The organism is Alkalibacterium olivapovliticus (genome assembly GCF_003003275.1).
In the GTDB taxonomy this organism is placed as follows: domain Bacteria; phylum Bacillota; class Bacilli; order Lactobacillales; family Carnobacteriaceae_A; genus Alkalibacterium; species Alkalibacterium olivapovliticum.
In genome coordinates, this window is the sequence record NZ_PVTO01000022.1 from 1 (window position 1) to 40797 (window position 40797).

General features: G+C 40.5%; 45 protein-coding genes and 1 other annotated feature. Of the genes, 11 read left to right on the plus strand and 34 right to left on the minus strand.

The features are described 5' to 3' along the window. Positions 1–101: 101 nt before the first annotated feature. The gene (locus CLV38_RS09980) at positions 102–866 is read left to right on the plus strand and encodes a spr1630 family ClpXP-sensitive toxin (RefSeq protein WP_106194979.1); all 765 of its coding nucleotides are present in this window, start codon (positions 102–104) and stop codon (positions 864–866) included. A gap of 29 nt (positions 867–895) precedes the next feature. Next, on the plus strand, positions 896–2068 hold the full coding sequence (locus CLV38_RS09985; RefSeq protein WP_106194982.1) for a spr1629 family repressor/antitoxin: 1173 nt from the start codon (positions 896–898) through the stop codon (positions 2066–2068). A gap of 111 nt (positions 2069–2179) precedes the next feature. On the opposite strand, the gene aroF is transcribed toward CLV38_RS09985, so the two are convergent. From aroF to trpE, 8 genes are all read right to left on the minus strand, one after another. After that, the gene (gene aroF / locus CLV38_RS09990) at positions 2180–3220 is read right to left on the minus strand and encodes a 3-deoxy-7-phosphoheptulonate synthase (RefSeq protein ID WP_106194985.1); all 1041 of its coding nucleotides are present in this window, start codon (positions 3218–3220) and stop codon (positions 2180–2182) included. A gap of 69 nt (positions 3221–3289) precedes the next feature. Then, the gene (gene trpA / locus CLV38_RS09995; RefSeq protein WP_106194988.1) at positions 3290–4078 is read right to left on the minus strand and encodes a tryptophan synthase subunit alpha; all 789 of its coding nucleotides are present in this window, start codon (positions 4076–4078) and stop codon (positions 3290–3292) included. Further along, positions 4071–5276, minus strand: a complete 1206-nt coding sequence (gene trpB, locus CLV38_RS10000) for a tryptophan synthase subunit beta (RefSeq protein WP_106194990.1) — start codon at positions 5274–5276, stop codon at positions 4071–4073. The genes trpA and trpB overlap by 8 nt, the downstream gene beginning before the upstream one ends. After that, on the minus strand, positions 5269–5898 hold the full coding sequence (locus CLV38_RS10005) for a phosphoribosylanthranilate isomerase (RefSeq protein ID WP_106194993.1): 630 nt from the start codon (positions 5896–5898) through the stop codon (positions 5269–5271). The genes trpB and CLV38_RS10005 overlap by 8 nt, the downstream gene beginning before the upstream one ends. After that, positions 5888–6679: an indole-3-glycerol phosphate synthase TrpC gene (gene trpC, locus CLV38_RS10010; RefSeq protein WP_106194997.1), complete on the minus strand. Its 792-nt coding sequence runs from the start codon at positions 6677–6679 to the stop codon at positions 5888–5890. The genes CLV38_RS10005 and trpC overlap by 11 nt, the downstream gene beginning before the upstream one ends. Next, positions 6680–7693: an anthranilate phosphoribosyltransferase gene (trpD, locus tag CLV38_RS10015; protein WP_106195000.1), complete on the minus strand. Its 1014-nt coding sequence runs from the start codon at positions 7691–7693 to the stop codon at positions 6680–6682. Then, positions 7690–8283, minus strand: coding sequence for an anthranilate synthase component II (locus tag CLV38_RS10020; RefSeq protein ID WP_106195003.1), 594 nt, complete (start codon positions 8281–8283; stop codon positions 7690–7692). Before CLV38_RS10020 ends, trpD begins: the two co-directional genes overlap by 4 nt. Next, positions 8280–9647, minus strand: coding sequence for an anthranilate synthase component I (gene trpE, locus CLV38_RS10025; protein WP_211295464.1), 1368 nt, complete (start codon positions 9645–9647; stop codon positions 8280–8282). The genes CLV38_RS10020 and trpE overlap by 4 nt, the downstream gene beginning before the upstream one ends. 75 nt (positions 9648–9722) lie before the next feature. After that, positions 9723–9935: a binding site (T-box leader), on the minus strand. A 478-nt stretch (positions 9936–10413) separates the two neighbouring features. On the opposite strand from trpE, the gene CLV38_RS10030 reads away from it, so the two are divergent. Both CLV38_RS10030 and CLV38_RS10035 read left to right on the plus strand, forming a co-directional pair. Then, positions 10414–10698, plus strand: coding sequence for a type II toxin-antitoxin system RelB/DinJ family antitoxin (locus CLV38_RS10030; protein ID WP_106195006.1), 285 nt, complete (start codon positions 10414–10416; stop codon positions 10696–10698). After that, entirely contained in the window at positions 10679–11023 is a 345-nt protein-coding gene (locus tag CLV38_RS10035) for a type II toxin-antitoxin system PemK/MazF family toxin (protein ID WP_170068876.1), read from the plus strand. Before CLV38_RS10030 ends, CLV38_RS10035 begins: the two co-directional genes overlap by 20 nt. A gap of 193 nt (positions 11024–11216) precedes the next feature. On the opposite strand, the gene abc-f is transcribed toward CLV38_RS10035, so the two are convergent. The 21 genes from abc-f to CLV38_RS10135 all read right to left on the minus strand — a co-directional run bounded on the left by abc-f (position 11217) and on the right by CLV38_RS10135 (position 29564). Then, positions 11217–12686, minus strand: coding sequence for a ribosomal protection-like ABC-F family protein (abc-f, locus tag CLV38_RS10040; RefSeq protein WP_106195012.1), 1470 nt, complete (start codon positions 12684–12686; stop codon positions 11217–11219). A 336-nt stretch (positions 12687–13022) separates the two neighbouring features. After that, positions 13023–13352, minus strand: coding sequence for a MazG nucleotide pyrophosphohydrolase domain-containing protein (locus CLV38_RS10045; RefSeq protein ID WP_106195015.1), 330 nt, complete (start codon positions 13350–13352; stop codon positions 13023–13025). A gap of 106 nt (positions 13353–13458) precedes the next feature. Continuing rightward, positions 13459–14229, minus strand: a complete 771-nt coding sequence (locus CLV38_RS10050; RefSeq protein WP_106195018.1) for a GNAT family N-acetyltransferase — start codon at positions 14227–14229, stop codon at positions 13459–13461. 42 nt (positions 14230–14271) lie between these two features. Continuing rightward, positions 14272–14928, minus strand: a complete 657-nt coding sequence (locus CLV38_RS10055; RefSeq protein WP_106195021.1) for a GNAT family N-acetyltransferase — start codon at positions 14926–14928, stop codon at positions 14272–14274. Between the two features lie 48 nt (positions 14929–14976). Further along, on the minus strand, positions 14977–15144 hold the full coding sequence (locus CLV38_RS13765; protein ID WP_170068877.1) for a hypothetical protein: 168 nt from the start codon (positions 15142–15144) through the stop codon (positions 14977–14979). A 284-nt stretch (positions 15145–15428) separates the two neighbouring features. Then, the gene (locus CLV38_RS10060; RefSeq protein ID WP_106195024.1) at positions 15429–15953 is read right to left on the minus strand and encodes an RDD family protein; all 525 of its coding nucleotides are present in this window, start codon (positions 15951–15953) and stop codon (positions 15429–15431) included. Positions 15954–16081: 128 nt separating this feature from the next. Continuing rightward, the gene (locus CLV38_RS10065; RefSeq protein WP_106195029.1) at positions 16082–16477 is read right to left on the minus strand and encodes a hypothetical protein; all 396 of its coding nucleotides are present in this window, start codon (positions 16475–16477) and stop codon (positions 16082–16084) included. Between the two features lie 107 nt (positions 16478–16584). After that, the gene (locus CLV38_RS10070; RefSeq protein WP_106195032.1) at positions 16585–16884 is read right to left on the minus strand and encodes a hypothetical protein; all 300 of its coding nucleotides are present in this window, start codon (positions 16882–16884) and stop codon (positions 16585–16587) included. An 86-nt stretch (positions 16885–16970) separates the two neighbouring features. Further along, positions 16971–18443 (minus strand): flotillin family protein, encoded by a 1473-nt coding sequence (locus tag CLV38_RS10075; protein WP_106195035.1) that lies wholly within the window; start codon positions 18441–18443, stop codon positions 16971–16973. 23 nt (positions 18444–18466) lie between these two features. Continuing rightward, positions 18467–19045 carry a hypothetical protein gene (locus tag CLV38_RS10080; RefSeq protein ID WP_245920580.1) on the minus strand — a complete coding sequence of 193 codons (579 nt, stop codon included), beginning with the start codon at positions 19043–19045 and terminating at the stop codon, positions 18467–18469. Positions 19046–19263: 218 nt separating this feature from the next. Beyond that, on the minus strand, positions 19264–19740 hold the full coding sequence (locus tag CLV38_RS10085) for a site-2 protease family protein (protein ID WP_106195041.1): 477 nt from the start codon (positions 19738–19740) through the stop codon (positions 19264–19266). An 11-nt stretch (positions 19741–19751) separates the two neighbouring features. Further along, on the minus strand, positions 19752–20312 hold the full coding sequence (locus CLV38_RS10090) for a hypothetical protein (RefSeq protein ID WP_106195044.1): 561 nt from the start codon (positions 20310–20312) through the stop codon (positions 19752–19754). Between the two features lie 45 nt (positions 20313–20357). Next, on the minus strand, positions 20358–21530 hold the full coding sequence (locus CLV38_RS10095) for a hypothetical protein (protein ID WP_106195047.1): 1173 nt from the start codon (positions 21528–21530) through the stop codon (positions 20358–20360). Positions 21531–21543: 13 nt separating this feature from the next. Next, positions 21544–22443: an ABC transporter ATP-binding protein gene (locus CLV38_RS10100; protein ID WP_170068878.1), complete on the minus strand. Its 900-nt coding sequence runs from the start codon at positions 22441–22443 to the stop codon at positions 21544–21546. Between the two features lie 10 nt (positions 22444–22453). Beyond that, positions 22454–23620 (minus strand): hypothetical protein, encoded by a 1167-nt coding sequence (locus CLV38_RS10105; RefSeq protein WP_106195053.1) that lies wholly within the window; start codon positions 23618–23620, stop codon positions 22454–22456. 297 nt (positions 23621–23917) lie between these two features. Continuing rightward, positions 23918–24565 (minus strand): acetate uptake transporter, encoded by a 648-nt coding sequence (locus CLV38_RS10110; RefSeq protein ID WP_106195056.1) that lies wholly within the window; start codon positions 24563–24565, stop codon positions 23918–23920. A gap of 236 nt (positions 24566–24801) precedes the next feature. Beyond that, positions 24802–26184 carry an alanine/glycine:cation symporter family protein gene (locus CLV38_RS10115; protein ID WP_245920579.1) on the minus strand — a complete coding sequence of 461 codons (1383 nt, stop codon included), beginning with the start codon at positions 26182–26184 and terminating at the stop codon, positions 24802–24804. Positions 26185–26469: 285 nt separating this feature from the next. Beyond that, positions 26470–27027: an NADPH-dependent FMN reductase gene (locus CLV38_RS10120; RefSeq protein ID WP_106195059.1), complete on the minus strand. Its 558-nt coding sequence runs from the start codon at positions 27025–27027 to the stop codon at positions 26470–26472. A gap of 28 nt (positions 27028–27055) precedes the next feature. Then, a complete protein-coding gene (locus CLV38_RS10125) occupies positions 27056–27994 on the minus strand; it encodes a ring-cleaving dioxygenase (RefSeq protein ID WP_106195062.1) in 939 nt (312 codons plus the stop codon). Positions 27995–28053: 59 nt separating this feature from the next. After that, a complete protein-coding gene (locus CLV38_RS10130; protein ID WP_106195065.1) occupies positions 28054–28491 on the minus strand; it encodes a MarR family winged helix-turn-helix transcriptional regulator in 438 nt (145 codons plus the stop codon). A 179-nt stretch (positions 28492–28670) separates the two neighbouring features. Beyond that, on the minus strand, positions 28671–29564 hold the full coding sequence (locus CLV38_RS10135) for a LysR family transcriptional regulator (RefSeq protein WP_106195067.1): 894 nt from the start codon (positions 29562–29564) through the stop codon (positions 28671–28673). Positions 29565–29783: 219 nt separating this feature from the next. Between CLV38_RS10135 and CLV38_RS10140 the strand changes: the two genes are divergently transcribed. From CLV38_RS10140 to CLV38_RS10150, 3 genes are all read left to right on the plus strand, one after another. Continuing rightward, positions 29784–30191 carry a CidA/LrgA family protein gene (locus CLV38_RS10140; RefSeq protein WP_106195070.1) on the plus strand — a complete coding sequence of 136 codons (408 nt, stop codon included), beginning with the start codon at positions 29784–29786 and terminating at the stop codon, positions 30189–30191. Beyond that, positions 30184–30888, plus strand: coding sequence for an LrgB family protein (locus tag CLV38_RS10145; RefSeq protein WP_106195072.1), 705 nt, complete (start codon positions 30184–30186; stop codon positions 30886–30888). The genes CLV38_RS10140 and CLV38_RS10145 overlap by 8 nt, the downstream gene beginning before the upstream one ends. A 74-nt stretch (positions 30889–30962) precedes the next feature. After that, positions 30963–32075: an alpha-hydroxy-acid oxidizing protein gene (locus CLV38_RS10150; RefSeq protein WP_106195075.1), complete on the plus strand. Its 1113-nt coding sequence runs from the start codon at positions 30963–30965 to the stop codon at positions 32073–32075. A 574-nt stretch (positions 32076–32649) separates the two neighbouring features. On the opposite strand, the gene CLV38_RS10155 is transcribed toward CLV38_RS10150, so the two are convergent. Next, a complete protein-coding gene (locus CLV38_RS10155) occupies positions 32650–33201 on the minus strand; it encodes a hypothetical protein (RefSeq protein ID WP_106195078.1) in 552 nt (183 codons plus the stop codon). A gap of 101 nt (positions 33202–33302) precedes the next feature. Between CLV38_RS10155 and CLV38_RS10160 the strand changes: the two genes are divergently transcribed. After that, positions 33303–34103, plus strand: coding sequence for a MerR family transcriptional regulator (locus CLV38_RS10160; protein WP_170068879.1), 801 nt, complete (start codon positions 33303–33305; stop codon positions 34101–34103). Between the two features lie 73 nt (positions 34104–34176). Here CLV38_RS10160 and CLV38_RS10165 read toward each other — a convergent pair whose 3' ends face one another. Further along, complete coding sequence (locus CLV38_RS10165; protein WP_106195110.1) at positions 34177–35541, minus strand: alanine/glycine:cation symporter family protein; 1365 nt, start codon at positions 35539–35541, stop codon at positions 34177–34179. A 266-nt stretch (positions 35542–35807) separates the two neighbouring features. On the opposite strand from CLV38_RS10165, the gene CLV38_RS10170 reads away from it, so the two are divergent. Then, positions 35808–36707 carry a PhzF family phenazine biosynthesis isomerase gene (locus tag CLV38_RS10170; RefSeq protein ID WP_106195084.1) on the plus strand — a complete coding sequence of 300 codons (900 nt, stop codon included), beginning with the start codon at positions 35808–35810 and terminating at the stop codon, positions 36705–36707. Between the two features lie 77 nt (positions 36708–36784). After that, positions 36785–37525 (plus strand): type I methionyl aminopeptidase, encoded by a 741-nt coding sequence (gene map, locus CLV38_RS10175; protein WP_106195087.1) that lies wholly within the window; start codon positions 36785–36787, stop codon positions 37523–37525. Between the two features lie 179 nt (positions 37526–37704). On the opposite strand, the gene CLV38_RS10180 is transcribed toward map, so the two are convergent. Further along, positions 37705–38001, minus strand: coding sequence for a hypothetical protein (locus CLV38_RS10180; RefSeq protein WP_106195090.1), 297 nt, complete (start codon positions 37999–38001; stop codon positions 37705–37707). Positions 38002–38139: 138 nt separating this feature from the next. Between CLV38_RS10180 and CLV38_RS10185 the strand changes: the two genes are divergently transcribed. Then, positions 38140–39033 carry a helix-turn-helix domain-containing protein gene (locus CLV38_RS10185; RefSeq protein ID WP_106195093.1) on the plus strand — a complete coding sequence of 298 codons (894 nt, stop codon included), beginning with the start codon at positions 38140–38142 and terminating at the stop codon, positions 39031–39033. Between the two features lie 154 nt (positions 39034–39187). Here CLV38_RS10185 and CLV38_RS10190 read toward each other — a convergent pair whose 3' ends face one another. Together CLV38_RS10190 and CLV38_RS10195 are read right to left on the minus strand one after the other, a co-directional pair. Further along, positions 39188–39754 (minus strand): hypothetical protein, encoded by a 567-nt coding sequence (locus tag CLV38_RS10190; protein ID WP_106195096.1) that lies wholly within the window; start codon positions 39752–39754, stop codon positions 39188–39190. After that, positions 39755–40633, minus strand: a complete 879-nt coding sequence (locus CLV38_RS10195; protein ID WP_106195099.1) for a hypothetical protein — start codon at positions 40631–40633, stop codon at positions 39755–39757. It lies immediately after the preceding gene. Positions 40634–40797 lie beyond the last annotated feature (164 nt).

The window sequence follows — 40797 nt, forward strand, 5'->3', positions numbered from 1 at the left end:
TTAAAGAAGATGACCCCAGTAGCTTATCGGGATCACCTTCTATGGACTGCATAATATTGTTTTTTTAATGTGTCTAGTTTATAGGTAGAGATTCAGTTATTATGGATCAGTTTAAACTAGGAAGTAGGATTTATCAGGCAATCGTTGATGGGACTCAGAATGGTTACTTAGAGTACTTACACGAGCGGCGACTTAAAAAAGATGAGATGCGCGTAAGTGGCGCATATGCTTGGACTAAAGGGAATCACATCGATGATCAGGTAGCCAGGGCAGTCGAATCATTAGGTCTGAACTACCAAATGGAAAAAGCTGGTTATACATGGGAATACTTGCAGTTTACATTGAATGAAGACGCTGAAAAACATTTAATTATTATTAAAAACTCAAGAAGAACAAGTGATTTTTTCGATGGAAAAATTAACAGTAAAAAACGAAAAAATTACTTAACACCATTATCTGATATTAATTCTGCACAGCTAAAAGCTTCCGGCATTTCATTCTCAGAGATTAATGAACAAATCGAACTAGAATTAGGCAATCCTGCTGAAATTCAAGCAGTAATGAATCATACCCAGTTATCTGCTGGTGGTGAATATTCTCGATTCTACATCGTAACTTATGAAATAAATGAAGTAACTAAAATGATTGATTCTATAAAACTTACGATGCCTAATAGTGAAACGATGACACTTGTGGAAGTAGATGACTTGACTCCTTTTATTGAAAGTAGTCGAGTGGATATCACAATGGAAGATATTGCTCCTATCAAGTCTGAAATAAGTACAGAACATACTGTATATTCAGGTGATGATAATGCATTTGGGTACTCTATACCCGCTGAAGAAGAAAGCGAATCAGAAGGATAACTACTTAATTATATAAGGAAGTGTTTAACATGTTCTACGGAGAGAAATTAAAAGATCTAAGAGAATTACATGGTCTCTCCAGAAAAGAACTTGCTCATAAAATTAACGTTTCTGAGCAAGCTCTTTGGCAGTATGAAAATCAGTACACAGTACCAAAATTTGAAATTATAAACGAGTTTAAAAAAATATTTTTTGTAAAACCCCAGTTCTTTTATACTGATCCTTTTATTAAGCCTGTAGTTGATATTGAATGTATTGCTTATAGAGCTGACGACAGAGATTCAAGAAAAAAAGCAAAAATGGAGATTACTTATATTAATTTTATTAATTATTTCATTTCTACTTTTGAAAAGGTACTAACTTCGCCTGATCATTCATTACACTCTCTGAGAAAAACTATAGAAACTCATATTTATCAAAACCAACTTGAAACAACTGATTTCAAGATGACTATTAAACAAGCTGCTTCATTGGCTAGAAGACACCTTGCTATTACAGAAAATAAAGAATTGCTCTATAAGTTAGAGTTATCTGGCATTTATATATTAGAAAAAAATATGGGCTTGACTATTGATGCCTATAGTACTTGGACAAAGAACAATATCCCCTTTATAATACTTGGCACTACGAAAAAATCCTCTGTACGTCGAAATTTTGATTTCGCTCACGAACTTGGACATTTGCTGCTGCATCGACATATTGATATGGATAGTTTAGACAACGAAGAACACCGGCGCATCGAAAAAGAAGCAAATGATTTCGCTTCTTTTTTCCTGCTCCCAGAAGATGACTTCATTCAAGATTTTAATTTGATTTCTAAAAAATCAAATCCCGACTCCTATATTGAGCTGAAGATGAAATATCATGTTTCTATTGCGGCTTTAGAAAATCGAGCTTATAAACTTAAGCTTTTAACCTATGAAGAGAATCGATATTTTTATTCTGCTCTTAACCGTATGAAATACAGGGTAGTTGAACCTCTAGATGCGGATATCCCCATCGTAAAACCTGGTAAGATACGTGCAATGCTCACTATCATCTTGGATAATCATTTACTGATATTGGACAATCTGCTGGAAGACTATTCTATTGAACTCCCTTTCCTTGAATCTCTAATTGGGATCGACGACGATATACTCAAAAAATATATAGGTCAAACCAGAACTGATTATTTTGCTGATAATATTGTGAATTTATTTTAGAAAAGATAAAAATAATTAGATTATACAAAAGAGCACAATCCCTGTCACTGTAATTTGTTTATGATGACTAAAACAGGTATTGTGCTTTTTTATAGTTCATTAGTTATCTTCTTATCTCGTCAGACTTTCAGCTGCTTTTTGTATCGACCGGCCTTCAAATGATGCCAGTTTATGAGCTTTTTCCATTAGACCGGCAAATTCATCTGGTGTTAAGCATTGTTCACCGTCGCTCCAAGCATTTTCTGGGTCATTGTGCACTTCGATCATCAGCCCGTCCGCTCCAGCAACGATGCCTGATTTTGCGCCAGCTTCGACAAGGTAGGATTCTCCTCCGGCATGACTAGGATCAATGATAATAGGTAAATGAGATAGTTTCTTGATTACAGGGACTGCCTGAATATCCAGTGTATTGCGTGTTTCCGGTTCAAAGGTACGGATACCACGTTCACACAAGATCACGTTCTCGTTTCCTTCCGACATAATGTACTCCGCAGACATCAACCATTCTTTGTAAGTAGCTGACAGTCCACGTTTGAGCAGGACTGGTGTCTTCGTTTTGCCCACTTCTTTCAGCAAGTCGAAGTTCTGCATGTTTCGTGCACCGATTTGAATCACATCAACAGACTCCTCAAATTCATCTATCCATTTAACAGACATCAATTCGGTGACGATCGGCAGTCCGGTTTCTTTTTTGGCAGCCTGAAGCATGCGCAGGCCTTCAAGTTCTAATCCCTGAAAACTGTAAGGTGATGTGCGGGGTTTGAATGCCCCCCCACGTAAAAAGTTAGCTCCGGCCTTTTTGACTCTTTTGGCTATGCCAATAATCTGTTCTTCACTTTCCACTGAACAGGGGCCCGCTATAATGCCCAGTCGTTCGCCTCCGATGGTTTCATCTCCAATCGTTATGATACTATTCTCAGGATGAAACTTACGGTTCGCCCGTTTGAAGGGTTCTTCCACCCGTATGATCTGTTCGACCTCGTGGTGTGCTCTAATCTGATCTGTATTGATGACACTTGTATCTCCGATCAAGCCGAGAAAATCACGTTTGACATCTGAAAAGTGACTCACATCGACTCCTTGAGACTCCAGGCTCTTCATCAGATTCTTAATTTTATCTGCCTTTGTTCCTGCTTTTAACACAATAATCATACTGTTATCTCCTCCGTCAGTCCTACTCGGTTTTTTGTTTATATTTATTCATGTGGGTCTATCTTAAATTTATATTTGCTTTGAGCGTTTAGATGCCTGAATGAGTTCTACGATTTTATCTCTCTTATCTTCATGGAAGCAGGTAATGATCTCACTTCCGACGACTACCCCATCACCAAATGCGCTGAGTTGTCTGACCTGTTCCGGTGTAGACACACCAAATCCAGCAAGGACCGGTTTAGACGTTAGTGCTTTGACTCTTTTGATGTAGTCTCCTACTGTGCTCTCGAATTCAACTTGCGCACCCGTTGTGCCTTTCACTGTGACCGCATATAAAAACCCTTCTGTTTTTTCAGCAATCTGCTCCAGTCGTTCATCTGGACTGGTCAAAGCCGCTAGTCGAATCAAGGCGACTTCGTTCTCTGTCAGATAACTGGTGATATGATTTTCTTCTTCCATCGGCAGATCGGGAATAATCAGTCCATCCACTCCGGAATCGATACAGTCTTTGGCAAACGCTTCAATGTTGTAAGCAAAAATCGGATTCATATAGGTCATTAGGATAATGGGGATTTTTCGGTCCTGTTTGGTGTCTTTCAACTTGCCTAATACATCTCTCAACGACACATTTTTCTCCAGCGCTCGTAAGCCTGCAGCCTGAACAGTCGGCCCATCAGCTACTGGGTCAGAAAAAGGAATGCCCAGTTCCAAAGCAGTCGCGCCCGATTCTTCCAGAAACTGGATACGCTCAGCTAAGCCATCCAGTCCGCCATCTCCAGCCATGATATAAGGAACAAATATCTTGTCCCCTCCTGTCAGAGTATCCTCGAAGGCTTGTTGTAACGTTGTTTTACTCATTGACCTGTCCTCCCAATCTTTCTTTCACTGTTTCAACATCCTTGTCTCCTCTTCCAGACAAGCAGATAATCAGGCTTTGATCCGGATTCATCTGTTTGGCAATTTTCTGTGCATAGGAAATCGCGTGAGCTGTTTCAAGCGCAGTAATGATGCCTTCTTTGCGAGACAGGAGCTGCAGTCCATCCAATGCTTCCTGATCAGTAATGCCTTCATAGGTCACCCGTTTGGTTTCCTTGAGGTAACTATGCTCTGGGCCAATACCTGGGTAGTCCAGTCCCGCTGAAATAGAGAATGGTTCTGTGATCTGACCGGCTTCGTCTTGAAGCAGATAAGACAACATACCATGCAGAACGCCCACTTTACCGGCAGTCAGCGTTGCCGCATGCTGTCCTGTTTCGATCCCTTTCCCGGCAGCTTCTGCTCCATATAACTTGACCGATTCCTCATTTACGAATGGGGTAAACATGCCTATCGCATTACTTCCCCCTCCGACACACGCAACGATCGCATCAGGCAATTTGTGCTCCAGTTCGTCAAATTGTTCTTTGGTTTCATCTCCGATCACACTCTGGAAATCACGGACCATTTTTGGAAAAGGATGTGGGCCGACTACTGATCCGATAATATAATGAGTGTCTTCCACATTCGCAACCCAGTAGCGGAGTGCTTCATTAACTGCGTCTTTAAGCGTGCCTTCCCCCTGATCAACACTGACGACTTCGGCTCCTAATAGCTCCATACGAAAGACATTTAATTTCTGACGTCTCACATCTTCTTTCCCCATAAAGATGATGCATTCAAGGTCCAGCAGCGCACAGACTGTAGCTGTAGCAACCCCATGCTGCCCGGCGCCTGTCTCCGCAACGACTTTCCGTTTCCCCATTCTCTGAGTGAGCAGGGCTTGCCCTAAAGCATTATTGATTTTGTGTGCTCCTGTGTGATTCAGGTCCTCCCGTTTCAAGTAAATCTTCGGCCCGCCAAATTCTTCCGTCAAACGTTTGGCAAACGTTAAAGGGGTTTCCCGACCGACGTAATCTTTTAAGTATCCTTTCATTTCCTTATTGAATGCCGGATCGTTTTTTGCCTCTTCATATGCTTCTTCCAGTTCTATAATGGCCGGCATCAATGTTTCGGGTACAAATCGTCCACCGAACTGTCCAAAATGTCCCTGTTTATCTGGTAAACCTTCTTTAATCATTGTTATCGTTTCTCCTCTCGCTTATCGTTTCCTTTATCTGCTTTGCCTGGTGAGTAAACTGTCGAATCTTCTCATTGTCTTTCTGTCCGTTTGTTTCTACGCCACTGGATACATCTACCCCTATTGGCTTTACCTGCTGAATCGCTTCTTTTACATTCTCAGGAGATAAGCCCCCAGCTAGAAAGAAAGGAATCATCAGCTCTTCATTTTTAAATGCGGACCAGTCAAACGGTTCTCCGCTTCCCGGTTTCGGGCTGTCAATCAGTATATACTCGGCTACGTCCTGGTAAAGGATTGCCTGACTGATTTTATTAAAAGACAAGGCCTTGATAAGGGGCGTATTCAGCTGTCTGCATTCTTCTAACGTTTCATCTCCGTGCAGCTGCACATAATCCAGTCTAACGGCCTGACTGATCTGATTCACTTCTGCTAATGGCTGATGCCGAAAGACGCCTACCACTTTAACTGCCGAGTCTGACAAACTTTCTTTAATGTCTCTTGCCTGCTCGATCGACACTTTACGTTTACTTTCTGCAAATACGAGTCCAATATAGTCCGCACTTGCTTCTACAGCTGCTTGTGCCGAATCTATAGTCTGAATACCACATATTTTAACCAGCATAGCTGCTTGCTCCCTTTTTGAAGGACTGAATCAGTGCTTGAGGGTCTTTTGATTTCATAAGTGTTTCTCCCACCAGTATGGCTCGTGCACCTGCATCAAACGCTCGCTTGATGTCTTGAGGAGTCTTCATACCGCTCTCACTCACTAAAACTTGGTTGTCTGTATTGATTTTTTTTGCCAGGCGTTCTGTTGTCTCAACTGACACGTCAAAAGTGTTTAAATTCCGATTATTCACACCTATCAGTTTCGGCTGAATGACTTGGGCCCGTTCGAGTTCTTCTTCATTATGCACTTCAACCAGTACTTCAAGTCCCAAATTTACAGCATGATTATTCAAGCTGTTTAACTGGTCATCCGACAAAGCAGCCACAATCAGCAATATCACATCTGCTCCGTAAGCATAAGCCCGGTCGATTTGAATAGGATCAATAATGAAATCTTTGTTTAAAATCGGGAGATCCACTGCTTCTCTGACTGCAGCCAAGTCTCCCATTGTTCCTTTGAAAAACGGTTCATCTGTCAGGACAGAAATCATGGATGCACCTGCTTCTTCATAAAGCTTCGCCTGCTTTTCCGGCTGTATTCCGTGATTGATTTCTCCTTTGGATGGAGAAGAGCGTTTAAACTCTGCGATGACCTGTATGTCGCTTGCTTCTTTGCATCTGTCATAAAAAGAGCGGACAGGACCTGTTCTTTTACGCGTGTCACTTTTGACTGAATTTTTCAGTTCACTGACTTCTTTCTGCTTTTCATTTAAAATTTTTGTTAGAATCGTCTCCATTCACGCACTCTCCTTCCTGTAAGCGACCAAGTAATTCAGTCGCTCTAAAGCTGCTCCGGAATCAATGCTTTCTTCTGCCAGCCGAACCCCTTCTTCTGGTGTCTGGGCTTTTCCGCTGGCGAGTAAGCCTAAGCCGGCATTTAGAAGGACAACGTCTCGATGAGGTCCTTTTCCTCCCTCTAATACTGAGCGCAATATAACTGCATTCTCTCTGGCATTTCCGCCTTTGAGTGCACTATTGTCGACTGTTTCCAGCCCCACATCTTCCGGAGAAAGGTCGAAAGCTGTCAATCCCTCTTCGGTGACCAAGATACAGTGATTGGTGCCGGCTAAGGACGCTTCATCCAATCCGCCGGCTCCATGAACAACGACTGCTCTTTTTCTACCCAGTTTATGGAGAACGTTTCCGACATCCATCAGAACATCTTCACGGTACACGCCTATCAACTGAGTGGTCAATGCTGCCGGATTCGTGAGAGGCCCGATCAGATTAAAAATAGTCGGAATCCCCAAGGCTTTTCTCACAGGCATCACATGCTTCATAGCTGGATGCACATTGGGTGCGAATAAAAAGGCGATTCTATTCTTTTCAAGCAGGTCTGACATGCCTTCAGGCGTCGCACTTAGATGAACGCCCAGTTCTTCCAGCACATCGGCACTCCCTGTCTGACTGGAAATACTGCGGTTCCCATGCTTGGCTACAGTCATGCCTGCTCCAGCTAAAACAAATGCGCTGGTGGTACTGATATTAAAGCTCTGAGAGCCATCTCCACCTGTCCCGCAGTTATCCATTACATCAGGCAAATTTCTGGGCAGTTTCACCGCGACTTCCCGCATCACTTTTGCCAGTCCCGTCAGTTCACTCACTGCCTCTCCTTTAGAACGCAGCGCAGTCAGAAAAGCTGCCTTCTGCCGTTCATCAGTTGTGTCACTGAATAACAAACGGCTTGCCTCTTCCATCTCATCCGTTGTGAGGTCTTTGTGCATCAGTACTCTCTCAATATAGGTCTTCATCTGGCGTCCACCTCTTCTCTGCTGATGGTGTCTAAAAAGTTCTGAATCATCTGTCTGCCGTCCTGTGTTCCGATCGATTCAGGATGAAACTGTACCCCATATATAGGGAAAAAGTTATGTTTCACTGCCATGATTTCCCCATCAGTGATTGACGTGGCTGTCACCGTCAGACACTCCGGCAGCGTCTCTTTCAAAATAACCAGCGAATGGTATCGCATGACTTCGATCTCTTCTTTCAATCCTTTGAACAGGTCTGCCTGATGATGCAGGACTTGTGCAGTCTTTCCGTGCTTCACTACATCCGCATGACTCACCGTGCCGCCAAATGCTTCTCCGATGGCTTGATGTCCCAGACAAATACCTAAAATAGGAAACTCTGCCTGCAACTCTTTAACGATGTCTATACAAATGCCTGCTTCGCCTGGCGTTCCTGGTCCTGGTGATAAGACGATTGCCTCAGGATTAAGTACGCGTATCTCGTCTACGGTTATTGCGTCATTTCGTACGACGGTCACGTCTTCTCCACACTCTCCTAAATATTGATACAAGTTATAGGTAAATGAATCATAGTTATCAATCAGTAAAATCATTTTTGTCCAACCTCCAGTAGGGATTTCGCTTTGTTTAACGTTTCCTGGTATTCCGTTGCAGGGTCAGAATCATACACGATTCCCGCACCCGCCTGTACATAAGCCATTTTGTCTTTCACCACCATTGTCCGGATCGCTAGTGCCAGATCCAGATCGCCATTCAGATTAATGTAGCCGATCGAACCAGAATACACACCGCGCAAACTGTCTTCCATCTCATTGACAATTTGCATCGCCCGAATTTTAGGGGCACCTGATACGGTCCCTGCAGGCAAGGTAGTCGTCAATGCGTCCAGTCCTGTTAGTCCTTCTGCCAATGTCCCGCTGACTTCCGAGACGATATGCATCACATGTTGGAACCGTTCGATCGTCATGAATGTATCGATTGAGATCGATCCGATTTTTGATACGCGGCCTAAATCATTTCGACTCAAGTCAACGAGCATCTTATGTTCTGCGGATTCTTTTTCATCTGATAGCAGATCTTCTGCATACGCCTCATCTTCTTCTGCTGTTTTTCCTCTCGGTCTCGTACCTGCAATCGGATTAGTAACGACTTTATCGCCCGTTACCTTGATCAGACTTTCCGGAGAAGCTCCCAGCACGATGTACTCTTCAAAATCTACGAAAAACATATAGGGAGAAGGGTTGGCTACTCTCAGTTTCCGGTAGAATGTAAAAGGATCTACTTCAAACGCTGCTTTCATTCGCTGAGACAAGACGACTTGGAAAATGTCCCCGTCAACGATCCGTTCCTTCGCCTTTGTCACCAGCTTCATAAAACTGTCTTTGTCATGAGAAGTTGAAAACTCTAGCGGAGTCAGCTCACTCATTTGTTCGTCTACCGGTTGCTGGATCATGTTTTCAATGGAATATATTTGCTGATCCAAGTCCATATTGCCATCAATGTCCAGTGCAACAATAGTTACTTCCTGTTTTTTATGATCAAACACCACTAGCTCCTGATAAAACATCAGATGAATATCCGGCATGTTGATTTCGTCTGTTAACCGCTCTCCAATGTGTTCATATTCGCGAATCGCATCATACCCAATGTAGCCGATCGCTCCTCCATAGAATGGAAAAGGCAGGTCTAAAGAGATATTCGGGATATGTTCTTTCACGACATCCAGAGGCCTTTTATGAATTGTTTTTTCCCTGCTGCCTTCTATCACAGTAACGACTCGTTCGTTTCCGATGATTTCCTTATAAGGGTCCATCCCGATAAAGGAATATCGTCCCTTTTCACCGTGACCGCTTGAACTTTCTAATATAAATTTCTTTCTCCCAGTCAATCGCTGAAACACTGAAATCGGCGTCAGCATATCTCCATTTATTTCTTTCGTTTTGTATTGAATACTCATTGTTTTCTCCCCTTTAAATTGATTGTTTGGCTTTAATTTGAGTACAAAAAAAGCCCCTCACTAGCTATTACACTAATAAGGGACGATAAAATTACCGCGGTACCACCACAATTCAGGAGACTGAACCCCTGCACTTTCATCCGTTAACGAAGATGACGCGACCTGTCCTACTGTTATTCAGACAGATACTCATAAGTCCATTCCATCCAAATCCCATACCTGCTTCTCAGTGCCGCAGGTTCTCTGTGAAGGGAGTTTGAATATACTACTCTTACTCATTGATTATTTATATAAAAAAAGACAGAAACCCATTGATTCAATGAGTTTCTGCCTATGCAGATGACAGATAGCCATACAAACTAAGCTAATGGGATGCCCTACTGTTTACAAAGAGTCCTCACCTAAACTTAGGTACACAACTAGCCATATATTTATTGAAGAATCACTCATCACGATTCACTCATTCAATTTTTGCGCAACGCCAATAACCAGCGCGTGTGTTAACGCTCCAGCTTTGCCAAGAATATTGCACAGTCAATTGGATGAATGATCCGTTTGTCATAATTGAGTGATCCTCCTTTCTTTTTGTTAGTATTTCTAATTGTTTCTCATTATATTGAGTCTGTTATTTAAAGTCAAGGAATAAAATCCAGATAGTATTTAATTTTACATTTATCAACTTATAAAACAGCACTAATATATTGCATTCATACCCATTTAGCAGTACTATGTGAGTATATTGAATACGATTAATGGAGGCTTAACTATGAGCGTCAAAGAAAAAAAACGTGTCCAAGTTCAAATTGATAAAGAACTCGCTGAAGAAGCTGAACTTATTTTCAATGAATTAGGTTTAAATCAAACTGCCGTTTTAAACGCTTTTTATAAACGAGTTGTAGCTGACGGTGGCTTGCCTTTCGAATTAAAACTTTCAGAAGATCAAAAAGCTTTTTTACATTTATTAAATGCAACTAAAGATTTACCCGTTGAAAAATTATCATCTAAAGAGCAAGTGGACGCGTGGTTCAAAGATGAAGAACAAGACTATTAAATCTCATGACGTAGTAGGCATTTACGTTTCTTATTTGGATAGTGCTGGGCGTGAGAGACGCCCTGTTCTCATTATCAAAAACCAAAAAGGAGATGTTAGTTTTTTTCGCATGACAAGTCAATATCATAATAAATCTTTAAACATCAAGAAAAACTATTATCCAATCAAGTATTGGAAAGAAGCTGGTTTAAAAAAACAGTCATGGATAGATACAGGCAAAATCTTAATGGTTGATCTCGCATCTTTAGACAGTGTGACAAAAATTGGCACTCTGAAAACTGAGGATATCAAGGGATTAACTCAATTCATCATTAATTCCCATTAATCTAACACCTAGCCGCAGATATTGTAAAGACGACACTAGATTATTCCAGTGTCGTCTTTACTTATCCAAAAACATTTATAGTTAGTCCATTTATTTTCTCTATTAAAATCTAGTACAGTACCTCACTTTAACAATCATAAAATTCGATTGAAATAACTAACCTTTAATCCTGATCTTAGAATGTCTAATCGTCTCAAATAATAATGGATTCCAACCTTTTATCTTTCACCTTCCACACTTCGTCAGCCAATCTGTTCATAAAATAGTGATCATGAGAAGTGAGAAGAACTGTTCCTTTGTAGGCTTTTATTAAATTCTCCAACGCTTCTATCGTTTTAAGGTCAATAAAATTAGTCGGTTCATCTAAAATCAATACATTGCTCGGGTCAGTGAATAGTTTGGCAATGGTCAGACGTGTCGCTTCTCCACCGCTCAAGTTTGTAATGGGTCGTCTAATGTCATTTTGAGAAAAACCCAGGTTATTCAGTACTGCTCTTATGATAGGTTCCGGATAGTCAGAATCATGCAGTAGATACTCTTTCAAACTGACCTCTTTTGTCAGCTTATAGTCCATCTGCTTATAGACAGCAAACGATACTTTTGGTGAGAGTGTTATCCCCTCTTTATTTCCAACGATATGTTCTAGAAGACTCGTTTTACCAGATCCGTTGGGTCCACTCAATCCAATGACCTTTCCTAATTGAAACTGAAAACTGACGTCATTTAAAAGTATCCTGTCTCCTCTTGTGACAGTGACTCTATCCCCCATTATAGGGTATGGATTATGCATGCTGATAGTCCCCGAATCTGGAAAAGCAATCTTTTGGGGTTCAGGTATCAAGTTGACATCCGGAATGTGTTCGATTCTCTTTTCAATTGCTTTAGCAGTTTTATGTGCTGCTTTCTGAACTGTATCTTTTTGTTTTGTAGAAGATAGTCGACTTGGTTTGATGTTCCTGTTTTTCTGCTTCTGGCTTACCTTACTCATTTTTTGAGCCTGCCTTTGTTTACTATCTGCGGCTTTTCTCAGACGGTTTTTTTCTTTTTGTGATGTCTGATACGCCTGCTCATTTTCACGTTTCAACTGTTCTTTCTGCTCAATATAGCAACTGTAATTGCCTGGAAAAACAGTAACAGTCCCATTTTTAACCTCCCAGATGGTATCGACCACTTTATCGAGAAAAAAGCGATCATGACTGACAACAAGAAGCGTTCCATAGTAGTGCATTAATTCCTTAATAAGAAATTCAACCCCTTCTGCATCAAGATGGGTTGTGGGCTCATCCATCAGCATACCCATGGTATAACCAGACAACACCTCTGATAGTCTCACTCGCGCTTCTTCGCCACCGCTAAAGTGCCGACTGCTGTGCTCTGGAACATGCAGCCTGGAGATCACTTCAGGATCCATGGTTTCGTATTTAATGTCACTGATATTTCCCATTTGTTTGTAATACTGAAAATCAACTAGCTTCTTCACATGTCCTTTGTCAGGCTGAATTGTCTCCATAATAAGATTTAACAAAGTGCTTTTCCCTTGTCCATTTTCTCCGATAATACCAATTTTCTCATTTTGATACACACTGAGGTGATCGATAGACAGTATAGTTTTTCCGTTGTAACTTTTTTCTATATTATTTAGTTCTAATGCTAATGTCTGCATAGATGAACACTCCTTTTATAGAGGCCGTGTTCTATACGTCAGGGGAGCATTTCCCATTAATTTTGCGCAACAAAAAAAGAGATAGACCTGCTATCTCTTTTGACACATATACATCTCAGATGAGAAATGAAAAATGGATAAACTGCTCCCTTGTATCTGTCATATAAACAGGACCTTGAATGGTTTATTTAATTACCGATTCAAAGCCACAAGTCGCAATCTCATTTTTCATTCCTCCTTATAATTAATGATTTAATAGTAGCATTTATTAAAATAATTCACAATGTAATTAACTCTTTCTCTGTTTAGTGAAACTATGAGGAGATGAGGCCTCATTCATATGTTTTTATTTATTTCTAAAAACTCTTTCAAATTGGGAGAGTGATTGTACTTAATGGCAGCTATCTTATCCTTTTCTATGATTGCTTTCGATAAATCGATATTGTTTAAGCTGGCAATAGCAACTGCATAATGAAGTACATCAGCGAGTTCCGCTTCTAAAGACATTTGATTGTTCTTTGTTTTTCTTCCTTCCAGCTGGTTAATAACTTCTGCTACCTCACCTATTTCCTCTACCAGTTTCATAAATAATCCAGAGGATGTATGTCCCTCTTTATATTTCACAGTCAAATATTTTTGAAATTCTTCCAATTTTAATCCGTCCATAGTTCATCTCCACTTTCTTCGATAATTTTTTTCTACTTTCTATATTGATTTATAACTTCTGAGTTCATATTTTTTGAATCAGTTACTTAATTTCGACTTATGATATTCATCGATTTGATACGGAATAGGTATCATAAGCTTCTTTCATCACATACCCCAAACGTTCAGCCAACTTTACGGACTCGCTGTTTGCTGCGTCCCAGTTTGGATAGATATCATTATCCAGACAGTCTAGTATCAGCGCAGCTGAGGTAATCGCCGCTAATCCTTTTCTTCTATAGTCTGGATGTGTGCCTACTTCTATTTCAATGCCTTGATTGTAGATACTAAAACTGGAGGCGGCACTAACGACTATACCATTATGTATAACTGCATATCCCATTCCCCTTTTAAGATAGTCTTCAACTGAATCAAAATTTCCAGTGAAATCTTCAGAAAGAGAATGAAGGGATGGCATCTTAATAACCGTTTCATCGATTTTTTGTAACGTGAACTCATCGGGCAAATCAGCTATCAGACTTTTCAAGTGTTGAAGGTCAAAGTCTCTGCCATTATTGTAGAATCTGAATCTTGAGAATTTTTCAAAGGCTCCTGCGTGAACCTCTTCGAGTCTTCTCTTCCATCCGTCTGCTTCGACAATGATCAGGACATCCTCTGGTAGATTCCGTAAAAGCTCTTCAGCGGCAGGTGAATCATGGTCTCCTGCATAGAATGTGAAGACACTGACAGTTACCTGTGCAGCAGTCGGGTGAGTTAAATCATCTACCCACGCTTCACCCATGTGTCCTTCGAAATAAGAACGGAGCAGTGTATCATCGAATTGCTCAAAAAATGGTTCGATTAAACTCTTTGCATGCGAATCAGCTTTAATAATCATATATTCCTTCTTTCGTTTCACATTAGATTAAATCTGTACTTTTTACTTTTTAGATTCATACTCTTTTATATACGTTGTCTCCTTGTACACCGTCTCAACATCAAATAAGTCTATATTTTCTTTTTGAGAAACGATATAAGTACCTTCTCTTAGGTAGTAAGGCAGTTCTTTCTTTGTTTGGCTGTCTGTAAATTTAAGCCGCTTATTTTCAGCATCAAACCCAAATCTGAAATCTGGTAGATCTTTAGGTGTGCCCACTACCAGATAATCAGTTGACACTATTTCAGCTCCCCATTTCTTGTACAAATAATTAGCCGCATCTCCGTCTCTAGTGAAAATAGCCAATGCGTTGACACCTTGATCATGTAACCGCTGTTCAGCTTCTTTAAATAACTTGGAGGCTATTCCTTTATTTTGATGATCCGGATGAACAGCCAGGTTACTAAAATATGCAACTTTGTCTGCCGGGTGATAGGTATACTGCTCACTTATATCCTTTGTGTACACCCCAATATCAAGCAGTCCAATGATCTTCCCCTCTTCAACTGCGACTAATTCAATAGTCGACTGGTATATGTCTTCGTCAAACGTATCTTTCTCGCGACTCATATCGTCGAAAAATGGAGAGAATAGATAACTAAGGGCTTTTGTATATACCCATTCTTTTTCATCTTTTGGTTCGTAGTTTCTTATCATCATACAATCGTCTCCTCATTTTTTACCGTCATTTCCCTATTATTAAAGCTATTACTTGTTAACTTTTCGAATCGATCCATTTTCTTTTTCCAACAAAGATTCCAGGAATTTATCTAATCTTCCTACATCTTTTAAATTTTCAGGAAAGTCTATTTCAATTATTACTCTCTCCCCTGAAGCTATTTCTTCTCCAGTTTCAGTATCATAGAATGTTTTCATCTTATATCCTCCCTCAGATAAATGGTTTTATTCCTATAGATTAGACCCAACATAGTCTAAATAATTATTCAAACACTTTACTTCTATATGACCGCTTATGTCATTTGATACACAGATCCAGCGCCATCTTCTGAAAAGGATTCGTTTGAATCATCTCCGTGGACCGTGGACCTCCTGATTCATTTGAACGATTATAGAGCCAATGGCTAAAAGCTTACAAAAAACATGTGAAAAACCCCAAATTATTATAATCTTGGGGTTTCGCTACACCTATTAGCTTAGCTCTACCGTTTGACGACCTGTGAACCTGCAATAAAATCTGCCAGGTGTCTGCTGTCTTTTCTAAAGAATGCCATTACAATATAACTGACTGCTAAAGATAAGGACAGAACTAAACAGATTAGTGGGAACAAAGAGTCATACCCGTTATATATTCCGTAAATGGTGCTCATATGACCCAGCTGCCAGGGAAGAAACTTCAATCCGTTTCTGATCAGACTTCCTTTCACAGGATGAGATTTATACGTTACCACTAGTTGTTTCTTTTTCTTGCCCCATGAGGCATAAGACCCTCTTCCTTCCATTATGGAAAAGATGATAATAATCGGAAGAATAGTTGTGAAAGCCGAAATCAGCTGCGACTGTAACTGAGACAACTCCGGAATACCTCCAAGAATAACGATATATATAATCATCATAACTACAAACAGTACGAATAAATACAGACAGATAAAGAGCCAATCAAACAGAAGTGCTTTTAATCTAATGGTGACTCCTACAGGCTTCTGTTGTATATTTTTTTTACCCATCTCTACTCCTTCTCCCTTTTCCATGCATCTATTACTATCTGACGATCAAACATTCCGTTTGTTCATACTTTTTTATGTGATATAAATAAGATAATTCAATGGGTTCTTCCCTCTTACATATGATTTTTTTATTCAATAAGCCAGTAGTCTATGACGTATTTACTATGTGGCAAGTAGCTTAGTCTATATCGCTTCCCTTCTTCAGGTTTAAACTGCCAGGGGTTTCTTCTATATTCAGTCCCCTCTATAGTAAACCCATTATCTCCTCCAGGAAAATAAACCGTTTCGATTACCCCTTCAGTCGTTACAGTATCCTCCCTTAATGCATTGGGAAGGTCTCTAAACAGAGGAAACGCACTATTGTGAAAAGAAATGATTAGAAATGTCATGAGTGTAATAAGGTATACCCACCATTTTTTCTTTTCCTGTCCCCTTAAAAGTCTTAAAAGTAATCTTCCCGTTACTGGGACAATCACTAGTATAAACAGGCATATAAATGCTAGTGTTCCATAATAATAACCCACCCGGAAACGACTCCTCTAAATATAGCGTTTTTTCATTCTCTCACTATTAGACCTTCTCGAAATTGTTCATTCATATTATCAGCCTTACTTTAATCTAATTAGCGTTATTAACCAAGTCCTATAATGATGATAAAAGATACCCACATAAATCCGGTTATCAGCAAAAATCCAGATAATACGTAACCTATCATATAAACGGTATTTATTTGAATTTTTCTAATTGCCATTATTAAAAACACCATTCCTAAGAACCACACTGAATAGGTTATAAGAACACCAACCCAGAACCAAAATAAACCTTGTCCCCAATAAGCCATTCTTTGAAATAACATACTAAACAAGTAAACATTAACGACACTCAGAAGAGATAGTGGTAGATAATGCTCCTCTTTTAAACGTTTAATCATTTTTAAGTCCACCTCATTTCTGATACTAACCATAAGCAAAAATACCCGCCACGGCGTGACGGGTATGATGCTGCTTGTCTAAGCTGTTACTCGCTTGGTGTTTCTGATGGAGCAGCCTCTTTATTTACTGAATCTTTTAAGGTACTGTTTAAATCTCTTACTTGTCCCCCAACATTTTTTGTGCCGGCATAGGATTCAATCAAGCTCTTGAGGTCTAATCCGACAGCATCTTTGAAGGCTTCCTGTGAAGACGCCAATGTGTTCAAGGCGGTATTTGTCAGAGATGATGCCCCTTGACCGTTACCACTGTCAACGATAGTTATTTTGTCGATATTACCCAATGGTTCAGACACGGCACGAATCATTTCAGGATACGCTTCGATCATCAAAGTAGCGATGGCTTCTTGTCCGTATTCTTTCAAGGCTTTAGCCAGAGCGGTTTTACTTTCAGCTTCTGCTTTACCGATTTCACGGATACTTTCAGCTTTCGCCTTACCGTTCAATTCGATTTCTTTCGCACGTGCTTGAGATTCCGCGATGGCTTTAGATTTATTTGCTTCAGATTCTTGTTCAATAGCATAACGTTCAGCCTCAGCTTTTTTACGAACAGAAGCGTCATATTCACGTTCGATTCTGATGGTTTCTTTTTCTTGTAATTCAATTTGTTTTTCACGCTCGATGATTTGAGAGTTCCCTTGTTCGATAATAACTTGCTTTTTGAGTTTCGCTTTTTCTAACTCATACGCACTCTCAGCTTGTGCTGTCGCCACATTTTCTTGTCTTTTATATTCTGCGACACGTAAGCTTTTTTCTTTCTCTGATTCTGCTGTTTCTGTCTGGCGCTGCAATTCAGCTTTTTTCGATTGCTGTTCAGCTAAGGCACGTTCAATACGTGTTTCTTTGTCGGCTCTGGCTGATTGAATGTCAGCGTCACGTCTAACTTCGGCAATACGTCCTTGACCAAGAGAGTCCAGATAGCCGTTTTTATCAGTTACTTCTTTCAAAGTAAAGGAAACGATCGTTAAGCCCATTTTAGCCAGATCGACTGAAGCGACCTTTTGTACATCCTGGCTGAAGCGATCTCTGTTTTGGTAAATTTCTTCAACGGTCAATGAGCCTAAAATCGAACGCAGATGACCTTCTAATACTTCGCGCGCTTCGTTTTCCAGGTCTTCAGTGGCTTTGCCTAAGTACTGTTCGGCAGCGGTCGCGATATCTTCAGTGGTTGATCCGACTTTAATAATGACTGTTCCGTCAGCTGTAACCGGTACACCTTCTTTAGTATAGACATCCGGCGTACTGACTTTCAATTTAGAAGACAATAGTGATAATGTTTTAGCTGATTGAATAACTGGCAGGATGAACGAGCCACCCCCACTGACAATTTTCATTTTGTTGTTTGTATGTGGATCTGTGTAGACATTTTTGTTCCCGAGTGCCGTTCCGCTGATAATGAGTGCAATATCCGGTGAGGCAATGCGGTAACGACTAACCAGCAAAATGATAATGAGGAGCGCGATGGTAATGATTCCGATGAGTCCAAAAAGATATGTATCCATGAATGAGTTCCTGCTTTCGTTTTCTATTTTTTTTGTTTGGCATTCCACGTTGGATCTTGCTTGTTTGTTGCCTGAATTGAATTGGTATACGGTATGACGTACAAAATAGAATCTTTGACATCCATGATCAAGACATTCGTTCCTTGTTCGATAAACGCAATAGTCTCATTACCGCTTTCGTAAATCTTTGCCATTTTATTGATTTTTGTAAAGCCTGTGTAGACAAGCACTTCACCCACACCGTCAGCTGTGATTGAAATCGACACCGTCCCTTCTTTTCCTTCGAGTTGCCTTATTGACGTGGCACTTGAGTTTTCTGAACGGCTTCGAAAAGGGATAATGACGAAGATGTTAAGTAGGACAACACCTGTCACAACCGTTATGACGACAAGCATAAATAGTCCGACTGAGAGATAGTTGTCGCCTGGCATGCCTTCATTGATCATAAAGCCAATAAAGACAGATATCATTAAACTGACGAATAGGTCACTAATATCAAAAAAACCGATAGAGATAATGTCCCGCAGGGGTAACGTGAGCAAGGCTAGGATCAGACAGCTTACAAAAGCGAGTTGCATGTATGTTTGGTTGGATAAGATCACATTAATCAAATAAGGTTCACCCCCTTTCTGTTTATTTCTCACCATGCATCCCAATCAGTTATAATCGGAGCATTTAAAATTAATTTTATTCGTTTTTTAACTAGCCAAAGTAAATCCAACGTAAATGTAATCTAATCCTGAAAAAATTTATAACAGAGGATCCTTTATATAGAAACAAGAAAATAAAAGGCTTCCAGATTAGCCACTTACTCAACTTCCTACTCGATTGACCTGCTCTTCTTTATTTCTTTAATTAAGTTTACTATCTGCAATCCATCGCTTTTCACCCCATTAGAATAGTTGACTGGCAGCATGGTGATAAACACCATATAGGCAGTTGAAATGTTAAATTGAATCAGTTCCTGTAACGAGTACCGTGAAAAAGCTAGGTTTACAGCTGCACAGATTAGCAGAAGAAATATATTTCCTCCTGAAAAGACAAACAGCCTGTTCCAAGAAGTCCTGTCATAGTCAGAGTATACTTTTCCAGTAGGAATGAATACCCATCTATTGATTTTTAAAACATAAAAATCAAACCATTTTTCACCTTCACCAAAATGTATTTCCTGTATGGTTCCTTTTATCAGTTTTGTAGCAACCACATGTCCAAGCTCGTGTATAATCAAAACTAAATAATACATAAGAAAAAACATAACATTCAAGTTAACGGATATATCGTTTAGTGTCCAAGTCATTTTGACCTCCTCTAGTCAGAACTTTCGACTTCTTCCGTAGCTTCATCACGCCACTGTTCTTTCAGTTCTTCGGGAACATAATAAGAAGGCATCAGCATTTCTCCACTGTCGTCCCTCAGTCGTCTGACAGAGTCTTGGAACATGTGGAGTTTGAACGTGTATTCCTCTGCAGTCACGGTATACGTCCCGTCTTCAAACTCTATATCGTCTACTACCAGAGATTCCTGGATTTCATCCCATGAGATATATCCATCTTCCCCTTCTTCATATAATTCTACATCTAACTGAATCTGATCCCCTTCTTCATAAAAATAATAGAAGAACGGCATATTGGCTACCCTAAGCCCGGAAGTAATACTTAAAACCACATCTGTTAACTCATCCGGATCCCCACTAAAGGTGATTTCACCAAATTCCGAGCTATACTCTTCTCTTTTTTCCTCTACGCGCCTGTCGATTTCTGCCCATTGGTCACGTGATTCTCTGATTTCTTCATACGCATTCTGAGGCCCACTTCTTGCGCATCCAGACGCAGGTAGTCCCATCAGAACGACTAGTCCTATATATTTCATTACAGTACCCTCCCTAAAAATTAATTGATCTAGATTGATTAATTTTCAGATTCTCCTGAACACTCTAAACCGGGTGGTCAGATAAATCAGAATCTCAATGACAAGGATGGTAATGCCCAGAGAGATAACTCCATTCATAAAATGAATATCCCCGGAATTATATAAAAAGTTGTGATAGCCCATCATAACAGATCCGACAGACAAAAATGTAGGCGGCAGCAATCCAATGTTACTGAAAAACCCGATTCCCCTGGAATAATAAAGCGATTCAGCAAACAAGACCGATACACCTGCGACTAAATTAAACAGTTCCTGTTTAATCAGTATACTGAACCATAAAATTAATCGTACAAGCCCCAACCCGCTCATCACCAGCAAGACAATTGCCTGTAGAAGCCAGCTTCCTATAGAGATTCGCTCAAATTCCCCACCATAAATGGTAAATTCGAAAACAGGAATGGGAATAGAAAACGAGCCGAGCCCATATCTTGGACCGATAGTGATTAAGAGCGCAATAAATCCGGTAAGCAGTATGAGTATAAATCCGATCATGACGACAAGTGTTTTGATCCACAATACCTTCCCGAAAGACAATGGCTTACTGTTAAATACTGTCGTGTGTCCTTTGTCCCTGGTGTATATATCTATTGTAAGCAGCACGAGCAGGATAAGCAGGATAACAGGTAAATTGTCCTGCAGGAGCCGCTGGATGGTTTGCAGGACCGTTCGTTCTTCCACTAATGAAGGGGTGATGTCTTCTAACCCTTCCTCCCAGTAGCCGGTATATCTCACATTTGTATAGCCCCTCCAAAAAGCAGCTGCTTGTCCAGGGTAAGGTTCATTTATGTCAAAAAAGCGGGGATCGACAGAATAGCCATAACGTGCCAGATGGATTTCATTATTCACCTGCTGTGTAGACTGGAAATAGGTTTCCCAATCCTCCTCTATCAGCGCCTCCCGTTGTATTTCACTTTGCTCAATGATATTATAGGCACTTTCTACTGTATACGGGCGCTCCGGATAGATTTCAAGCAGGTACTGCTGATCATCAATGCGTTCGGAAATAGTATCTTCGTCAGCAAAGGAATAAAGTGGCTGGAAATCAGGAGCAATCACTAGTCCGTAATACACAGCCGCAATTAGAAAAATAATAAAAATCAGGCGGTTTTTGATGTTTCGTGTGAAAAGCAGCCATTCAAATGTAAACTGTGCGACCATGATTGTCTCCTTCTCATTTATTGTTATAAAGTTCGCTGTACCACTCGCTTGACCCAATTTCGCCAATAGTGGTATCTCTATAGCCTTTTTTATAGAGAAAACTGACCCAGTCTCCGACCTGATCAGGCTGCATCCCATTTAAGGGAATACATAACAGCCTATGAGACATATATCTGCTTCCTTCTGGAAAAGGTTTTTCAGTTTTTAACTGTTCAATAGCATGGGAAGGAACGGTAACTTTGATATAAGAATCGCACTCTTGTGACTCATGCACAGATTCCAGTACCACTCGTCCATCTTTTAGAAACAGCACTCTGTCAGAATAGAGATCCAGATTATTAAGTAAATGAGAGGCAATCATAATTATTTTCCCACGCTCTTTCAAATTGATCAGTTCAGCTGTCAGTAAATCGACATTATCCGGATCCAATCCGTTCATGACCTCATCCATAAGCATTACCTCTGTATCGGCCGCCAGCATCATCGCAAAGCAAAGCCTTTGGCGCATACCTAAAGAATACGTTTTGACGGGATTTTTTACATAGTGGGTCATGTGAAGTCGCTCTATGATCTGCTCCACTTCTCTGGTTGTCTGCTGCCATAATCGACCATAATAGTTTATGTGTTCAAGACCCGTGAGTTCCTGGTAAAGATCATCGATTTCCGGAAGAAAAGACAAGTGCCTCCGCATTTGAATTTCTTTTCTCTTCGAAGAATAATCCATCTTTTGTTTGTAAGTGATCTTCCCCTCATCAGGCTTTAAAAAGTTCATAACAATATTAAGTAAAGTTGTTTTTCCAGTTCCATTGGGTGCGACCAGACCAACGATTTCTCCCCCTCTGATTGTCAGATTGATATCATCGAGAACCGTGTGATCTCCAAAGGATTGACTGACGCCTTTTATCTCTAACATTTTTTCCTCCTTAACCTGAGTACCTTGCCAGATTTCTCGAGTCATTATCGTTATCTATACTAACTAGTTGTCCATAAAGATAAATGATTGCTGCAAAGACAGCACTCCATAAAAGTAACACTACAATGCCATATCCGTATGCCATTTGTGACTGTCCTGTCAGATAAGCAGATTCACCTGACAGCACACTGGACACCTGATAGTAGTGTAGGGGGATCCATCTCCATAAGGGATTTTCAACCTGCACTAGAAAAGGTATGACAAACAGTATCAGACCAGAAAATAAAGTAGCATACATATTTTTGGTCAGTGTATTGAGCAGCGCACTTAGTGTACTGACATGCATGGCCAAAACCAGTATGTAGAAACCGTACCTTAGGGTATAGGATGAAAGCGGCACAGCCCTGTACTGATTGGTTTGATACATGACCATAGGATAATCTAAGGGCCCTGCCCCAGATATTACCCCAATGATTCCTGTAAACGATACAGTTAGAAGAACCATAGTCACAAAACATGCAATTGTATAAATCATGACTTTACTAGCCGTTTTTTGTTCGTACGATAAGGGGTAGCCCTCAACCATCGATTTGTGAACCCGGTCAGTACTGAGGATGCTGCAGGTGAACAGCAGCAGAAAGACAAACGAAGATACACCAAAAGAATCAAAAAAAGTAATGAGAAAGCCCGCTGCATGTTCCCTATTTCTAAGCAATGGAAAGGACTCTTCATCCATGTAAGCCAAAAAAGCCTGATTAGTTTCCGCCTGATGCAAGGAAGGGACGATCACTCTCAACTCATCATCCAAATTGTCCAGACCATTAGAATTATGCATGTCTATTTGAAGTTGCGCTAAATCCAAGCCTGAATCGACAAACCAGCTGTCTTCCTCAAATCGGATAGCGACATCCTGACTGGCTACCAGCTGCTGCTGATCATAAAGTTTTCCATACAGTTCTGACTGTTCAGGATTATCTCCTATGTTCTCAGATATAGTACTGATGGCGATCCGGTTAAGATTCATTTGTCTGTATTGGGTATGCTCGATATTGCCAGTATCTCTAAAAAATATAAAAAACCCGATGATCAGCAAAAATGTGGATAACATCAAGAACATAAGTTTATTTTTGGGATTTTTTATAAATAGATTTAATTCATAGAGTATGTAGGCCTTCATTATGCTCCTCCTTGATAATCAAGTTCATTGATTCGTTATTTATGCAAGTTGTCCAGGAATTTTCATTATTAGAGCCTTTTAAATTTAAGATGGCATTGATTATTAAGTTAATAGAATTAACGATTAATCGTATGTTAATGATTAAAATACAACAAGTTAATATTAATCATTAATATATCATTAATAAATTGTTATTGTAATAACTGTTCGAAAATTAATCACATTTTTGCACAAAAAAAGAAGCATGTATGTCTTATACAAGCTTCTCTTAATATTAAAAATTATTTTGATCAAGTCTTATCCTTCATTATATACAAAAGATTTATCTCTGCTTTTTTCTTTGTTAGATGCTTTGTCGGCACTGTATTCTCCGATTGGAAGAATGGTTTTGCCGTAGACTTCATTTAAGACCTGAGCCATAGCTGCGTACATAGCTGATAAGCCGCAGAAGATTCCTTCATATCCTGCAATAGTTAAAATCAGTGCAGAACCTGTGAAGTTACCAACAGCTAACAGGAAAAACAATATTGTTAATGAGCCGAATACTACCTGCAAGGCTCTGTTGATGCGTAAAGTCCCTACGAACATGAATAGTGTAAACAGTCCCCACATGAACAGGAAAGCTGCCATTGATAATGCATTAGGTGCTTCGCCTAGTCCCATAAGAGGTAACATGTTCAAACCAACCAGCGAGAGCCAGAAGAAGCCATAAGACGTAAAGGCTGTCGTTCCGAAAGTATTGTTTTTCTTGAATTCCATTATTCCCGCGATAACTTGAGCTGATCCACCGAAGAAAATCCCCATTGCTAAAATCATTGCATCGAGTCCGAAGAAACCAGCATTATGAATATTCAAAAGGACTGTTGTCATCCCAAAAGCTATCAATCCAAGGGGAGCTGGATTAGCTGTTATTTCTTTATATGATATTACTTGTTCTTTTTCCAAATTTAACACTCCTAATTAATCTCTCTAGCGCACAAGAGAAAAGTATACAGAGGATAGAAGGCATATGCAACAGTCTTTTAGTATTATTTTAATGTTAACGTTCTCTTTAAGAGTTAAATTGGAATTCACTAATTTTGAACCGTTTACATGAGAAAAACAGTTTGTTATCTCTTTTTGAAACCAAAAAAAGAGGATCTCCTGTAAAGAGATCCCCGTTAAGATAATTCTATTTGGCTTTACTTTTCCTTCTGATAAATCCCATCTTTTCCAAAGTAATTCTTTGTCAGTCTGACAACGACTGGACTTAGAATCAATAGTCCGATCAAGTTGGGAATAGCCATCAATCCATTCAGCGTATCAGCTAATGCCCAAATCGCACGAAGTCCTCCGACTGCTCCCACTACGATTAGTGGAATGAACAGTAAGCGATAAAAAATGATCGATTTTGGTCCAAACAGGTATTCCATACATCGCTCACCATAATAGGACCAGCCCAGAAGTGTTGAGAAGGCAAAGAAAACTAATCCAAAGGTGACGATATATCCACCAAAAGCCATGCCTTCATCAAAGGCAACGGTCGTTAATGCAGCTCCATCAAGACCCGTGTCCCATGCGCCTGTCATAACAATGACTAAAGCTGTGATCGTACATAAAACGAGTGTGTCTGCGAACACTTCAAATATTCCCCATAGTCCTTGACGTACCGGGTGATCTGTAGTGGCTGCAGCATGGGCAATGGGTGCACTCCCAAGACCCGCTTCATTTGTGAAAACTCCTCTGGCGATACCGAACCGAATTGCCATGGTAAAGGTCGATCCTACAAATCCACCGACTGCGGCTGTTCCTGTGAACGCATTACGGAAAATGATTCCGAATGCGGCCGGTACCAGCTCGATATTGAGGATGATGATCGCCATTCCCCCAACAATATAAACGGCTGCCATGAAAGGAACCAGATATGATGTGACTTTTCCGATTTTTTTAATGCCGCCAAGTGTCACCAGTCCAACGGCAACAGCGAGCACGACACCTGTTATCCACGGTTCAATATTAAAGGTCGTTTCCAGCGAATCTGCGACTGAATTCGACTGCACCATGTTCCCGATCCCAAAGGTTGCCGTGGTGCCAAAAACAGCGAATAATATAGCCAGCCACTTCTTATTGGCTCCTTTATCCAGATAATACATCGGTCCTCCAACATAACGGCCGTCTTCTGTTTTTTCACGGTATTCAATAGATAACACGACTTCCGCGTATTTAGTCGCCATTCCAACGAGTGCAGCAAGCCACATCCAAAATACAGCTCCTGGCCCTCCAATGGCAATTGCTGTTCCGACTCCGGCAATATTTCCTGTCCCGACTGCGGCAGCTAAAGCCGTTGATACTGCTTCAAAAGCAGAGACTTCTCCTTCTCCAACCTGTTCTTTAGAAAACATTTTGAAGAATGTCTGTTTCATCGTATAACCGAATTTTGCAAATGACAGGAAATTAGTCTTAACTGTTAAATATAATCCTGTTCCAACAATCAATATCAGGAGCGGCCATCCCCATACTAGTTCATTCACCACATCATTGATTGCCATAAATTGTTCCATAAAACTGTCTAAAAACGAACGCATATAGTCTCCCCTTAACGATTCTCATTATAATCTAATAATACTATACCGTGCTAAAACAGGGAGTTACAAGGGTAAATTTGAAACTTAAGTCTCCCATCTAGCTCTTTATAAGTATCCGAACTAGCTCATGGATTCGTAAGCGTTTAATAGTCTAATTATTTTTTCATATTTATTTTTCCTCAATAAAGACTGTTCTTGTCTTAGCCCTCTAAGGTTATTTACACACCAAAAACCACTGCCCCAGAACAAATTGTTTACAGGCAGTGGTTTTCTGACTTTATTATTCTATTCGCTGATACGTAGAGGTCTCAAGGCAGTCCCCCATTGAATGACCTGATCCAGCATGCCATTGACATTGACTAGATGCAGTTCAGCTGGTTTAAAGGTCGTGAAGTTCTCAAAATCAGTGAATAAAGAAAAGGTCGGGTGTATGCGTACATCGGCTATCTTAAGTTCCGCTAAGACTCCACGGAGGTGTTCAGCTGCCCGTGCCCCACCAGTTGATCCATAGCTGACGATCCCGGCGGCCTTGTCATGCCATGCTTCCCGCAGGTGGTCGATCGCATTTTTCAGAGCTCCCGTCATGCTGTGATTATATTCTTGAGCGATAAACACAAATCCGTCCAGCTCATTGATTTTGTCATTCCAGGCAACGATTCCCGGATCCGTTCCGTCGGTCGTGCCGACGAAAGGTAAGTTATACTCTGAAATGTCCACGATTTCATACCGAGCATCTCCACGTTCGTCTGCTACCGTTTTGATCCATTCGCCTACCTGAGGACTGACTCGTCCATCTCGTGTACTGCCTAAAATAATTCCTATTTTTAATTGAGTATTTGTCATCATTCATTCTCCTGTTCTATTTATTATATTAGTCTATTGGGGTTAACTGATATTCAATTTCATCACGTCTGTGTTCCAGAAACGGAGGCAACGCAAGTGTTTCACCTAAATGATCTGGGTCCTGATCTGCTGTAAAGCCTGGGCCGTCTGTTGCCACTTCAAATAAAATGCCATTTGATTCACGGAAATACAGGCTCTGGAAGTAATAACGGTCAACGACCCCCGATGTACTGAATCTGTTCTCACTCGCCACATTATTCCAGTGTTCAAGCTCCGATGCATCCTCAACTCTTATAGCCAAGTGATGGACACTTCCTCTGCCTGGTTTTTCGTCCGGTCCATCCAGTTGCTTGACCAGAATCTCCCCAAAGCTGTCTTTCTTTTCCGTCTGAAATAGACTCATCTCATGATCAGTGTAGACTTGTGTGTAATGAAGGAGTTCAGTCAGTGTCTTCTTGAAATCATCACTGTCTCGTACGGTTATTTCGATTGGTCCCATTGCGAGTATCTGATGCTCTAAAGGCACGTCAGACTGCTCGTAACTCTCCCATTTCTCTGGTCTTTCACCTTCTGAAGCCAGCAGCACAAGTTGAAGCCCATCAGAATCCTCAAACTTCAAAGCCTGTCTGTTTGCATAAGTCGTCAGGCTGCCATGATAGACACCCTTCTCTTCAAATCGTGTTTTCCAGTAATATAAACTCTCTTCCGTTGGTACCATCAACCCGATACGAGTGATGGCGTTAGTGCCTTTATGGGTCCGTCCAATACTGGGCATTTCAAAAAATGTCAGTCCCGTTCCCGGACTCCCTGTTTTATCTCCATAAAACAAGTGATACATTGAGGGGTCATCCTGATTCACTGTCTTTTTAACACGACGCAGCCCCAGAACCTCTGTATAAAAACGATTAGTTTCTTTTGCATTTTTCACCAGCATGGAGCTGTGGTGGTGGCCTAATATAGTTGACATTTAATAGCCTCCTTCAATTCTTTCGATTGATTAGTCAAGTGATACAATAAAAAAATTCATTAATTATTTAACTGCTTTTCTGTTTGTTTTTGTACTTTAGTCATTAGACGGTAAAGTGATTTTTGTTCTTCTTTCGATAAACAGGATTCAATCAGCGAGGTTTGAAATTGTAATTGGTGTTCAAACACTTCGTCAAGTTTGGTTCTACCCTTTTCAGTAAGGCTGATCCATTTTACCTTCCACTCTATGCTGCGCGCAATGTATCCTTCCCGTTCCAGTCGACTGAGCATTCGGGAGATTCCACCGGCAGAGATTGTCACTCTTTCAGCCAGTTCGCTTTGCGAGATCGGCTGGTATGTCCCAATCTGATTCAACACGTCGAATTGGGCGGCTGTAATATCATATTGTTTTAAAAAGTCATTTGATAATACCGTACTTTGATGGGTGAAACGTATCATGCGTACCCAAATGAGTGAGGCTAATGTATTTTTCTTCAAAGCAACCATCCCTTTCACTATTATCACTTTACATGTAAAGCGATGGAAATGCAAGTCTTTTATTTTATTTTTTATTTAATGGTTAACTGCCATTCTTGACACGATAAAACAGAAGAACTGTCTGAATAAAGGGACAGTTCTTCCTATAATCGCACATAAAATACCCAGTAAACCGTTTTTCAGTCTGAACCGAACTTGTCCTGCACCGCTTTGATCAGAGAGTGGTTAAACTGTTTTTGAAAGGGGGTAATATCGACCCGGTCGTTAATAATAAGACTAATGTAGAATTTCGGCGGGTTTTTGAGAGGAATTTTGACCAGACCTCTTCTATCTGAAACAAGCAGATCAATCATAAGCCCAGCCGTCATCCCAGAAGCAATCATTGAATTAGCTGTCTGAATTTCGTTGGTGTAATGAATACCTGATACATCTATCGCATGATCATCTGCCCATTTCTCAAATATCCGTTGATGTGTATACCCTTTTGCCAGTGTCACAAAACTGGTTCTTTCAAGCATGGCTGGCTTAACTTGCTTGTATTTAGCCAATGGATGTTGAGGTGATACCCACACATGCATATCTCTTTCAGCAATTGGGATTTGGATCAGCCATTTCTCACTCACATGAGGCACGTCGCTCCCAACAATAGCCGCTGAAACCTGACCGGATTTGACTAATTCCAACATAGCATCTGAACTTTCTTCTTCTATAAAGCGAAGGGCTCCAATGTAAGCGGTTAGTTCCGTGAACAGTTCCGGCAGAAAGTGACCCCCGATCGTCGGTAAGAAACCGAGATACACATCTTTCGTTTCGCTATTATGAATATCTTTTTTAGTCTGATCGACCAATTTTAATATATCAATGGCATTTTTATATAATAATTCTCCCGATTTAGTCAATTCAACACTTTTTGACGAACGATCACGAGTGATCAATCTTGTGTTAAATTCACTTTCCAGACGTTTTAGTGCAATTGAAATAGACGGCTGAGAAATATAAAAAGCTTCAGCTGTTTCTGTAAAACTGCGTGTCTCTGCAAGTTGTTTAAAATAAACCAGATCCTGTAATTTCATAGTGCCTCTATTCTCCTAACTAGTGAGTAAAATCACAACATTTGAGCTTATAAATATCATTTATAATACCATAAACAATCTGTATTTCATAACTTGGAAGCGGTTGCTATAGTTATAGACATGAAGTAGCCGCTTACATTTATACGTGCTAGATAGTTGTCCCATCTAAATGTAGTGTCGACTCAATCAATACGTAATTAAAGAAAGAGAGGATATAAAATGAACATAATCAAACAGTTATCCTGGATATTCCTGTTCTCCTTTTTAGGAGAAGTCATCTCCTATTTCAGTCCAGTTGCTGTCCCCGGCAGCGTGATCGGTATGGTGCTGCTTTTTCTGGCACTGCAGTTCAACTGGGTCAAGATGGAACAGGTCGAAGAAGTCGGTGAATGGTTGACTAGTAATATGGCTATCCTATTCATTCCAGCTGGTGTCGGCTTGATGACGAACTTTGGTATCATCAGTTCAGTCTGGTGGCAACTACTGCTCGTAATCTTTATTTCAACGACACTCATGATCGGACTGGTCGGTCTGATCGTGCAGTTCATTATTCAAAGATCCAAGGTTGGCCGTAAAGCGCCTGGTCTATCCACCATTGAATTGAAAGGAGAGCGTATCAGTGATTAGAGAATTAACCAGTAGTCCATTTTTTGGAATCGTTTTATCGGTAGCTCTATATCTTTTAGGGCAGAAGCTTCACCGGAAATGGCCGATACCTATTTTTACTCCCCTTGTATTTGCCATAGTCATGACGATTGTCCTGCTCCTTCTAATGGATATATCTTACGAGACCTACTTTATTGGAGGGCAGTACATCAACATATGGGTCACACCCGCAACGGTAGCACTAGCGATCAAGCTTAAGAAGAATATCGAACACCTACGTGCGAACGTAGTAGCTATATTGTCGGGTATCGGCATTGGCGTGGTCTTTCATACGCTTCTGATCGTAGCCTTGAGTCTGATTTTCCAATTTAACGAAGAACTGGCAGCTACGCTTTTTCCTAAATCAGTCACCACCGCCATTGCATTAGGCGTGTCTGAATCACTAGGCGGAATTGCGTCACTCACTGTAGCCGTTGTCGTCTTCACTGGTGTCTTAGGCGCTGTAGTTGGACCATCGATTTTCAAATGGTTGAAGATTACTGATCCAGTTGCACAAGGCGTTGCGATGGGCTCTGGTTCTCACGCTATGGGTACTACAAAAGCAATTGAAATGGGTGAAGTGCAGGGTGCTATGTCCGGACTCTCAATTGTCCTGACAGGGATCGCAGTCGTCATTCTGGCACCATTTGGCTTGTTTCTCATACAGCTTCTCTTTTAACCGATTCACTTTTTGAGCTTATCTAAACTTGCGTTCGACTAACATAAAAAAACTAAACTAATGGAGGAATTACAATGCAACAAACTAAAACTATGGACTACAATGCACCATCTGAAGTAAAGGAAATCGAAGTCGTCAATACTCTTGAGCTCGAAGAAAGAGCAGGTCAAATCGTTCCGCACGGTGGCTTTCACTATATGTCGGGTGGATCCGGTGATGAGTTCACCTTACGAAAAAATATCGAATCGTTCAATTACAAAGGCATCCTACCACGCGTGCTGGCCGACGTCGAACACCCGGATTCCTCTACGTCAATACTTGGCCACGACATCAGAGCACCGTTCATAATGGCTCCTATCGCTGCCCATGGACTGGCTCATCAGAGTAAAGAAGCCGGAACAGCCAGAGGAGTAGCTGAATTTGGAACCATCATGTCCATCAGCGCATACTCCGGTGCGAAATTTGAAGAAATCGAAGAAGGCTTAAATGGATCGCCACGCTGGTTCCAGATCTATATGAGTAAAGACGATGAAATCAACAAAGCGATTGTTGACGAGGCAAAAGCAGACGGTGCTACAGCTATCATCCTGACTGCAGATTCGACACTTTCCGGTAATCGTGAAAAAGACATCCGCAACAAGTTTGTTTACCCGTTCGGTATGCCGATCGTGTCACGTTACCTGACTGGTACCGGCGAAAAAATGTCGTTAAATAACATCTATGCTCAATCAAAACAAAAAATCAGTCCGCAAGATGTGACTTTCCTGTCTGACTATTCTGGTCTGCCTATTTTTGTCAAAGGCATTCAGGCACCAGAAGATGCGATCATTGCAATCGAAGCAGGGGCGTCCGGCATCTGGGTATCCAATCATGGAGGCCGTCAACTTGATGGTGCGCCGGGTTCATTCGAAACATTAGAAGTAATTGCCGAAGCCGTACAAGGTCGCGTACCAATCGTATTTGATTCCGGTATCCGCCGCGGTGAACACATCTTTAAAGCTCTTGCAAGTGGCGCTGATGTTGTTGCTATTGGACGCCCGGCCCTTTATGGTCTTGCACTGGGTGGATGGAAAGGTGTCAAGAGCGTCTTCGATTACTTCGACAAAGATTTGAAACGAGTCATGCAGCTGGCTGGCACACAGACCGTCGAGGATATCAAAAACACAACATTATTCAAAAATAATTAATTTAGACTAAAAGCTGGCATAGTCCTATCCAGCAGAAAGCACGCTCCTCAATTTAACGGGTGATTAACCTGTTGAATGGGAAGCGTGCTTTTTTATTCGAGAATTTTTAACTGAATAGGTGAGATTTTTGTTAAAAATCTCTTCTGTCCTTTCAGTTGTCTCTGTTCATTAGGGTTTGAGGTTTTGAGCAGCTGATTGTTTTCTTTGAGACTAGTTCATTTCTCAAAGGTTAGTAAACTAGTCACTATAGTGGTTTTGTGACTAGTTAATCAGTTGTGGCATAGAGAAGTGGTCACAAAACGGGTTTGGTGACTAGTTTATTCTATATAGCCTCACCAACTGGTCTCAATAGTCTTTTTAGAACCAGTTCTCGCTTCATATTGTCAGCAACTAGTCTCAATAACTATTTTGAGACTAGTTCTTCAGCCATTGTCACACCAACTAGTCTCAATAGCACTTTTGAGACTAGTTAAGAAACTACTTTCAATTAAACTAGCTCCAAACGCATATTTTCAGGATGTTATTATGTCCTCTGCTGCCAGTTGACACTATAGAGATACAATCGATCCGTCTTTTACATGACTAAACGTTCTTTCAAGTTTCGCATGTACTTCATTCCCATTGTCCAAAGGATATAGTCTTTTAGTCGGGAAGAAATATAATCATCTATGACCTGCTTGATTTTCCATTCCACAAAATCGTATTCCGGAAGAAAGATATCTGACGTTGGAAGCCCAACATCATAGTTTAACAAGACTTCATTAATGCGTTGTTTCGTATTTTTCCGCTCTCTTTCCTCACCGTAACAGACCACCAAAGCGCTCTTATTCAGCAGTTCAGCGGACATGCTTTGGAAAAACTCACAGTAATCATCCGGCACATCACCCGAAAATGTAGGCACTACAAATATAAACCCGTCCTTCTCATCAAGCTTACGGCGTCCCTCATCAGTTAACTCTTCGTCTCTTTCCCCCGCCTTTGTATACTCTACTGTTCTCATGAGTTCAAACTCTGTTCCTCGTGCTCTGCGTCCTGCCTTTTTAAAATAGGGATAGACTTTCCTGGCAATTGACATACTTTCTTTTTCTTTCCCTCTATCGAGCAAGACGATGCCAATCTTTAGCATTTCTTATTCTCCTCTCGTATCCTCACTGATCTGATCAGAACTATTGACTACTCTTAGTATAAAGTATACAGTAACTGTAAAGTCAAGGAAGGAAGATGAAGATGAAGACTAAACGGTTTCTTAAAACGTCTGAGCTCGCTGCTCTAGTATCCATCAACAAGCGGACACTTCATTATTATGATGATATAGGACTGTTTTCCCCTGAGCGGAGAGAGTCAAACGGGTACAGGTATTACGCCCTTTCACAGATCATGGACCTGAGCATCATCTTATCTCTCAGAGAGCTGGATATGCCTTTAAGTGATATCAAAGCCATCCTCACAGGCAGCTTCAACGATTATACGCTGTCTCTAAAAAATAAAAAACAAGAAGTCGACACTAAGATTATTGAACTGCACAATATTAGAGATATCATCTCTCGAAAACTCGCCTATATCGAAACGGCTGAGCGGTCTCATATGACCATCAATGATATTTTCCTCGAGAACAGTTACCTTATTCTCAGTGAGCCTATAAAAGATCAGTCTTTATTAAATCTAATTGATAAAGCACATAAACTTGTTGACGAGCAGAGCAGCTATACTCTTCCAAATAACGAATACGGGTCAATGATCCACACCGATAAGAAAATCGAGGACCCGCTCAGTGAAGAGTATGACTTCCTATATACTGATGCACCTGTATCAGATGAAAGTGGGCACCTTAAACCTGCTGGCCGGTATTTGAGCCTGGTCTATCAGGGAACAGAAGAGTCTCTTTTTCTTCCATATGAAAAACTGCTGCAGTATAGCAGGGAGAATGGGTTACAGTTGGAGGGGTTCTTCTACGAAAAAGTCCTTCTGGATTCGATTCAAAAAAATCAGGACAATACCGTTATCGAAATACAGGTGAAAGTAAAGTGACTTATAACCCCTTAGTTTTACTCCGATCGACAAAAACCACCGAACCTCATAAGGGCTGGTGGTTTAATCTTTACTACTTACGTGTTTCTCTTTCATAAATGCCGTTATTACCGAAATAATTGCGGGTTGACTTCACAATGACCGGACTTAGTATTAACAGTCCAATCAAGTTAGGTAGTGCCATCAGTCCATTCAGCGTATCCGCTAATGCCCAGATCGCTCTTAATCCTCCGATAGCGCCCACTACGACGAGTGGAATAAAAAGTAAACGGTAGAACACAATCGATTTAGGTCCGAACAAGTACTCCATACACCGTTCCCCGTAATAAGACCATCCAAGCAAGGTCGAAAAAGCAAAGAAAACTAAACCGAATGTAACGATGTATCCACCGAATGGGATCCCTTCATTGAAAGCTGACGTCGTTAATGCTGCGCCGTCCAGGCCAGTATCCACTGCACCCGTCATTACGATGACTAAAGCTGTAATCGTACATAAGACGATTGTGTCCGCAAAGACTTCGAAAACTCCCCAGAAGCCTTGTCTAACAGGATGATCAGTTGTCGCTGCTGCATGAGCGATCGGCGCACTCCCGAGCCCTGCTTCATTGGTAAACACCCCTCTAGCCACACCATAACGAACACCCAGCGCCAGTGTAGATCCGACAAATCCGCCGGCAGCTGCTGAACCCGTGAAGGCATCTCTGAAAATGATTCCGAAAGCTTGAGGTACCAGCTGAATATTGGCAATGATAATAATCAGCCCACCCACAATATAGATAATAGCCATGAATGGCACGATAATTTCTGTTACTTTTCCTATTTTTTTGATTCCGCCCACAATAACTAATGCCACTAATGCCGCTAATACGACTCCAGTGATCCATGGTTCGATGCCAAATGTTGTATTTAATGAATCGGCCACAGAATTCGACTGGACCATATTCCCGATACCAAAAGTCGCTGCTGCACCAAAAATCGCAAACAAGACAGCAAGCCACTTCATTTTGGCGCCTTTTTCAAGGTAGTACATCGGTCCCCCGACATACCGACCGTCATCTGTTTTTTCTCTGTACTCTATGGCTAGTACAACTTCCCCATATTTAGTCGCCATTCCAAACAAGGCAGCGATCCACATCCAGAACACAGCACCCGGTCCCCCAATAGCTATGGCAGTTCCGACACCCGCAATATTACCCGTTCCAACGGTTGCAGCAAGTGCAGTAGACACAGCCTGAAAAGCGGTGATTTCCCCTTCCCCCACCTGTTCTTTAACAAAAATTTTCAAAAATGTATTTTTAATTATGTAACCAAATTTCGTAAACGGTATGAACTGTGTTCTAAACGTCAGATAGACACCTGTTCCGACTATCAATATTAGAAAAGGCCATCCCCAAACGAGGTCGTTTACAAAATCGTTTGCATCCAGTAACCACTCCATTATCGTTTCCACTTCTTTTCTCCTCCGTTAATCAAATTCTAATACTTTTATAATAATAGCATATTTCTTCTGATCACTGAACATTTTTTTAAACTGTTCAGTCAATAGGTTTACTAACAGCTACCCTCGTCCATTTCAGGTAAACTGTTTTCTACATTGGTTATGACGTTGAAGGCCTAATCTCCCCTATATTCCTATCCCTGAATGATTATGCTACACTCAGTGTATCTATTAGAACAGCACGGCAGCTGACGAGGAGAGAGCGTTTGAAAACACTGACTATTTATCACTATGATGCATTTACCCGAGAACCCAACAAAGGTAATCCAGCGGGTATCATTCTTAACGGCAATGATTTCACAGAAGATGAAATGCAGACTATCGCATTTAAAGTTGGGTTTAACGAAGTTGCTTTCCTTCTCAAATCAGATACCGCTGATTTGAAAATCCGCTATTTTTCACCTAAACGTGAAATGGATTTGTGCGGTCATGCAACAATATCGGCTCTATATGCTTTGAAAACTAGAGGCCTTTTAGATAAAAAGGAACTAGTGACCATCGAAACAAAAGCCGGTATCCTTTCTGTTTCACTCAATTCTTCGGGCACGGATACACTGGTCACAATGAGTCAGGCCACACCCCGATTTAAACCGTTCAAGGGCTCATTAAAAACGCTGACTCATACAATGGGCATTAAGGAATCTGATATAGACCACACTCTTCCGATTTTGTATGGAAGTACGGGGACCTGGACCTTGCTGGTGCCCATTAATGGACTGGGTGCCTTTAAAAAGATGAAGCCGGTTAATAAAGATTTTCCAGCTCTACTGTCAGACTACCCTGACGCCTCTGTTCATCCCTTCTGTTTAGAGACCGTTCATTCATCAAGTGATATGCATGGACGGCACTTTTCTTCACCCGGTACAGGTTCTGTTGAAGATTCAGTGACCGGAACGGCATCAGGAGTGATGGGAGCCTACTATGCACAATTCATTAGTGAAAACTTTGAGAATACAAAAAGGATTATAGTTGAACAGGGGCAGGAAATGGGTAAAGATGGCCGAGTCTATGTAGGCGTTTCAAAAAACAATGAGCACATCGCTGTCAGCATATCAGGTCATGCAGTGTATGTTAAATCATTTGAAGTGACCGTAGATAAAAATTAAGTCGGTAATTATATGAGATTCATGCTAAAATCAAACAGAAACGACAAACAAATTGCTTTAAAAGTGAGGACTAAACAATGATTGCTAAAACTGAAGACGATTTTAAGGGCTTAATAGAAATTGGTAAGATCTGCGGTGCGATTCGAGATGAGTTAGTTGAAAAAACCGAACCAGGACTGACGACAAAAGACTTGGATGAACTGGCTGGCGAGTTATTTGATCAGGCCGGCGCGGTATCTGCTCCTAAGAGTGTCTACGATTTTCCTGGCCACACCTGTATCAGCATCAACGAAGAGGCTGCCCATGGCATCCCAAGTGACCGTGTGATAGAAGAAGGCGACTTAATCAATATCGACGTATCGGCCTCTAAAAATGGGTATTTCGCTGACACTGGCATTTCATTTGTGGTGGATAAAGGAAATCCCGTTTTAAAAACGGTGTGTGACGTGGTCAAAGAAGCATTTGAGGCTGGTCTTGAGAACGTTAAGCCAGGTAACTATACCAGTGCACTTGGAAAAGCCGTTCACGATGTAGCGAAAGAAAACGGGTTAACCGTCATCAAAAACTTGACCGGTCACGGTATCGGACGGTCGATCCATGAAAAACCGGATCATATTTTTAACTATTTCTCTAAGTGGGATGATGTTCAGATGAAAGAAGGAATGGTCATTGCGTTTGAACCCTTTATCTCGACACTTGAACAAGAAGTGTTCCAGTCTGATGATGGCTGGACTCTCCTGACGGATGAAAGCTATGTTGCTCAGTATGAACACACCATTATTGTCACAAAAGATGGGCCCCTCATCATCACAGCCTAGTATTTTATCGGAAAAATAAAGCAGCGAAAAAGCACAGACAATAGCCTGTGCTTTTTCGTTTATTAAAGTGTACAAATCAGCGCCAAAAAAAGATGCTGGATACTATAAATAAACATACGTATTTTGATTTAAAGTTGTTGTTATTCTTATAAAACCATTTATTTCTTGACCAATTTGTGTTAACTTCTAAGTATATTCAATACCGTAGCACAGTTGATTTTACGCAATAGATTCTCAACATTCCCGCTAATCTCGATAAAAGAGATATCTGCGATTTGCCATTTCTTTAAATCTTCAGCATCTATTTTGTTTTTTCTTAGTATCATATCTAAAGGACAGTCGATTTCCCCATCAGCGTTACTAAAAATACAATCATCTTCTATAGATAGACTTACTGTCGTTTCTTTTCCTTCCAAGACATATTTATATAATGTCTGAGTATCATCTGTTGGTCTTAGTATAGTACTTTTCTCCATATCATCCACTCCATTATATGATCAATGCCTTTATCAACTGCCTAATCTTTCTAAGCACTAAATACATATTACCAAAGAATTTTAACAGTCTTAACATATGTTCATATCTTAACCAAATTCATTCAAGGAGGGTTCGAAATGGCTGAAAATTATTATCAGTTAGGTCACACTTTAAAAAAAATACGGGAAAACAAACACTATACTCAACAAGAAGTGGCCGACAGTACCATGTCAAGATCAAACTACACCAAACTGGAACACGATGAAATCAACCCGAATATCGTTAAGTTTTTTGCAATTCTTGATTATATGGATCTGGATGCAAATGAATTCTCATTTTTCTTAAATGACTATAGTCTGACCCCTAAAGAGACAGTCTTCTATCTGTTTAAAGAAATGGAGCAACGGCCTACCCTTTCTTATCTGCAGAATCTGATAGAGGCTTCTGAGGCGTTACTAGAGGAAAGAGAAGATCATATCACTAGGGATATACTCAATATCGTTCTGGCATATAAAGCTTTATTGGAGCATAAGGACATCAAGAAAGCTAAAACTTTCGCGGATAAAGCGTGGTCCCGTTTAAAGAAATTAGATAAATTTTATTTGTCCGAACTTTATTTACTTAATCGCATTATATTTTTATTTGATATCGAAACAGCCATCTCACTGGTGGATATGGCTTTAAAAGAACTAGAAAATTATTATTGTTTTAGGGAAGCCAAACAACTCAGACTATCCTTTTTATCTAATCTATCGTGTTTGCTTATCGAATATGAGATGTACAGCAAAGCGATGGAGTACATTGATATTTTGATAGCTGAAAGCAAAAAAGAGTACGATACTATAATGCTGGGGGCTGCTATAGTACGCAAAGGCTTATGTAAAAGCGCTGAAGGACAGGAAGATGAACCCGAGTCCGATTTTAACCTGGCAGTCGAAATGTTTGAAATGATAGATAGACATGACTTGATTGAAGAAATTAAAACTAATCCAAGAATCGTTTCGAATCCTTACGGGTACATCGATTTTTAGATTTTATGGTACTCATCCTGCTTCCATAATTATCTTGTTTAAAGACCATACACCAATAGCCCACTACTATGATATCTTCGTAGTAGTGGGCTATTGGTGTGTTTACTTATAAAATTCAAAATCGATATTTTTTCATTATGCTTTATTGATGCCGTTAAGTTGCTTCCTCTAATTTTACATCTATCTTTTCTTTGCTTAATCCACTGAGTACACCTAATATGTACACCCTAGGAATAAGTGTTGAAATTAGACCGAAAAATAACAGCGTCTCATCATTTACCACTAAAGCAGCAGTCAGAAGTATCATTGAGAGACCCATCAATACAAGATACAGTCTGTCTTTTCTATTGAATTTAAAACTATTTGAAACTTGATTATGTACTTTAAAGCGATCTGCTGATGCCTCTATTATTTTATGAAAGGCAGTCAATTCGATTATCGACATCATAACCGGGTAAAATAGAAACGCTGTACCGGTTAGCCAGGAGGGGTCTTGAGAAAAAGATAAGACCCCTTCAACAAGTGATAATAAAATAAGCGCTATTACACTGCAGGAAGCTGTAAAAAACTGCTTATCTGAAAATTCGTCTATCAAACCTGATAACCCGCTTAATACAATAATCCAGCCTACAAATGTAGGGAATATCGTTATTATTCCAAAATTAATACTGAACGTTGCAATAATCAGTCCCCAGAACATTTTCCTGAATGCTATTTCCATCTAAATCTCACCCCTTGCTCTTAGATACCTGTAGATAGTGTTGAAACTGTAGCGAGGGTCATGCCTATTAATATGCGGCAATCTAGGGTTTATCTCATCCCCGTCAGTGGTTGTTAGTGTGAGTTTAGGAAAGTAATTAGACACCTTAAAGTCTTCAATACTATCGCCTGACGGTTCACCTGTTGTACTGATGCTCACTATATCATTTTTATCAAGTCTTAACTCATCTGCATCGCTGTAGTCTACTTCGTTTATTTTGATTTGAGTAGTCGAATCTGAAAAAGCATGGTCCTGTTCTAGAGACGACAGTAGTAGGTCCTCATAAATTCTATAGGTTGCTTCTATCCTACCGTCAGTGGACCTGTCTCCATATAGCTGCTCTATCAGTTGATCATCTTCCTCTTCAGTGTACAATCTAACCTCTCCAACATCCACAGTCATTTCCGTAGAATCGTTGAAATAAAGTGTGACCTTCGTTAAAGAAAAATCATTTACATCATCGACACCCTCCAGGTCCAGCATATTCACATAAATGGTTCTTAAGGTGTAGCGTCCATATGCTGTCCCAACTCCATCGTCAAAAGGCTGGTCCCAGTAAAAGCCGTCTGGTCTGGTGAAATGACTTTCCGAAGCCTGAACAAATAAGTCCGGATATTCCGGGAACATGATCCCGATGACTACTCGTTCCTCATCTGAATTGGTTATATAATTTAGATTGAATGGAATTTCATTATGATCATCCTCTTCAGTTAACTGCAGCTCATAATCATGCTGTAGAAACACTGGTTCATCAAGGTGGAAATAATAAACCAGTCCATATCCTATTAAAACCAGACTTCCGATACCTATCAAAATTCTTTTGAACAACTTATCATTCATATATGTAGTCCTTTCTGATTAGACTTGTCTTTTTTTTAATACTATGTACTTTTATCAGTTTAACAAAGTTCGTAAATTTCAAGTTTAAGTTAGCCACTTAGTTAACAAATTTTTCTAGGTTAATAATCACTTGTTTAATTGGTAGTGGAACACATTCATCATCA

Coding starts and splice junctions, on each gene's coding strand:
- CLV38_RS09980 (WP_106194979.1), top strand. CDS start 102: ATGGATCAGTTTAAACTAGGAAGTAGGATTTATCAGGCAATCGTTGAT.
- CLV38_RS09985 (WP_106194982.1), top strand. CDS start 896: ATGTTCTACGGAGAGAAATTAAAAGATCTAAGAGAATTACATGGTCTC.
- aroF (WP_106194985.1), bottom strand. CDS start 3,220: ATGATTATTGTGTTAAAAGCAGGAACAAAGGCAGATAAAATTAAGAAT.
- trpA (WP_106194988.1), bottom strand. CDS start 4,078: ATGAGTAAAACAACGTTACAACAAGCCTTCGAGGATACTCTGACAGGA.
- trpB (WP_106194990.1), bottom strand. CDS start 5,276: ATGATTAAAGAAGGTTTACCAGATAAACAGGGACATTTTGGACAGTTC.
- CLV38_RS10005 (WP_106194993.1), bottom strand. CDS start 5,898: ATGCTGGTTAAAATATGTGGTATTCAGACTATAGATTCGGCACAAGCA.
- trpC (WP_106194997.1), bottom strand. CDS start 6,679: ATGGAGACGATTCTAACAAAAATTTTAAATGAAAAGCAGAAAGAAGTC.
- trpD (WP_106195000.1), bottom strand. CDS start 7,693: ATGAAGACCTATATTGAGAGAGTACTGATGCACAAAGACCTCACAACG.
- CLV38_RS10020 (WP_106195003.1), bottom strand. CDS start 8,283: ATGATTTTACTGATTGATAACTATGATTCATTTACCTATAACTTGTAT.
- trpE (WP_211295464.1), bottom strand. CDS start 9,647: ATGAGTATTCAATACAAAACGAAAGAAATAAATGGAGATATGCTGACG.
- CLV38_RS10030 (WP_106195006.1), top strand. CDS start 10,414: ATGAGCGTCAAAGAAAAAAAACGTGTCCAAGTTCAAATTGATAAAGAA.
- CLV38_RS10035 (WP_170068876.1), top strand. CDS start 10,679: ATGAAGAACAAGACTATTAAATCTCATGACGTAGTAGGCATTTACGTT.
- abc-f (WP_106195012.1), bottom strand. CDS start 12,686: ATGCAGACATTAGCATTAGAACTAAATAATATAGAAAAAAGTTACAAC.
- CLV38_RS10045 (WP_106195015.1), bottom strand. CDS start 13,352: ATGGACGGATTAAAATTGGAAGAATTTCAAAAATATTTGACTGTGAAA.
- CLV38_RS10050 (WP_106195018.1), bottom strand. CDS start 14,229: ATGATTATTAAAGCTGATTCGCATGCAAAGAGTTTAATCGAACCATTT.
- CLV38_RS10055 (WP_106195021.1), bottom strand. CDS start 14,928: ATGATGATAAGAAACTACGAACCAAAAGATGAAAAAGAATGGGTATAT.
- CLV38_RS13765 (WP_170068877.1), bottom strand. CDS start 15,144: ATGAAAACATTCTATGATACTGAAACTGGAGAAGAAATAGCTTCAGGG.
- CLV38_RS10060 (WP_106195024.1), bottom strand. CDS start 15,953: ATGGGTAAAAAAAATATACAACAGAAGCCTGTAGGAGTCACCATTAGA.
- CLV38_RS10070 (WP_106195032.1), bottom strand. CDS start 16,884: ATGATTAAACGTTTAAAAGAGGAGCATTATCTACCACTATCTCTTCTG.
- CLV38_RS10075 (WP_106195035.1), bottom strand. CDS start 18,443: ATGGATACATATCTTTTTGGACTCATCGGAATCATTACCATCGCGCTC.
- CLV38_RS10085 (WP_106195041.1), bottom strand. CDS start 19,740: ATGACTTGGACACTAAACGATATATCCGTTAACTTGAATGTTATGTTT.
- CLV38_RS10090 (WP_106195044.1), bottom strand. CDS start 20,312: ATGAAATATATAGGACTAGTCGTTCTGATGGGACTACCTGCGTCTGGA.
- CLV38_RS10095 (WP_106195047.1), bottom strand. CDS start 21,530: ATGGTCGCACAGTTTACATTTGAATGGCTGCTTTTCACACGAAACATC.
- CLV38_RS10100 (WP_170068878.1), bottom strand. CDS start 22,443: ATGTTAGAGATAAAAGGCGTCAGTCAATCCTTTGGAGATCACACGGTT.
- CLV38_RS10105 (WP_106195053.1), bottom strand. CDS start 23,620: ATGAAGGCCTACATACTCTATGAATTAAATCTATTTATAAAAAATCCC.
- CLV38_RS10115 (WP_245920579.1), bottom strand. CDS start 26,184: ATGCGTTCGTTTTTAGACAGTTTTATGGAACAATTTATGGCAATCAAT.
- CLV38_RS10120 (WP_106195059.1), bottom strand. CDS start 27,027: ATGACAAATACTCAATTAAAAATAGGAATTATTTTAGGCAGTACACGA.
- CLV38_RS10125 (WP_106195062.1), bottom strand. CDS start 27,994: ATGTCAACTATATTAGGCCACCACCACAGCTCCATGCTGGTGAAAAAT.
- CLV38_RS10135 (WP_106195067.1), bottom strand. CDS start 29,564: ATGAAATTACAGGATCTGGTTTATTTTAAACAACTTGCAGAGACACGC.
- CLV38_RS10140 (WP_106195070.1), top strand. CDS start 29,784: ATGAACATAATCAAACAGTTATCCTGGATATTCCTGTTCTCCTTTTTA.
- CLV38_RS10150 (WP_106195075.1), top strand. CDS start 30,963: ATGCAACAAACTAAAACTATGGACTACAATGCACCATCTGAAGTAAAG.
- CLV38_RS10155 (WP_106195078.1), bottom strand. CDS start 33,201: ATGCTAAAGATTGGCATCGTCTTGCTCGATAGAGGGAAAGAAAAAGAA.
- CLV38_RS10160 (WP_170068879.1), top strand. CDS start 33,303: ATGAAGACTAAACGGTTTCTTAAAACGTCTGAGCTCGCTGCTCTAGTA.
- CLV38_RS10165 (WP_106195110.1), bottom strand. CDS start 35,541: ATGGAGTGGTTACTGGATGCAAACGATTTTGTAAACGACCTCGTTTGG.
- map (WP_106195087.1), top strand. CDS start 36,785: ATGATTGCTAAAACTGAAGACGATTTTAAGGGCTTAATAGAAATTGGT.
- CLV38_RS10180 (WP_106195090.1), bottom strand. CDS start 38,001: ATGGAGAAAAGTACTATACTAAGACCAACAGATGATACTCAGACATTA.
- CLV38_RS10185 (WP_106195093.1), top strand. CDS start 38,140: ATGGCTGAAAATTATTATCAGTTAGGTCACACTTTAAAAAAAATACGG.
- CLV38_RS10190 (WP_106195096.1), bottom strand. CDS start 39,754: ATGGAAATAGCATTCAGGAAAATGTTCTGGGGACTGATTATTGCAACG.
- CLV38_RS10195 (WP_106195099.1), bottom strand. CDS start 40,633: ATGAATGATAAGTTGTTCAAAAGAATTTTGATAGGTATCGGAAGTCTG.